41 protein-coding genes are annotated in these 42,996 nt (G+C 70.5%); 30 read left to right on the top strand and 11 right to left on the bottom strand.

From position 1 onward, the window contains the following. The 8 genes from VAE46_RS10760 to alaS form a co-directional block, all read right to left on the bottom strand. Positions 1-1,036: iron-containing alcohol dehydrogenase (locus VAE46_RS10760; RefSeq protein ID WP_322796941.1), on the bottom strand; the 1,036-nt coding region annotated here is incomplete at its 3' end. Then, positions 1,033-2,220, bottom strand: a complete 1,188-nt coding sequence (gene aroC / locus VAE46_RS10755; protein ID WP_322796940.1) for a chorismate synthase — start codon at positions 2,218-2,220, stop codon at positions 1,033-1,035. The genes aroC and VAE46_RS10760, both read right to left, overlap by 4 nt. A 2-nt stretch (positions 2,221-2,222) precedes the next feature. Beyond that, entirely contained in the window at positions 2,223-2,882 is a 660-nt protein-coding gene (locus VAE46_RS10750) for a hypothetical protein (protein ID WP_322796939.1), read from the bottom strand. After that, entirely contained in the window at positions 2,879-3,721 is an 843-nt protein-coding gene (locus tag VAE46_RS10745; protein WP_322796938.1) for a shikimate dehydrogenase, read from the bottom strand. Before VAE46_RS10745 ends, VAE46_RS10750 begins: the two co-directional genes overlap by 4 nt. Next, on the bottom strand, positions 3,718-4,803 hold the full coding sequence (gene mltG, locus VAE46_RS10740; protein ID WP_322796937.1) for an endolytic transglycosylase MltG: 1,086 nt from the start codon (positions 4,801-4,803) through the stop codon (positions 3,718-3,720). Before mltG ends, VAE46_RS10745 begins: the two co-directional genes overlap by 4 nt. After that, complete coding sequence (gene ruvX, locus VAE46_RS10735; RefSeq protein WP_322796936.1) at positions 4,800-5,240, bottom strand: Holliday junction resolvase RuvX; 441 nt, start codon at positions 5,238-5,240, stop codon at positions 4,800-4,802. Before ruvX ends, mltG begins: the two co-directional genes overlap by 4 nt. After that, positions 5,237-6,574 (bottom strand): baseplate J/gp47 family protein, encoded by a 1,338-nt coding sequence (locus VAE46_RS10730; protein ID WP_322796935.1) that lies wholly within the window; start codon positions 6,572-6,574, stop codon positions 5,237-5,239. The genes ruvX and VAE46_RS10730 overlap by 4 nt, the downstream gene beginning before the upstream one ends. 225 nt (positions 6,575-6,799) lie before the next feature. Beyond that, positions 6,800-9,496 carry an alanine--tRNA ligase gene (gene alaS, locus VAE46_RS10725; RefSeq protein WP_322796934.1) on the bottom strand — a complete coding sequence of 899 codons (2,697 nt, stop codon included), beginning with the start codon at positions 9,494-9,496 and terminating at the stop codon, positions 6,800-6,802. Between the two features lie 197 nt (positions 9,497-9,693). Between alaS and glmU the strand changes: the two genes are divergently transcribed. The 12 genes from glmU to VAE46_RS10665 all read left to right on the top strand — a co-directional run bounded on the left by glmU (position 9,694) and on the right by VAE46_RS10665 (position 21,970). Continuing rightward, entirely contained in the window at positions 9,694-11,058 is a 1,365-nt protein-coding gene (glmU, locus tag VAE46_RS10720; RefSeq protein ID WP_322796933.1) for a bifunctional UDP-N-acetylglucosamine diphosphorylase/glucosamine-1-phosphate N-acetyltransferase GlmU, read from the top strand. Positions 11,059-11,063: 5 nt separating this feature from the next. Continuing rightward, complete coding sequence (locus tag VAE46_RS10715) at positions 11,064-12,335, top strand: hemolysin family protein (protein ID WP_322796932.1); 1,272 nt, start codon at positions 11,064-11,066, stop codon at positions 12,333-12,335. A 58-nt stretch (positions 12,336-12,393) separates the two neighbouring features. Continuing rightward, positions 12,394-13,500, top strand: a complete 1,107-nt coding sequence (gene dprA / locus VAE46_RS10710) for a DNA-processing protein DprA (RefSeq protein ID WP_322796931.1) — start codon at positions 12,394-12,396, stop codon at positions 13,498-13,500. 114 nt (positions 13,501-13,614) lie between these two features. Further along, a complete protein-coding gene (gene topA / locus VAE46_RS10705; RefSeq protein WP_322796930.1) occupies positions 13,615-16,080 on the top strand; it encodes a type I DNA topoisomerase in 2,466 nt (821 codons plus the stop codon). Positions 16,081-16,127: 47 nt separating this feature from the next. After that, positions 16,128-17,105, top strand: a complete 978-nt coding sequence (locus VAE46_RS10700; RefSeq protein ID WP_322796929.1) for a tyrosine recombinase — start codon at positions 16,128-16,130, stop codon at positions 17,103-17,105. 34 nt (positions 17,106-17,139) lie between these two features. Then, a complete protein-coding gene (gene aroQ, locus VAE46_RS10695; protein WP_322796928.1) occupies positions 17,140-17,580 on the top strand; it encodes a type II 3-dehydroquinate dehydratase in 441 nt (146 codons plus the stop codon). Continuing rightward, on the top strand, positions 17,577-18,698 hold the full coding sequence (locus VAE46_RS10690) for an aminopeptidase P family protein (protein WP_322796927.1): 1,122 nt from the start codon (positions 17,577-17,579) through the stop codon (positions 18,696-18,698). The genes aroQ and VAE46_RS10690 overlap by 4 nt, the downstream gene beginning before the upstream one ends. A 1-nt stretch (position 18,699) precedes the next feature. Then, on the top strand, positions 18,700-19,260 hold the full coding sequence (efp, locus tag VAE46_RS10685) for an elongation factor P (protein WP_322796926.1): 561 nt from the start codon (positions 18,700-18,702) through the stop codon (positions 19,258-19,260). Between the two features lie 2 nt (positions 19,261-19,262). Continuing rightward, positions 19,263-20,468, top strand: a complete 1,206-nt coding sequence (gene xseA / locus VAE46_RS10680; protein ID WP_322796925.1) for an exodeoxyribonuclease VII large subunit — start codon at positions 19,263-19,265, stop codon at positions 20,466-20,468. Next, on the top strand, positions 20,468-20,725 hold the full coding sequence (gene xseB / locus VAE46_RS10675; RefSeq protein ID WP_322796924.1) for an exodeoxyribonuclease VII small subunit: 258 nt from the start codon (positions 20,468-20,470) through the stop codon (positions 20,723-20,725). Before xseA ends, xseB begins: the two co-directional genes overlap by 1 nt. Beyond that, positions 20,718-21,521, top strand: coding sequence for a formyltransferase family protein (locus tag VAE46_RS10670; RefSeq protein ID WP_322796923.1), 804 nt, complete (start codon positions 20,718-20,720; stop codon positions 21,519-21,521). The genes xseB and VAE46_RS10670 overlap by 8 nt, the downstream gene beginning before the upstream one ends. A gap of 8 nt (positions 21,522-21,529) precedes the next feature. Further along, positions 21,530-21,970 carry a zinc ribbon domain-containing protein gene (locus VAE46_RS10665; protein ID WP_322796922.1) on the top strand — a complete coding sequence of 147 codons (441 nt, stop codon included), beginning with the start codon at positions 21,530-21,532 and terminating at the stop codon, positions 21,968-21,970. Positions 21,971-21,976: 6 nt separating this feature from the next. Here the strand turns inward: VAE46_RS10665 and argH are convergent, their stop codons facing one another. Together argH and VAE46_RS10655 are read right to left on the bottom strand one after the other, a co-directional pair. Next, positions 21,977-23,356 carry an argininosuccinate lyase gene (gene argH, locus VAE46_RS10660; protein ID WP_322796921.1) on the bottom strand — a complete coding sequence of 460 codons (1,380 nt, stop codon included), beginning with the start codon at positions 23,354-23,356 and terminating at the stop codon, positions 21,977-21,979. After that, on the bottom strand, positions 23,346-24,122 hold the full coding sequence (locus VAE46_RS10655; protein ID WP_322796920.1) for an HAD family hydrolase: 777 nt from the start codon (positions 24,120-24,122) through the stop codon (positions 23,346-23,348). Before VAE46_RS10655 ends, argH begins: the two co-directional genes overlap by 11 nt. Before the next feature lie 92 nt (positions 24,123-24,214). On the opposite strand from VAE46_RS10655, the gene glgP reads away from it, so the two are divergent. The 8 genes from glgP (at position 24,215) to VAE46_RS10615 (ending at position 33,933) form a co-directional block, all read left to right on the top strand. Beyond that, the gene (gene glgP / locus VAE46_RS10650; protein WP_322796919.1) at positions 24,215-26,767 is read left to right on the top strand and encodes an alpha-glucan family phosphorylase; all 2,553 of its coding nucleotides are present in this window, start codon (positions 24,215-24,217) and stop codon (positions 26,765-26,767) included. An 11-nt stretch (positions 26,768-26,778) separates the two neighbouring features. After that, positions 26,779-28,014, top strand: coding sequence for a hypothetical protein (locus VAE46_RS10645; protein ID WP_322796918.1), 1,236 nt, complete (start codon positions 26,779-26,781; stop codon positions 28,012-28,014). After that, a complete protein-coding gene (locus VAE46_RS10640) occupies positions 28,011-29,390 on the top strand; it encodes a glycogen synthase (protein ID WP_322796917.1) in 1,380 nt (459 codons plus the stop codon). The genes VAE46_RS10645 and VAE46_RS10640 overlap by 4 nt, the downstream gene beginning before the upstream one ends. A 40-nt stretch (positions 29,391-29,430) precedes the next feature. Continuing rightward, positions 29,431-30,420, top strand: a complete 990-nt coding sequence (locus VAE46_RS10635; protein ID WP_322796916.1) for a Gfo/Idh/MocA family oxidoreductase — start codon at positions 29,431-29,433, stop codon at positions 30,418-30,420. 14 nt (positions 30,421-30,434) lie between these two features. Continuing rightward, complete coding sequence (gene mazG / locus VAE46_RS10630) at positions 30,435-31,880, top strand: nucleoside triphosphate pyrophosphohydrolase (protein WP_322796915.1); 1,446 nt, start codon at positions 30,435-30,437, stop codon at positions 31,878-31,880. Positions 31,881-31,921: 41 nt separating this feature from the next. Beyond that, a complete protein-coding gene (locus VAE46_RS10625; RefSeq protein ID WP_322796914.1) occupies positions 31,922-32,563 on the top strand; it encodes a thioredoxin family protein in 642 nt (213 codons plus the stop codon). Positions 32,564-32,614: 51 nt separating this feature from the next. Then, positions 32,615-32,992 carry a hypothetical protein gene (locus VAE46_RS10620; RefSeq protein ID WP_322796913.1) on the top strand — a complete coding sequence of 126 codons (378 nt, stop codon included), beginning with the start codon at positions 32,615-32,617 and terminating at the stop codon, positions 32,990-32,992. A gap of 152 nt (positions 32,993-33,144) precedes the next feature. After that, entirely contained in the window at positions 33,145-33,933 is a 789-nt protein-coding gene (locus tag VAE46_RS10615; RefSeq protein WP_322796912.1) for an esterase/lipase family protein, read from the top strand. Between the two features lie 73 nt (positions 33,934-34,006). Here the strand turns inward: VAE46_RS10615 and VAE46_RS10610 are convergent, their stop codons facing one another. Continuing rightward, positions 34,007-34,462 (bottom strand): hypothetical protein, encoded by a 456-nt coding sequence (locus tag VAE46_RS10610; RefSeq protein WP_322796911.1) that lies wholly within the window; start codon positions 34,460-34,462, stop codon positions 34,007-34,009. A 94-nt stretch (positions 34,463-34,556) separates the two neighbouring features. Between VAE46_RS10610 and VAE46_RS10605 the strand changes: the two genes are divergently transcribed. The 10 genes from VAE46_RS10605 to VAE46_RS10560 form a co-directional block, all read left to right on the top strand. Next, entirely contained in the window at positions 34,557-35,078 is a 522-nt protein-coding gene (locus VAE46_RS10605; protein WP_322796910.1) for a helix-turn-helix transcriptional regulator, read from the top strand. Between the two features lie 5 nt (positions 35,079-35,083). Further along, entirely contained in the window at positions 35,084-35,467 is a 384-nt protein-coding gene (locus tag VAE46_RS10600) for a poly(R)-hydroxyalkanoic acid synthase subunit PhaE (RefSeq protein ID WP_322796909.1), read from the top strand. A gap of 123 nt (positions 35,468-35,590) precedes the next feature. After that, positions 35,591-36,667 (top strand): alpha/beta fold hydrolase, encoded by a 1,077-nt coding sequence (locus VAE46_RS10595; RefSeq protein ID WP_322796908.1) that lies wholly within the window; start codon positions 35,591-35,593, stop codon positions 36,665-36,667. Next, the gene (locus VAE46_RS10590) at positions 36,664-37,266 is read left to right on the top strand and encodes a GNAT family N-acetyltransferase (protein WP_322796907.1); all 603 of its coding nucleotides are present in this window, start codon (positions 36,664-36,666) and stop codon (positions 37,264-37,266) included. The genes VAE46_RS10595 and VAE46_RS10590 overlap by 4 nt, the downstream gene beginning before the upstream one ends. Before the next feature lie 53 nt (positions 37,267-37,319). Then, positions 37,320-38,318, top strand: a complete 999-nt coding sequence (locus VAE46_RS10585; protein ID WP_322796906.1) for a phytoene/squalene synthase family protein — start codon at positions 37,320-37,322, stop codon at positions 38,316-38,318. After that, positions 38,315-39,805: a phytoene desaturase gene (locus tag VAE46_RS10580; RefSeq protein WP_322796905.1), complete on the top strand. Its 1,491-nt coding sequence runs from the start codon at positions 38,315-38,317 to the stop codon at positions 39,803-39,805. Before VAE46_RS10585 ends, VAE46_RS10580 begins: the two co-directional genes overlap by 4 nt. Then, positions 39,802-40,695: a UV DNA damage repair endonuclease UvsE gene (uvsE, locus tag VAE46_RS10575; protein ID WP_322796904.1), complete on the top strand. Its 894-nt coding sequence runs from the start codon at positions 39,802-39,804 to the stop codon at positions 40,693-40,695. The genes VAE46_RS10580 and uvsE overlap by 4 nt, the downstream gene beginning before the upstream one ends. Further along, on the top strand, positions 40,692-41,990 hold the full coding sequence (locus tag VAE46_RS10570; protein WP_322796903.1) for a cytochrome P450: 1,299 nt from the start codon (positions 40,692-40,694) through the stop codon (positions 41,988-41,990). The genes uvsE and VAE46_RS10570 overlap by 4 nt, the downstream gene beginning before the upstream one ends. Further along, a complete protein-coding gene (locus tag VAE46_RS10565; protein WP_322796902.1) occupies positions 41,987-42,757 on the top strand; it encodes a lycopene cyclase domain-containing protein in 771 nt (256 codons plus the stop codon). The genes VAE46_RS10570 and VAE46_RS10565 overlap by 4 nt, the downstream gene beginning before the upstream one ends. A gap of 14 nt (positions 42,758-42,771) precedes the next feature. Further along, positions 42,772-42,996, top strand: a 225-nt coding sequence (locus VAE46_RS10560; RefSeq protein ID WP_322796901.1) for a glycerol-3-phosphate acyltransferase, incomplete at its 3' end; no start/stop codon positions are given.

Raw genomic sequence — 42,996 nt, 5'->3', positions numbered from 1 at the left:
GGTGGTCGATACCCGTCTTGCCGCCGATGGCGGCATCGGCCATGGCGAGAAGGCTGGTGGGGACGTGGACGAGCGCGACGCCGCGGAGGACGGTGGCGGCGGCGAAGCCGGCAAGGTCGGTGACGACGCCTCCGCCGAGGCTGACGACGAAGTCGCTGCGTTCGATGCGCTCATCGAGCAGGAAGTCGTAGACGGCGGAGAGCGTGGCGAGGTTCTTGTGGTCTTCGCCGGGAGGAATCGCAAAGGACCGGGCGGGGTAGCCGGCGGCATCAAGGGATGCGGCTGCGCGGGCGGCGAAGAGCGGCCCGACGATCTCGTCGGTGATGATGAAGGCGCGGCCGGCGAGGCCGAGTTCGCGGCAGGTGGTGCCGAGGGCGTCGAGGGCGCCTTCGCCGACCAGCACGGGGTAGGTGCCCCCGGGGGTGCGGACGACTGCCGCGGTGGCAGGGGCTGCGGGCAAGCCGGCGCGCGGGAGGGCGGCGGGACTGTAGAACCGCTCGGCATCGGGGGGCGGGTCGCGCCGCCATTCGTTCCAGAGGCGGAGGATCTCCTCCGCGAGGTCCTCGGGCGAGAGGTCATCGACGTGGATGGCGGCATCGGCGTTGCGGTAGAGCTCGAGGCGCGCCTGGAGGAGGGCTTCGAGGCGGGCGCGCGGGTCGCCCTGGAGGAGGGGACGCTCGGAGGCGTTTGGCGCGGCGAGGAGGCGCCGGGCCGCGACCTCCGGCGAGACGGAGAGCCAGACGACGAAGCCGGTGCCGAGGATGGGGCGCGCTGCGGGGATGGTCGGGGTGCCGCCGCCGGTGGCGATGACGATCGGCTCGCGGGCTGCGACGTCGCGGAGGACCTCGAGCTCGAGCTGGCGGAAGCGGGCCTCGCCGTCGCGTTCGAACAGGCGCGCGACGCTGAGACCGGCCCGGCGCTCGATTTCGTCATCGGTGTCGACGAACTCCCAGCCCAGGAGTCGGGCGAGGATGCGGCCGGCGGTGGACTTGCCGCTGCCGGAAAGGCCGATGAGGAAGATGCGTTCCGGGGTCATTCGCTGGTGCGGCGGCGGGGGCCGATGGTTTCGAGGTAGGCGAGGTAGTTGCGCCGGGTCTCTTCGAGGGTGTCGCCGCCGAACTTCTCGAGCCAGGCGTCGGCGAGGACGATCGCGACCATCGCCTCGGCGACGACACCGCCCGCCGGGACGACGCAGACATCGCTGCGCTCGTAGTGGGCGAGGACTTCCTGCCCGGTGTCGAGGTCGACGGAGGGGAGGGGGTGGGCGAGGGTCGGGATCGGCTTGATGGCGGCGCGCACGATGAGCGGCTCGCCGGTGGTGATGCCGCCTTCGATGCCGCCGTGGTTGTTGGTGGCGTGCCGCCAGGGCTGGCCCTGCCACTGGTCGACGGGGAGGATGACATCGTGGACCTGCGAGCCGCGGAGCGCGGCGACTTCGAAGCCGAGGCCGAGGCTGACCGCCTTGAACGCGTTGATGCTGAGGATTGCCTGGGCGATGCGGCCATCGAGCCGGCGGTCCCAGTGGACGTGGCTGCCGAGCCCGGGCGGCAGGCCGAAGGCGCGGACTTCGATCTCGCCGCCGACCGTATCGCCGTGGGGCTTGGCGGCGTTGATGGCGGCGATCATGGCCTCGGTGGCGGCGGGGTCGGGGCAGCGCACCGGGCTGGATTCGACGGCCTCCCAGTCGATGGGCTCGGTAAGGGAGGTGATGGGGGAGCGCACACCGCCAATGGCGAGGGTGTGGGAGCGGATGGTGACGCCGAATTCGGCGAGGAACCTGCGAGCGACGGCGCCGACGGCAACGCGGGCGGCGGTCTCGCGGGCGGAGGCGCGTTCGAGGACGTTGCGGACATCATCGAACGCGTACTTGAGGGTACCGGGGAGGTCGGCGTGGCCCGGGCGCAGGCGGGTGACACGCTCGATCTCGGTTTCGACCGGCTCGACGGCCATCTTCTCGGTCCAGTTGGCCCAGTCGCGGTTCTGGATCCAGAGGGCGATCGGGGAGCCGAGGGTGCGGCCGTGGCGGACGCCTGAGGTGATCTCGGCGTGGTCCTTTTCGATTTTCATGCGGCCGCCGCGGCCGTAGCCGCCCTGCCGGCGGGCGAGGTCGGGGGCGATATCGGATTCCTGGAGCGGGAGGCCGGCGGGCACGCCCTCGATGATGCAGGTGAGACCTTTGCCGTGACTTTCGCCGGCGGTGAGGAAGCGGAAATGGGTCATGGTTACTCCCGGGAGGGTTCGCTGGGTGCCCCTTGGCCGGGCAGGCGGGGAAGGGTGCCGGACACCGGGGGAAGTTCGATGGGAACGGGGCGCCCGGCGGGGTCTGGTTCGTAGTGGGCCTCGAATCGACCGAGGATCTCGGCCGGGGTGAGGGCGTCCCAGGGCAGGTCCTCGGCCACGGCGCGGTCGGCGGTGACGGTCAGGATGGGGCGCTGGTCGGGAGTGCCATCGGGCGAGGTAAAGGTGGTGTACACGTCGACGCGCACGGTGCCAAGGCGGAGGTTTGGGACATCGTACAGCATCATGTCGAGGAGCTTCGCCGCGATGGCGATGGCGGCGTCGAGGGCGGAGGTGACCTGGACGCGGCGGCCTTCGACGGTGGCGAATTCGCCCTCAGCGGAAGCGGAGAGGGTGGCCGAGTCGGCCTCGACCGCCACCAGCTGGGCGCTCTGGATGCCGGCCCAGGTGGAGGGCGGGATGCCACGCGGCGGGCGGGCGCGGCGCCAGGTGGCGAGGGCCTCTTCGATGAGGGCGGCGATGATGGCGAGGTCGCCGGAGGCGACGCGCCGACGCCAGGCGCGCTGCTGGAGCATCTCGGTGGTCACGGCCCAGCCGACGACGAGGAAGATGGCGGCGACGACGATGATGCCGATGGTGATCATGCCGTTGCCCCGTAGCGCCGGGCGAGTTCGTTGCGGGCGGCGCGGTCCATGACGTCGACCGGGGCCGGGAGGCCGGTCCAGTGTTCGAAGGCGAGCGCGCCCTGGTAGATGAGCATGGGAAGGCCCCCGAGCGTGGGCAGGCCGAGTTCGCGGGCGCGGCGCAGGAGCGGCGTTTCCGCGGGGGCGTAGACGATATCGACCACGAGGAGGCCGGGATGTGCGCCTTCGAGCGGGAAGGCGATAGCTTCGGGGTCGTGGCCGCCGCGCATGCCCAGGCTGGTGCAGTTGATGGCGCAGTCGAAGCCGTCGAGCGGCGGGAGCTCAGCCACCGCCCGGGCCGGGTAGCCGACATCGCCGGCGAGCGCTGCGGCCCGTTCGGGGCTGCGGTTCCAGATCAGGATGCGGGACGCGCGGGCTTCGGCGAGGGCGAAGGCGATCCCGCGGGCGGCCCCGCCGGCGCCAACCAGCAGGAAGCTGCGCCCTGCGGGCTCGACGTGAGCTTCGTGGCGGAGGGCCGCGACGAAGCCGGGACCGTCGGTGTTGAAGCCGTAGAGGCGGCCGTCGCGGTTGACGATGGTGTTGACGGCGCCCACGCGGGCAGCCTGGCCGCCGAGCTCATCGAGGTGGGGGATGACGGCCTCTTTGTGCGGCACCGTCACGTTCGCTCCAAGCACGTCGGGGCTGCGGAGGGAGGCGACACGGGCGGGCAGTTCGGCGAGCGGGGTGTCCCACGCTTCGTAGCGGAGGTCGAGGCCGCAGTGGTCGAAGGCGGCCTGCTGGAAGACGGGCGAGAGCGAGTGCCCGACGGGGTGGCCGATGATACCGACGCGTCGCGTCATGGCGCACCGTAGAGCGCGATATTGCGCTCGTGCTCGGCGAAGGTGACGGCGAAGCGGTGCGAGCCGTCGCCGGCCTTCGCATCAGCGACGAAGTAGTAGTAGTCGGTCTTCTCCGGGCGGGCGACGGCTTCGATGGAGGCGAGCCCGGGGTTGCAGATTGGCCCGGGCGGTAGGCCCGGGAACAACCGGGTGTTGTAGGGCGAAGGGTTTTCGAGGTCGACGATGGTGAGCTCTTTTTTCCACCAGCCGAACTCGCGCACGGAGGCCGGGTCCTGGGCGACGGCGAACTGGACGGTGGGGTCGGCGCCGAGGCGGTCGCCGGCGGCGAGGCGGTTGTAGAAGACGCCGGCGATCAGCGGACGCTCGGCGGGGATGACGGCCTCGCGTTCGACGATGGAGGCGAGGGTCAACGCCTCGTGGGGATTGAGGCCGTTGGCGAGGGCGGCCTGGCGCAGCTCGGGCGTGAACCGGCGGTCGAGCGTTTCGATCATGTAGGCCACCAGGTCATCCATGGTGGCATCAACCGGGAGGATGTAGGTGTCAGGGAAGAGGTAGCCCTGGAGACTGGCGCCGGGCGGGAGGTATTCGGCGAGGCCCGGCGGGAGGGTGGCACGAGCGACGGCGGCGAGGAACTCTTCGCGGGGGCCGAAGCCGGCCTGTTCGGCGAGGACCGCCATCTCCTCGATGCGCAGTCCTTCGGGGAAGGTCACCTTGCGGACCGGGACGGCGTCCTGGACGAGGAGACGGTTGAGCGTGGCCAGTGCGGAGGACGGGGCGGGCAGGAGGTAGTCGCCGGCGCTCAGCTGGCCCTGGACGCCGAGCAGGCGGGCGAGGACCTCGAACTGGCGGGCCGAATGAATCACCCCGAGCTCCTGCAGCGCGCGGCCGACTTCGCCGGCCGAGGCGCCCCGGGGGAGGGTGTAGGCGACCGTCGTGGGCGTGGCGGCCGTGACCGCGCGGGGGCCGGGGAGGTCACCGCGGACGGCGTCCGGGGTGCCGGAGATGCAGTAGCTGGCGAGCAGGACCACGAGCACGACCAGGCCCACCCCGGCGGCGTGGAAGGGTGAGAGGGCGACCTTCACGGGCGCCCCCGACGCGCATCGAGGATGGACTGGAGGAGCAGGGCGGCAGCGAGGGAGTCCAGGGACCCGTCGCGCCGGCGGGCGGCCCGCGGGGCCTGACGGGCGGCCTGGGCCGTGGTCAGGCGCTCGTCGGCGGTGGTCACCGGGATGGGCAGCTTCGCCCGGAGTTCGCGCAGCAGCGGTTCGACGGCCAGCGCCTGGGCGCCGCGCTCACCGGAGAGCGTCAGCGGGAGCCCGACGATGACCTCGGCGATGCCCTCGCGCATCACGAGGTCGGCGATGGCGGCGACTGCGGCGGGCAGGTCGCGGGCCGGGATGGCAGGGCGCGGGTGGGCAAAGGCCCCGAGCTCATCGGAGACGGCAACGCCGATGCGGGCTTCTCCAGGATCGAGAGCGAGGATGCGGCGGCCGGGGGCGATAGGCTGGGGGCTGGTCATTCAGTGCGCTGCGCGGGAGTCGTTGGGGTGGAGGCAGGTGCGGCATCGCGGGTGCGGAGGGCGATCTCGAGGCGGAACCTGAACCAGGGGAGGTAGGGCGCCCAGCCGGGAGTGACCTGCACGTCAGCTTCCTGAATACCATACCGGTCGCGCAGGATCGATTCTGCGGAGGACGGGCGGCGGCCGCGGACGGCACCGGCGATTTCGTCGCTGGTGAGGCCGCGGGCGAACTCTCCGCTCAGGCGGAGCTCGGTGGTGATTTCGTCGGCATCGGGGTCGTAGCGGCGGGCGCCGGTTTCCGCGGCGGCAACGGTGCCCGGGATGAATGCCCCGGGCGCATCGCCGGCGAGCAGGCTGCGGGCGAAGGCTTCGAGCACGGGCGCCTCCACGGCGAGGGCGGTGACCCGGACGGTGACATCGAGGAGGAGCACCGGGGAGGGGGTGCCGATGGGCGGGCGGGGGTCGCCGAGCTCGAGGGTGACCCGCGCGGTGGGGAGCAAGACCGCATCGTGGGGGCGGGAGGCGATGATTTCGGCCCGGATGGCGTCGGCCGTTTCGAGGTTCGCGGCGAGCTGGCGCAACGCAGCGAGGTCGGCGGCGGAGGGAGAGGGCCGCGGCTCGCTGGTCCCGCCCGAGGCTGGTTCGGGGTTGGTGAGCTGCAGGAAGCGGTAGCGCTCCTCGAACCAGCCGGTGATGGCGCCGGCGGGCAGGTTGTAGCGGTCGCCGGGCTCCTTCGCCACCGCCGAGAGGGTCGCGCTGCCGCCGCGCGGGACGGTGACCGTCTCTTCGATTGCGAAGGCGAGGAACTCAGGACCGCCGAGAACCGTGGTCCCGGCGTTGACTACCACATCGGCGGCGGTAGGGTTCGTGGCAGTGAGCGCGACGCGGGCATAGCCCACGCCAACCTGGACGGTGCCGGTGGACGGGGCTGCGAGGGTGTAGGTGCGGCTTGCGGCGACCTCGGTGCCGGGCAGCACGCGGTTGGCGAAGTCGGGGACGGCGAGATCGTGCGAGACGCGGACGGTGACCGTATCCGCGAGGGTCTCGGTCGGCGGGTAGACGGTGACCCGGCCCGAGGGGGCGAGGAACAGGGCGAGGAGGAGGGCGACGGCTGCGACCAGGACGATGACGAGGACCTGGATGTAGCGGCCCACCGGCGGCAGGGCGAGGGCCAGGGGGCCAAGGGCGACGACGTAGCGGCCCGGGGCGTCCCAGCGCACGCGGTTGGGGCGGGGCGCGACGGGGATGCCGGCCTGGCGCGCGCGTGCTGCGAGGGCCCGGGAGCGGGTGGCGATGGCAACCACCCGGCCGGCTTCATCGGCATGGCGGAGCAAGCGGCGAATCCCGAGCTCGGTGGCAAGGTTGCGATTGCCGTCCGGGGCGTGGATGACGACCGCCCAGGTGGGGGCGGTATCGAGCCGCCCGCAGATGGCGGCAAGGTCTTCGGTGCGGTCGACGAGGATGACCGAAGCGAGGGTTTCGGCGGGGGATTCGCCGTCGGGGGCGCCGGGCTGTTCGGGGTGGCTGTTCAGCGGGCGTCCTCCCTGGTCATGCGAGCGTCAGGTGCCGAGGGCTTCGCTCCCGAGGCGGGATGCGACGGCGAGCGCCTCATCGATGCGGGACGTGTCCTTCGCGCCGGCCTGGGCGAGGTCTGGCCGGCCGCCGCCGCCCCCGCCGGCTGCCTGGGCCACGGCCCGGATGATGTTGCCGGCGTGGACACCGCGCGCGACCAGGTCGGGCGTGGCGGCAGCGAGGAAGGCCGGGCGGCCGTCGACCTCGGCGGCGAGCACGACCAGGGCGGACTTGAGGCGCCCGCGGAGGCGGTCGGCGATGTCGCGGAGGAGGTCAGCGCTGGCGACCTCGACGCGGGCGACCACGAGGTGACTGTCCCCGAGCTGGCGGGCGCTGGCGAGGAGCCCCTCGGTGACGGCAGCGGTCTGGAGCCGCGCGAGCTGCTCGGCCTGGCGGCGGAGGCGTTCGAGTTCGCCGGTGAGGGCGTCGAGGCGCTCTTCGATCTCCGAGGGTGAGGTGTTGAGGCGGTCGGCGATGCGCAGGAGGCGCTCCTGCTGTTCGAGGAGGTAGGCTTCCGCGGCCTCGCCGGTGACGGCTTCGATGCGGCGGGTGCCGGCGGCCACGGCGCTTTCGCGGATGATGTGGATGAAGCCGATCTGGCCGGTGTGGTGGACGTGGGTACCGCCGCAGAGCTCGGCGCTGAAGGTGTGGCCGTCGTCGCGAATTTCGACGACGCGGACTTCGCTGCCGTACTTGTCCCCGAAGAAGGCGAGCGCCCCGGCTTCGATGGCCTGGCGGTAGGCCATGGTGCGCCACTGGACCTCGAGGTCGTGGCGGACTTTTTCGTTGGCGAGCTGCTGGACTTCGAGGAGGGCCGAGCGCGGGGTCTGCTCGAGGTGGGTGAAGTCGAAGCGGAGCCGGTCGGGTGAGACGAGCGAGCCCTGCTGCCGCACGTGGGTGCCGAGGACGGCGCGGAGCGCGGCGTGAAGGATGTGGGTGCCCGTGTGGTTGCGGGCGGCGCCGCTGCGCCAGTGGAGATCGACGGTGGCGTGGGCGCGCTGGCCGGCACGGAGTTCACCCTCGGCGACCCGGCCGCGGTGGACGATCGCCCCGCCCGCGGCCTGGGTGTCTTCGACGGAGAAGACGCCTGACGGGGTGACGATGTTCCCGCGGTCGCCGAGCTGGCCGCCGCCTTCCGGGTAGAAGGGGGTGGTGGCGAGGATGACCTCGCCTTCCTGCCCGGGCGTGAGGAGGTCGGCGAGGGCGCCGCCCCGGAGGATGGCGGCGATGACCGTCTCGGCCGAGGTGTGGGTGTAGCCGACGAATTCGGAGTGGGCTTCGCCGAGGGCGGCGATAAGGGGCGAGGCTTCGCCGAGGAGGAATTTCGTGTGCTGGCGGGCGCGCTGCCGCTGGGCCTCGAGGGCGGACTGGAAGCCCGCGTCGTCGACGGTGAAGCCCTCGGCGGCGGCGATTTCGCGGGTCAGTTCGACGGGGAGGCCGAAGGTGTCATAGAGGGTGAAGGCCTCTTCGCCTGGGACGGCGGAGCGCTGCTCGGCGCGGAGGCGCTCGAGGAGCGCTTCGAGGCGCGCGGTACCTGCCTCGAGGGTGCGGGTGAATCGCTCCTCTTCGGCGGCGATGGCGCGGCGAATGAACTCCTCGTTTTCGACAAGATGCGGGTAGGCGACCCCGAGGCGGCCGATGGCGGCAGCCGCCAGGCGGGCGGTGAACGGCTCGCGGACGCCGACCTTGCGGGCGAAGTAGATGGCGCGCCGGATGATGCGGCGGAGAACGTAACCGCGGCCTTCGTTGGAGGGGACGACCCCATCGCCGATGAGAAGGGTGGCAGCGCGGCAGTGCTCCGCCATGGCGCGGATGGCGTAGGCCTGGAGCTCGCTGGCAGCACCCCCGAGGTAATCGACCCCGACCACTGCCTGAGCCTCGGCGAGGATCGGCAGGAAGATGTCGGTCTCGAACACCGACCGCTTGCCCTGGAGGACCATGGCGACCCGCTCGAGGCCGCTGCCGGTATCGATGTTCTGGGCCGGGAGGCTGGTGCGGCGGCCATCGGGGTGCTGGTAGAGCTGCATGAAGACGAGGTTCCAGATCTCGAGGAACCGATCGCTGTAGCCGACGCCGGCCGGGCGGCCGTCCGGCCCGGTATGGAGGCGCGCTTCGGCCGGGTCGCGGTGGGGTTCGAGGTCGTAGTAGATCTCGGAATCAGGGCCGCAGGGGCCGCTGGCGCCGGGGGTATCTTTCGGGAAGGAGAACCAGTAGTTGAGGTCCTCGTCGCGGCGATGGATGTGGTCGTCGGGCAGGCCGACTTCGCGCCAGTAGCGGTAGGAATCCTCGTCGTCGAGGTAGATGGTGGCGTGGAGCCGGGCGGGATCGAGGCGGTAGACGGTAGTGAGGAGCTCCCAGGCCCAGTGAATCGCTTCGCGCTTGAAGTAGTCGCCGAAGCTAAAGTTGCCGAGCATCTCGAAGGCGGTCAGGTGGGAGGTATCGCCCACCTCTTCGATGTCGGTGGTGCGGAAGCAGCGCTGGACGGTGACGACGCGCGGGGCGGCGGGCGGCTGTTCGCCCATGAACTGGGGTTTGAACTGCTGCATCCCGGCGCTGGTGAACATGGAGGTGGGGTCGCCGATGGGGACGAGCGGCCATGGGGGCAGGAGGACATGGCCCCGCTCACGGAAGAAGGAGATGAAGGCTTCGCGGATCTCGTCGGAGGTGCGTGGCGGGGTCGTCATCGTGGTGGATTGCATGCTAGGGGCGGGCTGCGGGGCGTGTCGAGAGCCGCGCGGGCTTGCTTGACAGCCGATCCGGCGGATTTCTAGCATGGGTTCCAGGCAGGATGCCTGCCTGTTATGAACGGAGCAGCCGAACCTCCCAGTACGCGAGCGGGGGCCAGGGCGCCTGAAGGCGACGTCGCGGCCGGGGGTGCGGCGTGAGCGGCACCGGGGTGGTGGTCATGGCGGCGGGGCTGGGCACGCGGATGCGTTCGAAGCTGCCAAAGGTCCTGCATCCGGTTTGCGGCGAGCCGATGGCGTGGCACGTGCTGGAGGCCGCGAGGGGGCTAGAGCCCGAAAGAATCGTCGTCATCACCGGTCACCAGGCGGAGCGGGTCGAGGCGGAGCTGGCCGCGCCAGGTGTCGTGTTCGTGCGGCAGGAGGTGCTGGATGGGACGGCGGGGGCGGTCCGCCGGGCCGAGGAGGTGCTGCGCGGCTGCGATCGGGTGCTCGTGCTGAACGGCGACGCGCCGCTCGTGACGACCGAGCTGCTGGAGCGGCTGCTGGCGGCGGGGCAGGGGCGACCGCTGGCGTTCGTGACCTGCAGGGTGGAGGAGCCGGGCCGGCTGGGGCGGGTGGTGCGCGATGCTGACGGGGCGCCGGCCGCGGTCGTGGAGGCGGCGGAATGGGAAGGGCCGGCCGGACCGGCCGAAATCAACGCAGGGCAGTACGTCTTTGCCGGCAGCTGGCTGTGGTCGAGGCTGCCGGGGGTCCCGCTGAGCGCGAAAGGCGAGTACTACCTGACGCACCTGATCGGGCTGGCGGCACGAGAAGGGACGCCGGCGGGGACGGTCGAGGCGACCCCGGAGGAGGCGCTTGGCGTCGACGACCGGGTGAAGCTGGCGGAGGCGGAGGCGGTGATGCGGCGGCGGATCCTCGAGCGGCACATGGTGGCGGGCGTGACCATCGAGGACCCGGCGACCACCTGGATTGGGGCGCGTGTCGAACTCGCACAGGATGTGGTCATCCGGGCGGGCAGCAGGCTGGAGGGAGCGACCCGGGTGGACGAGGACGCCGTCATTGGCCCGAACACGACGCTTCGCAACGCGCGGGTCGGCGCCGGGACGCGGGTCGAGGCGTCGGTGATCGAGGATTCGGAGGTCGGGGCGAGATGCCGCGTGGGTCCCTTCGCGCATGTCCGGGGCGGGGCGGTTATTGGTGAGGGGTGCGAACTGGGCAATTACGCCGAGGTGAAGAATTCGCGGCTCGGGCGCGGGGTGAAGATGCACCACTTCAGCTACCTGGGCGACGCGGACGTGGGAGACGGGGCGAACATCGCGGCGGGCACGATCACCTGCAACTTCGACGGCGTGGCGAAGCACCGGACGGTCATCGGAGCGCGGGCGTTCATCGGGTGTGACACGATGCTGGTCGCGCCGGTGCGGGTCGGGGATGACGCGTTCACGGCAACCGGGTCGGTGGTCACGAAGGATGTCGGGGACGGGGAGAGCGTGAAGGGGGTGCCGGCCCGGCCGTTCGAGCGGAAGGCGCCGGGCAGGGGCTTGCCAGCGGGGCACGAGTGACGGGAATGGACGTCGAAACAGCCATTGCGGCTGCGGTGATTGTTGCAGGGTGCGTTGCGCTGGCGGCGGTGGCGGCGGCGGAGGCCGCGCTCGAGCGGGCAAGCGACGTGCGCATCCTCGCGCTGGCCGCACGGGGAAATCGGCAGGCGCGGCGCATCGCGCCGAGCGTGGAGCAGCCGGGCCGCTATCTAGGGACCATCACGGCGGCGCGGGTGCTGATCGCGTCGCTGGTCGTGTGCCTGTTCGCCTACCTCGGCGTGCGGGCGGGACATGGGCTGCTCGGGGGCACCGTTGGCTACGGGATGGCGGGCGGGCTGGTCATCGCGATGGTGCAGATGGCGGTGGGGATGGTGGTGGCGCGGGCACCGGAGTACGCGGCACTCAAGCTTTCGGGGGTGGCGGTGGCGGCGCGGCGCATCTTTGCGGTGCCGGCGTTCGTCCTGGGGGTGCCGGCGATGCTGGCGGCGCGGTCGATTCGCCTGGTCACGCCCGAACCGGAAACGGACATCCTCGCGCTGGTTGAGCGGGAGGAGGCCGCAGGGGGCGTGGAGGAGCAGGAGCGGCGGATGATCCGCGGGGTGATCGGGCTGGAGGACAAGACGGCACGGGAGATCATGGTGCCGCGGATCGACGTCGCGGCGGCGGAGATTTCTTCGACCGTGGGCGATGTGGCGGCGATCGTGACGGAGCGCGGGTTCAGCCGGGTGCCGATTTACCGGGAGAGCATCGACGACATCGTTGGGATTGTGTACGCGAAGGACCTGCTGCGCGCGATGGCCGCGGGCGGCAAGGACCGGCCGATCAGCGAGCTGGTGCGGGAGGCGTACTTCATCCCGGAATCGAAGCGGCTGGATGAGCTGCTGACCGAGATGCAGGCGCGCCGCACGCACATGGCGATCGTGGTCGACGAGTACGGCGGCACGGCCGGGATCGTGACCATCGAGGACCTGCTGGAGGAGATCGTCGGCGAGATCGAGGACGAGTACGATGTTGCCCGGCCGGCGATGGAGGTGATTTCGCCGGATGAGGTGGTGCTGGATGCGGGGACAAGCGCCGACGTGCTGCGGGAGCTGTTCGGGGTCGAGGTGGAGTCAGAGGACTTCGACACGATCGGCGGTTTCCTCATCCACCACCTGGGGCGGCTCCCGGCGGTCGGCGATGAAGTGGAGGTCAACGGGCTGACGCTGCGGGTGCTGAGCATGTCGGGGAGGCGGGTGCGGCGGCTGCGGATTACGCGCCAGCGAAATTCGGCGCCCGAAGAGGTCGGGGCCCGTTAGCGACGCGCTCCCCGGCGGCGGGGCGCGGAGGGGGCTGGTGCGCTAGGATGCGCGAGTCATGAGCGACGCGGAGGAGCTGGGGTACTGGCTGGGCCTGCGCCGGGCGGGGCTTGGTTCGACGAATTTTGCGTTGCTGCTGGCCCGGTTCGGCTCGATCGGCGCGGCATGGCGGGCGCCGGCGGAGGAGGTGGCCGCGGCGGGGGTGGACGCCCAGTACATCCGCAGCATGGCGCGCATCCGCCAGGGCTTCGACCCGGGGGACGAGCTGCGGAAGCTCGAACGGGCGGGCGCACGGGCGCTCACCTGGATGGATGCGGCGTACCCATCCCGGCTGCGGGAGATCCCGCAAAGCCCGCCGGTGCTGTTCGTCCGGGGGAGCGCCGGGCCAGAGTTCGAGCAGGCGGTGGCGGTGGTCGGGACGCGGCACGTGACGCCCTACGGCCGGCAGGCGACGGAGGCGTTTTGCGAGGCGCTCGCCGGGCACGGCGCGGCGATCATCAGCGGGCTGGCGCGGGGCGTGGACGCGATCGCGCACCGGGTGGCGCTGGAGCGCGGCGCGCCGACGGTGGCGGTGCTGGCGGGAGGGATCGACCAGGTCTACCCGCGCGAAAACGCCGGGCTGGCGGAGCGGATCGCGGAGCAGGGCTGCCTTGTCAGCGAGTACCCGGTGGGCATCCCGGCCCGGCGGGACTACTTTCCGCGGCGGAACCGGATCCTCTCGGGGCTGGCGCGGGCGGTGCTGGTGGTCGAGGCAGGAGAAGGGAGCGGCGCACTGCACACGGCAAACTGGGCGTTCGAACAGGGCCGGGACGTTTTCGCGGTGCCGGGGAGCGTGTTTTCGCGGCAAAGCGCGGGGACGAACCAGCTCATCCGGGAGAACACGGCGAAGCTGGTGGCAACCCCGGAGCAGCTATGCGAGGAGCTGAATCTGCTCCGGTCGGGGGTGCAGCTGGAGTTCGCGGGCGGGGACCGCGGGACGGGCGACGGGGGCCCAGCCCGGCCGGACGACCCGATTCTCCTGGTCCTCGCAACGGGGCCGCTCCACATCGACGACGTGGTTCGGGCGGTTGGGAAGCCGGTGGCCGAGGTGAGCAGCGCCCTGAGCATGTACGAAATCGATGGCCTCGTTCGGCAGACGGGGCCGATGACCTACGCCCTGGCCTGAATTGGTTGAACGGTATGGCGAAGGGCAAGGCGGTGCTGGACAGACCAGTCCCCGGGCTCTAGCTTGAAAAATCCAGCCCGGCAAACGGGAATCCTGAAGAGCAGCGAGCAGGACGTGGCGACAGCAACGACGACGCGCAAGCGGAGCACAAGGAAAGCGGAGGCGACCCCGGCAGCGGCACCTGCTGCCGGGAACGGGCGTGGTTCGCAAGGCAAGGCCCGCTACCTCGTCGTGGTTGAATCACCGACGAAGGCGCGCACCCTGCAGGCGATCCTGGGCAGCGACTACGCGGTGATCGCCTCGCTGGGGCACGTGCGCGACCTGCCGACCTACGGCTACGGCGTGGAGGACATCAAGACGATGGACTTCCGGCCCAAGTACGTGGTGGTGAAGGACAAGCGAGCAGGGAGCGATAAGGCCGAGGTGATCCGCCACATCGCGGAGGCGGCGAAGCGCGCGGAGCGGGTGTTCCTTTCGACGGACCCCGACCGCGAGGGGGAGGCGATTGCCTGGCACATCAAGGAGGCGGCGGGCATCCCGGATGAGAAGGTGACCCGGGTGGTGTTCCACGAGATCACGCGGCCGGCGATCGAAGCCGCATTCGCGGAGGCGCTCGGGCAGAAGCCGGTGGACAGCACCCACGGCCGGCGCGAGCCGGGGAAGCTCGACCTGCACCTGGTGGACGCCCAGCAGGCGCGCCGGGTGCTCGACCGACTGATTGGCTACCCGCTGACGTGGTTCGTGCAGAAGAAGGTGAGCCGGGGCGCGAGCGCCGGCCGGGTACAGAGCGTCGCGCTCGGGCTGATCGTGAAGCGGGAGCGGGAGATCCAGGCGTTCCGGCCGGTCGAGTACTGGACGGTCCACGCGCAGCTAGCGAAGGCCGGCAGGTCGTTCGAAGCCGAGCTGGTGAAGTTCCCCGGGATGGCGAAAGGGACGAAGCTGCGGCCGGAGTTCGGACCGGCAGGCCCGGCGATCCCGGATGAGGCCACGGCGCGCTCGCTGCAGGAATCGTTCGAGCGGTCGCGGTTTGTGGTGGAGTCGGTGAAGCCGGGCACGCGCAAGGTTTCGCCGGCACCGCCGTTCACGACAAGCACGTTCCAGCAGGCGGCGGTAAACCGGCTTGGGATGGGGACGGCGCGGGCGATGAGCATCGCGCAGGAGCTGTACGAGGGCGTCAACGGGATGCCGGGCCTGATCACGTACATGCGGACGGATTCGGTGGCGGTTTCGCCGGTGGCACAGGGGCAGGCGCGCGCGTATATCGCTGAGCGCTGGGGCAGGGAGTATGTCCCGGAGAAGGCGCGGGCGTACCGGACCCGGGCGCGCGGGGCGCAGGAGGCGCACGAGGCGATCCGCCCGACGGACCCCTCGCTGGCACCGGAGCAGCTCAAGGGTCGGCTGAACGCCGAACAACTGAAGGTCTACGACCTCATCTGGCGTCGGTTCCTGGCGAGCCAGATGGCGGACGCCGAGTACCGGACCCTGACGGTCGAGGTGGCGGCGCGGGAAGGCGAGTCGGAGCGCGGCACGTTCCGGGCATCGGCACGGACGCTCGTGTTCGAAGGGCACCTGAAGGCGTATGGCGCGGAGGCGGACGACGAGGCGGACGGCGAGGCGGTGGTCGACGCGCTTCCCGACCTGCGCGAGGGCGAAGAGGTCGAGCGGCAGGGGATTGAATCGAAGCGGCACGAGACCACGCCGCCGCCGCGCTACACCGAGGCGTCGCTGGTCAAGGCGCTCGAGGAGCTGGGGATCGGTCGGCCGAGCACCTACGCGAGCATCGTGCAGACGGTGTTGAAGCGGGAGTATGTGCGCAAGGAGGGTCGGCAGCTGGTGCCGCAGGAGCTGGGCTTCATCGTGCATGACCTGCTCGAGCGGCACATGCGGAAGTACGTGGATGTGCCCTTCACGGGGGAGATGGAGGAGGAGCTCGACGAGGTGGCTGCCGGCGAGCGGCAGTACGACGAGGTCCTGCGCTCGTTCTGGCCGGAGTTCAAGGCGGAGCTCGACCGCGCAGAAGCCGAGGCAGAGAAGGAGCAGGAAGAGACGGATATCCTGTGCGAGGGCTGCGGGCAGGCGAACCTGGTGGTCAAGTGGGGCCGAAACGGGAAGTTTTTCGGCTGCCCGCGGTACCCGGAGTGCACGTTTACGCTGCCGATGGGACCTGACGGCAGGCCGGTAAGGCAGTCTGAAGCGACGCTTATCCCGTACCGCTGCCCGAAGGACGGCGGCGAGCTGGTGAAGAAGACCGGGCGCTTCGGCGAGTACGTGGAGTGCGTGAACCGGGAGCAGGGTGGCTGCGATTTCCGCTCGGGCGTGCCGGTAGGGGTGCCGTGCCCGGAGGAGCCGGAGACCGGCCAGCTGGTCACCAAGACTTCGCGGCGGGGGACCTTCTACGCCTGCTGGAACTACCCCAACTGCAGCTACACGACGAACAGCCTGGAGCCGGGCAAGATGGCGCCGCCGCGGCCGCCGGAGGTGCGGGAAGAGGCGAATCGGAAGCTGCTGGAGCGCAGCGCCCGCGGCAAGGCGGCGTTCGCGAAGCGGCGGGCGAACGCGGCCGCGCGAAGGGCGAGCTGACCGCTGCGGCGCTTGCGCTGGCGGCCTTAACGATTCACAGTTCGCTTATGCCAAGTCAGGCGGACCACAAGACGGCCGAGGCGTACCTCGAGGCTTACCTTCGCGAGCTGGGGGCTGTCGCCGGGCGCTCGCCGTATACGCTCAGGAACTACCGGACGGATATCGGCGACTTCCTGCGCTGGTGCCGGGAGCAGGAGCACGAGCCGCTGGCGATTTCGCGGCAGGTGTTCCGGGAGTACCTCGGTGAGCTGCGCGAGCGGGGGATGGTGGCGGCTTCGCTGGCGCGGCGAACAAGCACGGTGCACGGCTTCTACCGGTATCTGCAGCGGGAGGGCGCAACGGAGCGCGACCTGCTGCACGGGATGGGACTGCCGAAGCGGCCGCGACGTCTGCCGAAGGTGCTCGACCCGGGGACTCTCGACCGGCTGCTGACCTCGCCGCCAGCGGATACGCCGCAGGGGCTGCGCGACCGGGCGATCCTGGAGCTGCTCTACGGCGGCGGGCTGCGCGTTTCGGAGCTGGCGGCGCTGGAGATGGGGCAGGTGCACCTGGACGAAGGAGCGGCGATCGTGCGGGGGAAGGGCGGAAAGGAGCGGCTGGTGCTGTTCGGCGAGCCGGCGATGGTCGCGCTGGAGCGCTACCTCGAAGCGGGCCGGCCGGAGCTGGCAGCGAAGGCCACGGGGGCACGGCCGTGCCCGGCGCTGTTCCTCAACCGGTTCGGCGGGCGGCTGACGGTGCGCTCGGTGCAGTCGATGGTCCAGCGCTACGCGACGGCGCTGGGCATCCCCGTGGAGGTGCACCCGCACCTGCTGCGGCATTCGTTCGCGACGCACCTGCTGGACGGGGGCGCGGACCTGCGGATTGTGCAGGACCTGCTGGGGCACGCCTCCGCGACGACGACGCAGATTTACACGCACGTGAGCCGGGCGAAGCAGGCGGAGATGAGCGATGCGGCCTGGTCGGAGGTGGGACGGCAGGCGGTGGAGGGGCCGCGGCGCCGGGGCAGGGCTGCCCGCGAGGGGTGACAGGGCGCGCCGGGCATCGGACAATCGGCGGACGATGCAGGTGCTGCTGGTACACGGCCCGAACCTGAATCTGCTTGGCGAACGGAACCCGGCGGTCTACGGGACGACGACGCTCCTGGATATCGAGGCGGATGTTGCGGCGGTGGTGAACCGGCGGGGGGGTGCGCTGCTGTGCTACCAGTCGAACCATGAGGGGGCGCTGATCGACTTCCTGCACCAGCACCGGAAGGTGGCCGATGGGGTGCTCATCAACGCGGGCGGGCTGACGCATACGTCGGTCGCGCTGCGGGACGCCATCGAGGCGATTCAGCTGCCGACGGTGGAGGTGCACCTTTCGAACACGCACCGACGGGAGGGATTTCGGCACCGCTCCCTGCTCTCGGCGGTGTGCATCGGGCAGGTGACAGGGCTTGGGCGCGAGGGGTACACGGTCGCCGCCGAGCTCCTGCTCGACGTGCTGGAGGGCAAGCGGTGAGCGGGCGGCTGGTGCGGCTGCGGCGGCTCCTCGAACGCGAGGGGCTCGATGGGCTGCTGGTTGGAGCACCGGGGGAAGAAGGCCACGGCCGGGAGGCGCAGGCCTACCTCGCCGGGTTTACGGGGTCGGCGGGCGTGCTGCTGGTGACCCGGGAGCGAGCGCTGCTGGCAGTGGATTCGCGCTACTGGGAACAGGCCGAGCAGGAGACCGCGGGGCGCGGCGTGGAGGTGGTGCGGGTGCGCGGGGCTGGGCGCGAATGGCTGCCCGCCATGCTGCGGGACGGCGGCATCGCCGGGGGAGTGCTCGGGGTTTCGCCGCGGGACCTGACCTACGCCGGCTACCTCGGCGTCGCGGCGGCGATCGGCGAGCTGCCGGAGGGAGAGCGGCCGGAGCTCAGGCCAGCCGAGGGGCTCATCGACGAGCTCCGCCGGGTGAAGGACGCGGAGGAGCTGGCGGCATTGCAATGTGCGGTGGACATCGCCGACCGGGCGCTCGGACGGCTGCTGGGCGAGCTTTCGCCGGGGATGACGGAGCTCGAGGCGGCGGCGCGCTTCGAACGGTACGTACGGGAGGAGGGCGGGAGCGGGGTTTCGTTCCCTTCGATCATCGCGGGAGGCGCATGGTCGGCGCTGCCGCATGCGCAGCCGCGGGATGTTCCGCTCCCGGCCGGTGCGCCGATCGTGCTGGATGTCGGCGCGAAGTACCGCGGCTACTGTTCGGACCTGACGCGGACGGTCGTGCTCGGCGAGCCCGACGCGCGCTTCCGCGAGATCTACGGCATCGTGCTGGCGGCGCAGGAGGCGGCGATCGCGGCGGCGCGGCCGGGAATGCGCGCGGCCGAGGTGGACGCCATCGCTCGCGGGGTGATTGCCGGGGCGGGCTACGGCGACGCCTTCGGGCACGGGCTGGGGCACGGGGTCGGGCTGGCGGTGCACGAAGACCCGTATCTCGGGCCGTCATCGGACCATGTCCTCGAAGCGGGGATGGTGTTTACCATTGAGCCAGGTATCTACGTGCCGGGCTGGGGCGGGGTGCGCATCGAAGACATCGTCGTGCTCGAAGACGGCCGTGCGCGCGTCCTTGGCCATGCACCGAAACTGCGATTCGAAGGAGCCTGAGATGATTTCGACGGGTGAACTGAAAAAGGGCGCGACGATCGAGCTGGACGGCAAGCTGTACTCGATCCTGGATTATGCGCACATCAAGATGGGCCGCGGCTCGGCGCAGGTGCGCATTAAGTTCCGCGATGTGCGCAGCGGGGCGATCATCGAGCAGACGTTCCAGGCCGGGACGAAGTTCCAGCGGGCACGGGTAGAGCGCCGCGAGATGCAGTACCTCTACCAGGACGGCGACCTCTACTACTTCATGAACACCGAGACGTTCGAGCAGATCCCGGTCTCAGCAGACAAGGTGGGGGACGCGGCGAAGTTCCTGAAGGAGAACGACACCTGCGAGGTGGTGCTGTACGGGGATGAGGTCATCGGGATTGAGCTGCCGATTACGGTCGAGCTGACCGTGACGCAGACGGAGCCGGGCTTCAAGGGGGACACCGCCACGGGCGGGACCAAGCCGGCGACGCTCGAGACGGGGCTGGTGATCCAGGTGCCGCTGTTCATCGAGGAAGGGACGAAGATCCGGGTGAACACGGAAACGGGCACGTACATCGAGCGCGTGCAGTAGCGATGGGGGCAGCGGGCGAGCGCCTCGAACCGCAGGTGCTGCCGGTTTCGGCGGTGGTCTATCTGCTGCGGGAATTCCTCGAAGCGAACGAGCTGTTCAGCGACATCTGGCTGACCGGTGAAGTTTCGAACTTCAAGCGGAGCACGCTGGGCCACCGCTACTTCACGCTCCAGGACGAGAAGGCTTCGCTGCGGGTGGTGATGTTCCGCGACCGGATGCCGGGGATGCAGCTGAAGGACGGCGAGCGGGTCATTGCGCACGGCCGGATCACGGTGTACGTGCAGCGCGGCGAGGTCCAGCTGGACTGCGATTTCGTCCGGCCTGAGGGCGTCGGGGTGATGGCGGCGAAGCTCGAAGAGCTGCGCCTTCGGCTGGAGGCGGAGGGGCTGTTCGACCCCTCGCGGAAGCGGCCGCTGCCGCGCTTCCCGATGCGCATCGGGCTGGTGACCTCGCCGGGGGGCGCGGCGCTGCACGACGTGCAGTTCGTGCTGCGCAAGCGCTGGCCGCTGGCGGAGCTGGTCTTCGCGCCGGCGATGGTGCAGGGTGAGCGGGCGGCAGCGCAGGTTGCGGCTGCCCTTCGGAGACTGGCGCAGGAGCCGGGACTGGACGTGATCCTGGTGACCCGCGGCGGGGGCGCCTCGGAAGACCTGCACGCCTTCAACGATGAACGCGTTGCGCGGGCGATCTACGCCTCGCCGGTGCCGGTCGTCACGGGGGTCGGGCACGAGACGGACGTGACGATCGCGGACCTCGTGGCAGACGTGCGGGCGGCCACACCGAGCGCTGCCGCGGAACGGGCCACACCGGACCTCGCGGCGGTGCGGCGCAACCTCGAGATGCTGGACCGGGCGATGCTCTCCGCGGTGCGGGGAACGATCGGCGGGCTGGCGTGGGACCTCGACGTGGCCGTGGGTCGGCTGGAGCGGGGCGCGCCACCGGTGCGGGAGCTTTCGGAGGCGGTCGCGCGGCTGGCGCGGGGAATGGGCGAAGCCGCTGGCCGGGCGTGCGCGGCCGAGCGTGCGCGGTTTGCTGCGCTCGAGGCGCGCCTGGGGGCGCTCGACCCGATGGCCACGTTACGGCGGGGATTCGCCATCGTCCAGAAGGAGGAGGGCCACCGGCCGGTGGTCTCGAGCGTGCGGTCGGTGCGGCCCGGTGACCGCCTGAGCATCGCGGTCTCGGACGGGGCATTCTGGACTGAGGTGCGCTGATGGCAGACGAGCCGACGTTCGAAGCGTTGTATGCCGAGCTGGAGGCGCGTGCCCGCCGGCTGGAGCAGGGGAACCTTTCGCTGGAGGACTCCCTCCGCCTGTACGAAGAGGGCGCGGCGCTGGTCGAACGGCTCCGGGACCTGCTCGAGCGGGCCGAGCTGCGGGTGCGGACGGTGCAGGAGCGGCTGCATGCCGAGGCGCCCGAACTCGAGGAGGCAGCAGAGCCGTACGACGACGGGGAGTTCGAGGATGGGTGAGGACCGGCTGCGGGTCGCGTGGCTCACCACCGGCCGGGGGCCGGGATCGTACGGGGCGCTCGAGTATGTCCTGGACGCAATCGACCGGGGACTGCAGGTGGAGCTGGCGGTCGTGTTCGTCAACCGCGAGCGCGGCGAGGCGGAGCCTACGGACCGCCTGATTGCGATGGCCGAGGACCGGGGCGTGCCGGTAGAGCTGCTCTCGTCGGTGCGGTTCCGTAAGGCCATGGGCGGGAAGGTGGGGCGCCCGGGCGAGCCGCTCCAGCCGTGGCGGTACGCGTTCGATGCCGAGGTGGCGAAGCGGCTGGGGCAGTACGGGTTCGAGCTGGGGGTGATGTTCGGCTACATGCTGATTGCCACCGAGGAGCTGTTCGGGCGGTTCCGGCTGCTGAACGACCACCCGGCGCTCCCGGATGGGCCGGTGGGCACGTACCAGGAAGTGATCGCCGAGCTGATTCGCACGGGGGCGCCGGAATCGGGCTGCATGATGAACGTCGTCACGGGGGAAGTGGACCGGGGTCCGGTGGTGAGCTTCTGCCGCTACGCGACGCGGGATTCGGCCAACGCGGCGCTCTGGGCGGAGCTTCCGCCCGCGCGGGCACAGGCCATGTCGACCGCGGAACTGGAGGGGACCGCGCTGTTCGCGGACCTGCGGGCGCGCGGGGTGGCGCGGGAGCGTCCGCTGGTGACCGAGACGCTGCGGGCGATCGCCGAGGGGCAGCTGACGGTGCCTCCCCCGGAGCCGGTCGACCTGACGGAAGCGGTTGAGGCGGCGGTGCGCGGGGCGGCCGTATAATGCCGGGCATGACTTCGACGGCGATGGCCTGCCCGGATTGCGGCACACCCTGCGAGGCAACGGACAACTACTGCCGCCAGTGCGGCATGTTCCTTGCGGCCGGGCGGGAACTGGCCGTGGCCCCGGCTAAACCGGCACTGCCGGCGCGGTACGAGCGGCAGCGGGCGACGCTTCCGGCCCCGGTGAAGAAGGCCGTCACGGCGGTGGCGATCGGGACCGCGCTGCAGGTCGGGATGAGCCTGACGGGGAAGTACCTGGCGCGGCAGGCGGCGCGGGGGGCGGTCGAGGCGGTTCGGGCGCGGCCGAGGCCGAAGCGGCAGGAGCGCGGCGAGCGCGAGACAGCCGAGGCAGCGACGCCAGCGGTGAAGCCGGCGAACGACCCGTACGATGGGGCGGCGGCGGTCAGCGAGACGGTGGTGATCCGGCGGGTGTGGATTCGGCGCGGCTAGGTGTGCTCAGCGCGCGGCGAATTCGCGGCGGAGCGCGACGACGGCTTCGCGGACGCGGTTCGGCGCGGTGCCGCCCGGCACGTCGCGGGAGGCAATCGATGAATCGACCGTGATCTCCAGCACGTCGGGTTCGAAGAGGGGGCTGGCCTCGCGGTAGGCCTCGAAGGGGAGCTCGTTCAGCTCGCAGCGGCGTGATTCGGCCAGGCGAACGAGCCCGCCGACCACCGCGTGGGCCTGGCGGAACGGCATGCCCTTGCGCACGAGGTAGTCGGCGATGTCGGTGGCGAGGGCGTAGCCCTGGCCGGCGGCCTCGCGCATGCGCTCGAGGTTGAATTCGAGCGCCGGCAGCATGGCCGCAAAGATGCGGAGCGAAGGGATGAGCGTGTTGCCAGCGGCGAGGTACGCGGTCTTGTCTTCCTGGAGGTCGCGATTGTAGGCGAGCGGGAGGCCCTTGAGGCTGGTGAGGATTGCGACGAGCTCGGCGATCAGCCGGCCGGCGCGACCGCGGGCGAGCTCCGCCACGTCGGCGTTCTTCTTCTGCGGCATGATGCTGGAGCCGGTCGCGAAGGCATCGGGGAGGCGGACGAAGGCGTACTCGCTGCTGGCCCAGAGGATGATCTCCTCGGCGAGGCGGGAGAGGTGGACGCCCGTCATGGCCGCGGCGAAGCAGAACTCAGCGACGAAATCGCGGTCGGCGGTGGCATCGATGCTGTTGCGGGAGATGGCTTCGAAGCCGAGTTCGCGGGCGACGAACTCGCGGTCGAGGGGGTAGGGCGCGCCGGCGAGGGCGCCGGACCCGAGCGGCATGACGTTGACCCGGCGGCGGGCATCGAGGAAGCGGTCGCGGTCGCGGAGGAGCATCTCGCCGTACGCGAGGAGGTGGTGGCCAAGGGTAATGGGCTGCGCGCGCTGGACGTGGGTGTAGCCCGGCATGGGGTCGGCGGCGTGGCGCTCGGCGAGGTCGCAGATGACCGTCAGGAGCTCGCGGAGCCCGGCGACGGCGTCGTCGCAGAGGGCGCGGACGGCCATGCGGTTGACCAGCGCGACCTGGTCGTTGCGGGAGCGAGCGGTATGGAGCCGGCCGGCGGGCTCGCCGATGAGGGCGTGGAGGTTCGCCTCGATGTGGGTGTGGATGTCTTCGAGTTCGGGCTGCCACGGGACCTGGCCGGCGCGGAAGCGTTCGCGGAGCTGTTCGAGCCCGGCAACGATGGCGTCGGCATCGCCTGCGGGGATGATGCCCTGGCGCCCGAGCATGCGGGCATGGGCGATGGAGCCGGCGATATCGAACTCCCAGAGGTCGCGGTCCATGCCGGCGGTGTAATCGCGGGTGAGTTCGTGCATGGGGGCTTCGAAGCGGCCGCCCCAGGTGCGCTGTTCACTGGACATGGGCGACTCCTGCGAGGGGGGACCATGCGAGCAGCTCGCTGACGGTCTCGAAGGTGAAGTCGGGGATGACGCCCTCGGCGTCGGGGCGGGAGCGCTTCCAGGCGGCGCGCATACCGAGGGCCTGGGCGCCGGCGATGTCCTCCGCGAGCGAGTTGCCGACCATCACCGCCTCGGCGGGTTCGATGGCGAGCGCATCGAGCGCTGCCCGGAAGAGGGCCGGGTGCGGCTTGAGGTAGCCAACTTCGACCGACACGGCGACGGCATCCCAGCCGACATCGAGGCCGGCAGCGGCGAGGTCGTCGCGGAAGCGGTCACCGCCGAAGGCCCGGTTGGTGACCACGGCGAGGCGGAAGCCGCGCTGGCGGAGGGCGAGCAGGGTCGGGCGGGCATCGGGATAGGCGGTCTTGCCGCCTTCGACCCCGGAGACGTAGATGGCCTCGAGGAATTGCCCCGCGGCCTTTGGCGGCAGGCGGACGCCGAGTTCAGCTGCGGCCCGCGCGGCGACGGCGGCGTAATCGGGTTCGATGAGGGTGGTCGCTCGGGCGCGGCGCATGGCGTCCTCCATCGCATCCCAGCAGGCGCGGGCGAGCGCGGCCGGGTCGGGGCATTCGATACCGGCATCCGCGAGAAAGGCGCGGGCGCGCTCGGCGGCGAGGCGGCGAAACTCCGCCGGCGGCGGGGCGGCGGCGGCATGCCAGAGGGTATCGCCGACATCGAAGAGGACCGCGCGGACCGGGAGCGAGCGGGACGTATCGGAGTGGGCCACCTCCGGAATCTTCGCAGAGGGCGGGACAAGGGGCACGGCGCTGTTCGCATGTTGTTTACGGACAGGGTGCAGGCGAGGCATAGAATGGGGGGATGCGATTGCACGCTGCGAGGACCCTGATCGTCGAACCGGTGCTGCCCGAGCCGCTGCGCGCGCTTGAGCGCCTGGCGAGGAACCTCTTCTGGACGTGGAATACCGACGCCGCTGCGCTCTTCGAGCGCATCGACCGCGAGCTGTGGGCCGAGACCGGCCACAACCCGGTGCGACTGCTGCAGCTGGCGGGGTCGGAACGGCTGCATGCGCTGGCAGAGGACGACGGCTTCCTGGCGCATCTCGGGAGGGTTGCGGAGGCGCTCGACGCGTACCTGGCGCGGAAGCCGCTGCTGACGGTCGAGGGGCTTGGACCGGGGGACGTGATCGCCTATTTCTCGCTGGAGTTCGCGCTGACGGAGTGCTTGCCGAACTACTCGGGCGGCCTGGGGGTGCTGGCCGGCGACCACCTGAAATCGGCCAGCGACCTGGGGCTGCCGCTGGTTGGGGTGGGGCTCTTCTACCGACAGGGGTACTTCCGGCAGGAGATTTCAGTCGATGGGTGGCAGCAGGAGGTGTACCTCGACCTCGACCCGGCGACGCTGCCGCTGACGCACGTGGTCGACAGCGTGGGGCAGCCGATAGAAGTGGCCATCCCGCTGGACGGCCGTGACGTTTGGGCACAGGCATGGCGGGCAGATGTCGGCAAGACGCCGCTGTACCTGCTTTCGACCGACATCCCCCGGAACGCTCCGCACGACCGGGAGATTACGGCGCGCCTGTATGGCGGGGACAACGAGACGCGGATTCAGCAGGAGCTGGTGCTGGGGGTTGGAGGGGTCCGGCTGCTGCAGGCGCTGGGGATTGAGCCGGCGGTGTGCCACATGAACGAGGGCCACTCGGCGCTACTGGGGATGGAGCGCATTCGGGTGGCGATGGAGCGGTACGGCGTGACGTTCGGGGAGGCGCGGCTGCCGGTGACCGGTGCGACGGTATTCACCACGCACACGGCGGTAGCGGCCGGGATCGACCTGTTTCACCCCGACCTGGTGCGGCGGTACCTGGGCCAGTACGCGGCGCAGATGGGGCTGGACGACCACGCGTTTCTTGGGCTTGGGCGAACGAGGCCGGCCGACGACGGGGAGCCGTTCTCGATGGCGGTGCTGGGGCTGAACCTGAGCGGCTACCGGAACGGGGTTTCGAAGCTGCACCGCGGGGTTTCGCGCCGCCTGTGGGAATCGGCGTGGCCGAATCTCCCGCTCGACCAGGTCCCGATCGACGCGGTGACCAACGGGGTCCACCTGCCGACATGGGTTTCGCACGAGATGGGCGAACTGTTCGACCGATATGTGGGACCGGGGTGGCGGGACGACCCGGTGCACGCGGAATGGGACAGGGTTCACGAGATCCCGGATGAGGAGCTCTGGCGCGTGCACGAGCGGCAGCGTTCGCAGCTCGTCCTCCGGGCGCGGCAGCAGCACACGGATGACATGCTGCGGCGCGGCCTTTCGCCGACGGATGGCGAGCGCGGCCAGGTGCTCGACCCGGGGGCGCTGACCATCGGGTTCGCGCGGAGGTTCGCCGGGTACAAACGGGCGACGCTCCTCTTCCGTGACCCGGCGCGGCTGGCGGCGATTCTGAACAACCCGGAGCGGCCGGTGCAAGTGCTGTTTTCGGGCAAGGCGCATCCGCGGGACGACGGGGCAAAGGCGCTGATCCGCGAAGTGGTGCAGATGAGCCGCTCGCCGGAGTTCCGCGGGAAGCTGATTCTGCTGGAACGCTACGACGTGGAGCTGGCCCGGGCGCTGGTTACGGGTGCCGACGTGTGGCTGAATACGCCGCTACGGCCGCTGGAGGCGAGCGGGACGAGCGGGATGAAGGCGTGCGCCAACGGCGGACTGCACATGAGCGTGCTGGATGGCTGGTGGTGGGAGGCATATCGGCCGGGGCTCGGCTGGGCCGTGGGGAGGAACCGGCTCGAGGATGACCCGGAAGCGCAGGATGCCTTCGATGCCGAGTCGATCTACAGCCTTCTGGAGAACGAGGTCGTGCCCCTCTTCTACGACCGGGACGCGGACGGCATCCCGCGGGAGTGGGTGCGCCGGATGAAGGGCTCGATCGCGGCGTTCGCGCCGTATTTCAATACAAGCCGAATGGTGGCGGACTATGCAGCGCGCGCCTACGGGCAGGCGGCTGCGGCATGGCATGGACTCCAGTCGGAGAACCTGGCGCCCGCGCGGGAACTGGCGGCGTGGCTCGAACGGGTGCGGGCGCACTGGGGCGGCGTGAAGGTGTGCGCAGTGGAGGACGATGGCACGGAGCGGCGGAAGGCCGGGGAGCGGGTGGGTGTCGAAGCGCTGGTCCATCCCGGGGTGCTGCAACCACAGGAGCTTGCGGTCAGCGTCGTGTTCGGCGAAGCCTCGCCGGCCGGGGAGCTGAGCATCGAGCATGAGGCCCCCATGGCATTCGTCGAGCAGCACGAGGACGGCGTGTGCCGCTACCGCGGTGTGTTCGCACCAGAGGGCGGGGGCCGGGTTGGGTATGCGATTCGGGTTGCGCCGTTCCACCCGAAACTCCCCAGTGTGATTACCACAGGGCTGGCGCTCTGGGCGTGAGGAATGCCGGGATGACGTACTGGTCGCTGCTGCTGCACTTCTATCAGCCGCCCACCCAGACGCACGACGTGCTCGTGAAGGTGACGGAGGAATCGTACCGCCCGCTTATCCGGGTGCTGCGCGCACATGAGAACGCGCGGGTGGCGGTCAACCTGCAGGGGGTGCTGACGGACCTCCTGCTCGAGCACGGGCTGCGTGATGTCGTGGATGGGCTGCGGGAACTGGCGGAACTGGGCCGGGTGGAGTTTGTAGGCAGCGCGAAGTATCACCCGATCCTGCCGCTCATCCCGGAAGGCGAGCGGAAGCGCCAAATTTCCGAGCAGGCGAAGACGAACCGTTCGGCGCTGGGGCGCGCGTGGAACCCGCGGGGATTCTTCCCGCCCGAGATGTGCTTCAGCATGGAGATCGGTGCGTCGGTCCACGCCGCGGGGCACGAGTGGCTCATCGTTAGCGGCGTGGCCTGCCCGGTGGAGTGGCCGGTGAACGTAGTCTGCCGCGTGCCGGTGAACGGGGCGCAATTGCGCGTGCTGTTCCGGGATGACATCCGCAGCAACCGGATTTCGTTCCGGGAAACCAACCCCGAGGCGTTCGTGGAGGACGTCGCCCGGGTTGGCGGTGACGCTGAGGCGTACGTGGTGACGGCGATGGATGCCGAGACCTATGGGCATCACATCAAGGACTGGGAGACGGAGTTTCTCGGCGCGACGCTGGCGCTGCTTGATGCGGAGGCGGCGTCGGGCAAGCCCCGGGTGGAGATGGTCTTCCCCAGCGAGCTGCTCGAGCTTTTCCCCGACGGGCCGGTGGTGGAGCCGTACGCTTCGAGCTGGAGCACGAGCCGGGACGACCTGGCGGCGCACAACCCGTTTCCGCTCTGGAAGGCGCCGGGCAACCGGGTCCACGAGCTCCAGTGGGAGTATGTTGAGCACTGCCTGGACCTGGTTGCGGTTGCGCGTCGGTATGCGACGACCCCCGAGGCGAAGAGCTTTGCGGTGAATGCCTACGAGCGGCTCGGGCCGGCGCTCCACAGCTGCCAGTTCTGGTGGGCGAGCCGGAGACCGATGTGGAGCCTGCCCATGATCTACCGGGGGTTCCTGCTGTTGAACCAGGTGGCCTTCTACGCGGCCCACGCCATTGCCGTCGGTGATGCATCGGAGCCGGTGAAGCGCGAGGCGCGCTGGCGGCTGGCCGCGGCCAACGAAGTTCGGCTGGAGCTGGAGCGGGAGCTCATCGGGAGCCGGGCGCCGTGAAGATCCTGTTCGCCTCGGCCGAAGTCGACCCGTTCGCGAAGGTGGGCGGGCTGGCGGACGTAGCGGCTTCGCTGCCGCAGCGCCTCCGGGAGATCGGTCATGACGTCCACGTGGTGACGCCGTGCCACGCCTCGGCGAAGGCGGCGCACGCGGCATCGCGCTCGCACCGGCTGCTGAACGTCCCGTTGCCGCGGCTGCCGCGGGAGGTGGACATCGCCACCGTGGAAGGGGCCGGGGGAGTAACGGTGGAGCTGGTGGCGGACGGTCATTACTTCGGGCGGGAGAATGTCTACGGAGAGCCGGACGACCTGCTTCGCTACCAGTTCTTTTGCCGGGCGATCATCGAGATGCTGCGCGAGGACGAGTGGGTGCCGGACATCCTGCACCTGAATGACTGGCACACCGCTCCGCTGGCGTTCGCGCTGCGCAACCTTGCGTGGTCGAACCCGCGGCTGCGCGGGGTGGCGAGCGTGTTCACGATCCACAACCTGCGCTACCGCGGGCCAGACGAGCTCAACGATTTCCTGGCCCAGGCCATCTACTACGCGGACGTCGTGACGACGGTGAGCCCAACGTACGCAAAGGAGATCCTGACGCGGGAGTACGGCGAGGGGCTCGAAGCGCTGCTGGGGCTCCGGGGGGAAACGCTGAAGGGCATCCTGAATGGGCTGAACTACGACCTGTTCAACCCCCGGACCGACCCCCACCTGCGACACAACTACGACCTGGCGACCGTGGAAGAGCGGGCCGTGAACCGCGATGCCCTGCGGGAGGAGCTCGGACTGCCGGAGCTGCCGGGCCCGATCGCGGCGATGGTGACCCGCCTGACGGAGCAGAAGGGGGTCGACCTGGCCATCCAGGTGGTGCCGGAGATGGTGCTGGCGGGCGGCCAGCTGGTGGTCCTTGGCGACGGAGACGCCTGGCTGAAGGACGAGCTTCGGCGATTGGAGCAGGAACACCCGGACCACGTGCGGCTGGCGCCGCGTTACGACCCGGGGCTGGCGCAGCGCATCTATGCCGGGTGCGACCTCTTCCTGATGCCCTCGCGCTACGAGCCGTGCGGGCTGGGGCAGCTGATCGCGATGCGGTACGGGGCGGTGCCGATCGGGCGGCGAACGGGCGGGCTGGTGGACACGATCCTCGATATCGACGAGCACCCCGAGACCGGGACCGGGTTCCTGTTCGACGAGTTCAGCCCGTTCGCGCTGGCCTCGGCCTACGAGCGAGCGGTGCGGGCGTTCCGCGACCCAGACCTCTGGCTGCGGCTGCAGCGGAACGGGATGAGCCGGGACTATTCGTGGCGGGCTTCGGCGACGTACTACGTGGAGGCGTACACGAGCGCCCTGCGGGCGCGGGGGATTGTGCCGCTGGAATGAGCTCTGCCGGACGGGCAGGTTGACTGCTATGCTGCGCGGCATGGCGGCTGCACGGCGGATGCTGGTGGTCGGTGCCGGGACAATGGGCGGGATGTACGCCCGGATGGTGGCCGCGGGCCGCGTCCCGGGCGCGGAGCTGGCCGGTGTGGTGGATATCGACGGGGCCCGGGCGCTGGAACTGGCGAACGCCACCGGGTGCCGGGCGTTCGGGGACATCGAGACCGCGGTGCGGGAGCTCCGGCCGGATTTTGCGTACGTGGCCACGCCCGATGGGCTGCACCGGGCGCCGGTGGAGTCACTGGCGGGGCTCGGCGTGGCGATCCTCGTGGAGAAGCCGCTCGCGACGACCAACGAGGATGCGGCGGCGATGCTGGAGGCGGTGCGGCGCGCGGGGGTCCACGCGGAGGTGAACTACACCTATCGCTGGTTCCCGCCGCTCGCGGAAGCGATGCGGACCGTGGACAGCGGCGAGCTCGGCGAACTGCGGACGTTCAACGCCTACCTGAACTACCCGGTCGCCTCGCCGCGCGAGCGGCTGCACTGGAGCGGCGGGACGACCCCGGCGTGGTTCCTGATGTCGCACCTGCTGGATCTGGTGCTTTGGCTGGGCAGGAAGCGGGCGATGACGGTTTATGCCTCGGGCGGGCGCGGGGAACTGGCGGGGCATGGCATCGAGACATACGACTGGGTGCACGCGGTGGTGCGGTACGCCGACGGCGCTGACGGGGTCTTCGAGGCGTGCTGGATTCTGCCCGATTCGTGGCCGGCGCCGGCGGAGTTTCGGCTGAAGGCGATCGGGACGCAGGGCGTGCTGGAGGTGGACGGCACTGCGCAGGGGCTGATGGTCGCCGGGGAGCGGGTCCGCCTCCCGGGCGCGCTGCAGTGGGCGCCGGCGCGGCTCCAGGCGTTCCTGCGTGGCATGGCCGGCGAGGGACGGCCGGGGGTTTCGTTCGAGGACGGCGCTGAGGTGACGCGGGTGCTGGTAGCGCTGCACCGGAGCCTGGAGCACGGCACGGTGGAGCGGCTGTGAGCGGGCGGGGAGCTGTGCGGATTCACATTGCCGGGCTGGGGCCCGGGCATCCCGGTTTGCTGACCGTCGAGGTGCGTGAGCTGCTGGCCTCCGGGCTGCCGGTCATCCTGCGGACGCGGCACCACCCGACGGTGGAGGACCTTGCCTTCGGGGGCACGGTTTCGGACTGCGACGACCTGTACGCCGGGGCCCGGGACTTCGAGGCAGCCTACCGGGCCGCGGCGGAGCGGGTCGTCGCGGCGGCCCGGCAGGGCGAGATGATCTATGCGGTGCCGGGCCACCCGCTGGTGGCAGAGCGGAGCGTGCAGGAGGTGCTGGCCCGGGCAAGGGATGAAGGCCTGCCGGCCACGGTGTACCCGGGGGTGAGCTTCGTCGACGCGGCGCTGGCGGCGCTGGGGGTGGACGGGGGCACCCTGCAGGTGTGCGATGCGCTCGACCTGCGGGTGGATACGTGGCGGCCGGCGCTCATCGGGCAGGTGTACGGGCGGGAGGTGGCGGCGGAGGTGAAGCTGAAGCTGCTCGCGTGGTACCCCGGGGAGCACCGGGTGGTGGTGCTGGCGGGGCTGGGGACCGCCGGGGAGCGGCTGGCGGAGGTGCCGCTGGCGGAGCTCGACCACCGGCCGTTTGGGTACCTCGATGCGGTGTTTGTCCCGCCGCTTGGTCCGGTCGGGGACGTCCGGCGGTTCGATGGGCTGGACTATGTGGTGCGCCGGCTGAATGGCCCCGGCGGCTGCCCCTGGGACCGGGAGCAGACCCACGCGTCGCTACGGCCGCACCTGCTCGAGGAGGCGTATGAGGCGCTGGAGGCGATCGACCGCGGGGATGCGGTCGCGCTGGAGGAGGAGCTGGGGGACCTGCTGCTGCAGGTGCTGATGCACGCCGCGGTGGCGGAGCGGGACGAGGAGTTCGAGCTTGCCGACGTCATCGAGCACATCGCGCGGAAGCTGATTCGGCGGCACCCGCACGTCTTCGGGGACGCAACGGCCAGCTCGGCCGAGGAGGTCTACCGCAACTGGGAGGCGCTGAAGCAGGCGGAGAAGCCGCGGGAGTCGATCCTGGATGGCGTGCCGCGGACGCTGCCGGCGCTGGCGGCCTCGCAGGCGATCCAGGGGCGCGCGCGGCGTGTCGGGTTCGACTGGCCGGACGTCGGAGGGCCGCTGGAGAAGCTCGCGGAAGAACTTGCGGAGCTGGCGCGAGCCGGGGACGGCGCGGGCAAGGAAGAGGAGTTCGGCGACATCCTGTTCACCGTGGTGAACGTGGCGGACCGGCTCGGGATTGATGCCGAGCAGGCGCTGCGTTCGGCGAACGAGAAGTTCCGGCGGCGGTTCGGCGGCATCGAGCGGCTGGCGCGGGAACGGGGAGTGGACCTGCGCGAGCTCGACCTGGCCGGGCTCGACCGCCTGTGGGAGGAGGTGAAGGGGCTGGAGGGAGGCGTTGAGACGGCGCAGGAAGGCGCGTAGGCTAGTGTGTTGCAATCTGCAACGGACGAAGGAGGCAGGTCATGACGCAGGCAAAGGAGTCGGTGATCACCTACGAGCGGTTCAAGGGAGGGAAGACGTTCCAGGAGTACCTGGATTCGGGCATTCGCAACCGCGAACTGTTCGTGGAGAACTACGAGGGCACGAAACTGACGCCCGAGCAGGAGGCAGCGCTCAAGGAGCTGGCTTCGCGGCCGAACGGTCCGCACCACATCGTCGTGATCGGCGAGGACTGGTGCCCGGACGTGTACCGCGGCACGGGCGTCGCGCAGCGCATGGCCGAGGTGATGGGCGCCGAGCTGCGCTTTTTCGAGCGGGACCAGAACAAGGACATGATGGCCGAGTACCTGAAGGACGGGGAGTTCGAATCGATCCCGGTGTTCATCTTCTACGACCGCGACCACCGGGAGATTGCGCACTTCATCGAGCGGCCGAAGCTGGCGAACGAGCAGATCCACCTGACGCGGGATGTCATCGGCGACACCTCGCCGGAGGGCATTGCCCGCCAGCTGGGCCACGAGCCCTCGGAGGAGGAGATCAAGGCGGCCCGAGCGGCAGCCCGCGAGCGCTACCTGGCCTGGCAGAAGGGCGAGATCTGGGCGGGCTGGCGCGTGGCGACCGTCGACGAGTGCATCGAGCTGCTGCGTTCGAAGCTGGGCGGCTGAGCAAGGAGCCTGCGGGGGCCGGCTGCAGCCGGCCCCCGCAGCCGTGAGCGGATGAGCGCGGAGCTGGCGGGCGTGAATGAGCGGTCGGGGCGGGGCGCGCTGGCGCAGGCGGCAGTTGCCGGGCTTGTGCTGGCGATCCTGTTCGCCGGCTACCTGGCCGCGATGCGGGCGACCGTTGATGTTTCGGCGGTGACGAGCGACCAGGACGCAGATACGCGCGACCGGGTCTATCTGCTGGTGCATGGGGGCATGCTCGGGCTGTCAGCCATCTCGGGGTTCGCGACCGGGAAGTGGCTGGGCGGCTCGGGATTGGGCTATGCGGTGCTGTTCGTGCTGGTGATGGCGTTCGGGATGGTGGGCTTGCAGCTGGTGACCTTCGAGCTGGCCTGCCACGGCCACAACGGGCTGATTCGGCACTGGCACTGCTGAGGGCGGCAGCCGGGGGAAATGCGGGGTTCCCCGCTGGCCGGCGACCAGCCACGGGCCGAGACTTGAGGCAGGAGGTTGCCCGCTGGAGCCGGCCGGAGTAGGTTTCGCGCTAACCTGCCGGTCGGTACGTCGGCGGGTGGAGGAGGGAGGCCGTGAACGTCGCGGCACAGGCATGGGTCGGTGACCCGTTCGCAGAGGATCCTTCGCTGCAGCCTGCGCCCACGCCGATCTGGCGGGAGGCGCTGGTGGGGCTGGAGTGGCTGGCCCTGCGTGCCTCGCCGGTGTACTGGGGATTCGGGGTGCCGCGGGGGCGCGGTGAGCCGGTGGTAGTGGTGCCCGGGTTCCTCGCAAGCGACCTTTCGCTGGTGGAGCTGTACTGGTGGCTGGGGCGCATCGGCTACCGGCCGTATTTTTCGAACATCGGGCGGAATGCGGATTGCCCCGATTATGTCGCGCGAAAGTTGCTGGAAACCGTGCGCCGGGCACGGCAGGAGACGGGACAGCGGGTGCGGCTTGTGGGGCACAGCCTAGGCGGGATGCTGAGCCGGAGCGTGGCGCTGGACCACCCGGACGAGGTGGCGATGGTGATCACGCTCGGGTCGCCGTTCCGGGATGCCGTGCGGGCGCACCCGGCGCTGATTTCAGCTGCGGCGCTGCTGCGCGAGCGTTCGGGGTCGCTGGTGGCGCCGAATGTCGGGCCGGCGTGCTTCAGCGGGCACTGCACGTGCGGGTTCGTCCGCAACATGCTGGCGCCGGGGCGCTGGGAAGTTGCGCGCGTGGCGGTGTACTCGCGGCGCGATGGGGTGGTGGACTGGCAGAGCTGCGTGGAGGAGGACCCGGCGCTGAACGTGGAGGTGCACTGCAGCCACCTGGGCATGGTGGTCCACCCCCAGGTGTACCGGGTGGTGGCGGAGCGGCTGCGCGAGGCATCCGCGGAGTAGCCAACGACGGAACGACCACGGCCCGCCTCACCGGCGGGCCGTCGGCTATGCGTCGCCTGGGGGCGATGGGATGTCAGTTGCTGGTCGAGGCGGCAGCGGGCTTGAAGGCCTCGAAGCCCTTCTTGAGCATCTCAGCGAACGGGTTGAGGGTCATCCACTGGCGAGCGAGCTCGGCGGAGTTCGCGGCGAACTCGCGGTTAGCCTCGAGGAGGCGCTGGATGAGCTCACGGGTGTCGGCGCCGGAGGCGAGGGCTTCCTGCAGGGCGGCCTGGGCGAAGGACAGGGCGCGGCCCTGGGCAGCGGTCGTTGCCTCGAAGAGGGCGGCAGAGATGGCGGGGAGGTCGGCCGGCTGGGCGGCGAGCTTCTTGCCGAGCTCGAGGGCCTGGCGCTGCCCGGCGACGACGTCGCTGGCGAACTGGCGAGCGACGTTGAGGTTGTGGGCGGAGGCTTTTTCGAGGGCTTCGACAAGGATGTCGTAGTTGGCGATGAGGGTGTCGTAGTACTTCTGGAGGGATTCGGTTGCGGCCACGGGCGGGCTCCTTTCGGTGTGTCGCTAGATGCAAAGTACAGATAGCTGCATCGGTTGTCAACATCCTGCGGGTAGGTGCATACTGCAGCTAGCGATGGGAACGAAGAAACGCACCGAACGGACCAACCAGACCACGCCGGAGACGGCGACGCACGCAAACGGCAGCACGAACGGCGCCGCGAACGGAGCAGGAAGCGAGGAGGAGCCGATCCCGCGGCCGCGGCTGCACGGGGAGCTGCTTTCGACCAGCCTGCTGGCCTTCCTGCGCGGCTGGAACGCCTACGGCTACGAGCTGACGCAGAAGCTGGCGGCGGCCGGGCTGCCGCAGTCGGACAGCGGCACGGTGTACCGAACGCTGCGGCAGCTGGAGCGTGCCGGGCTGGTTTCGTCGTTCTGGGATACCTCGGAGAGCGGACCGGCGCGGCGGATGTACAGCCTGACGCAGGCCGGGGAAGCGTTCCTGGCCGGGTGGATCGATGTCCTGCAGAACTACCAGCGCATCCTGCAGCGCGCGGCCGAGGGGCTGCGGCCTTACCTGGGTGAGAGGGAGCGGGACGACGACGGAGACGACGCGGGTGCCGGGCCGAAGCCGGCGGACTCGCGTGCAGGAGGATGATCGAGATGGCCGAGAAGACTGCGGACCCGTTCGCGATGTGGCGCGAGTTCGTGGCGCAATCGGAGCGCCAGTGGAACGCCTTCCTCAACGAGGCGATGGCGACGGAGCAGTTCAGCCAGGCGATGGGCCGCATGATGGATTTCTATGTGAATCTGCAGAAGGGGATGAACGAGGTGATGGGGCGGTATCTGCAGTTCGCGAATTTGCCCAGCCGGCAGGAGGTGCTGGCCCTCGGCGAGCGGCTCGGAGCCATCGAGGATCGCCTGGTGCGGATGGAGCGCCTGCTGGCCGGGCTGCCCGGCGGCGAGGCCGGGGAGGGACCGGCTGAGGCGCCAGCGAAGGCAAAGCGGCCGGCGCGGACGAAGCGCCCGCCGTCGAAGGATTCCTAGGCGCCCTCGACAGTGTTGTTCGCTGTTTTTCATACGAATTACGCGGGAATGTCGTAGCAGGGCGGGGCACGGCGGCGGTAGACTGCGCTCCACTCCGGGGGATCGCCCCGATGGAGGCGCAGGATGACGGCTTCGAGGGAAGAGGTTTCGATCGAGGCCCGGGTCCGCGAGGAGATTGAGCGGGCGATTCGGCGCGGGATCAAGGGGCTGGAGTACATCGCGACCGGCGACCCGGCGGTCGGGCAGACCCCGAAAGATGTGATCCACCGGCGGGGCACCCTGCAGCTGTACCACTACCACCCGAAATCGGACGAGGTGTACCGGGTGCCGGTGCTGCTGGTGATGTCGCTGGTGAGCAAGCCGTATATCCTGGACCTGGCGCCCGGCCAGAGCCTGGTCGAGTTCCTGCTGGAGCGGGGCTTCGACGTCTACATGATTGACTGGGGCGTGCCCCGGCCGGAGGATGCGCGGCTGCGGCTGGAGGATTATGTCCTCGATTTCATTCCCGACTGCGTGGAGCGGGTGCTGGAGGATTGCGGGGAGGAGGAAATCTCGCTGGTTGGCTACTGCATGGGCGGCCAGCTTTCGTGCATGTACGCGGCGCTGCACCCGGATGGGCCGTTGCGCAACCTGGCCTGCTTCACCACACCGGTCGATGCAGAGGGGATGGTGCTGTTCCGGCGCTGGCTCGACCCGCGCCATTTCGACGTCGACCGGGTAGTGGACACGCTGGGGAATGTGCCCCCGGAGCTGCTCTACGCGGCATTCGACATGCTCAAGCCGGCGGCGCGGGTGGCGAAGAACATCCAGCTCTGGGACAACCTGTGGAACGACGAGTTCGTCCGTTCGTATCGGCTGTTCGAGCGGTGGGCATCGGACCAGATCCCGTTCCCGGGGGAGTGCTTCCGGCAGGTCACGAAGCAGTTCATGTGGGAGAACCGGATGGTGCGGAACGAGCTGGAAGTGGGGGGTCGGAGGGTGGACCTGGGCGCGATCCGGGTGCCGTTCCTGCACGTGGTGGCGGAGCACGACCACATCGTGCCGTATGATTCGGCGAAGCCCCTGGTGCCGCTGGTTGGCAGCGAGGATAAGCGCGAGGTGATGCTCAAGGGCGGGCACGTCAGCCTCGTTGCCGGCGGCAACGCCAAGTATCGGCTGTGGCCGCAACTCGAATCCTGGCTCGCGGAGCGTTCGGTATGACGACGGAGATGACGGTTCGGAACTACCCTCGGACGGTGGAGCTCGGCGGGCAGCGGGTGACCCTGCGGCTGATGGGCGACGGGGACCGGGAGGCGGTGCTGGCGTTTGCGCGGGCCCTGCCGGGGCACGACCTGCTGTTCTTACGGCGCGATATCACGCGGCCCGAAGTGATCGATGCCTGGCTGAACCAGGCGCGCTCCGGCGAGGTGGTGACGGTGCTGGCGGAGGCCGATGGGCAGGTCGTGGGGTACGGGACGATTCACCGCAGCACGCTGCCCTGGACCGATCACGTGGCGGAGTTGCGGGTGATGGTGGCCGAGGGCATGCGCGGGCGAGGGCTGGGGAGGGTGCTCACCCAGGAGGCGTTCGCCAACGCCCTCGGGATGGGCATCGAAAAGATGGTTGCCCAGATGACGCTCGACCAGAAGGGGGCGATTGCGACCTTCGAGGGCCTGGGATTCCGGCCGGAGGCGCTGCTGCGCGACCAGGTGAAGGACCGGGAAGGGAAGAAGCACGACCTGCTGGTGCTGAGCCACGATGTCGCGCGGTTCGAAGCCACGCGGGCCGCCTTCGGTGTGGCCGAGGCGCTCGGCGGGTAGCCGGCGGTGCGGCTTACCGTTGCGGCGGTCGGCCGGCCGCTAAGCTCGAACATGTGAGGACGGTCGTGCAGGTCGCGGGTCCCGGGGCTGAAGACGCCGAAGTCCCATCATGGGAGCAGGTTCTGCTGGAGCTTGCGACCGTTGCTGGCCCGATGCTGCCGCGGGAAACCGGCGCGGAGCCGGCACCGGCGGAGCTGGCTGGTGCCTACGCCCGCTGCGAGGAAGTGACCCGAGAGCACAGCGCGACCTTCTTTGCGGCGACACGCTTGATGCCGCGAGAGCAGCGCCGCGCGGTGCGCGCGCTCTACGCGTTTTGCCGGGTGAGCGACGACATCGTGGACACCCCGGGGGAAGGGCGAGCGGAGCGGCTGGCGGCATGGCGGGCGGCCAATAGCTCTGGCGCGGACGGCGGCGACCGGGTGCTGGCGGCGTGGCACGACACGCGGACCCGGTTCGGTGTGCCGCCAGTCCTCGGGGAGCAGCTGCTGGACGCGCTGGAGGGCGACCTCGAGGGCCGGACCTTCGAACGGTGGAACGAGCTGACGCGCTACTGCTATGGGGTGGCCGCGACGGTGGGGCTGATGGCGATGCGGATTATCGGCGTGCGGGCTGCCGGGGCGGAGCCGTACGCGATCCGGCTTGGGGTCGCGATGCAGCTCACCAACATCCTGCGCGACGTGGGGGAGGACCGGGAGCAGGGGAGGCTGTACCTGCCGCTCGAAGACCTCGAACGGTTCGGGGTGACGCCCGGGCAGGTGATGGACGGCCGGGTCGACGACCGCTGGCGCGCGCTCATGGCCTTCGAGGTTGCGCGGGCGCGGGAGCTGTACCGGTCGGCGCGGCCGGGGGTTGGGATGCTGCGGCGGGAGGGGCGGCTGGCCGTGGCTGCGGCCCTCGAGCTGTACTCGCGCATCCTGGATGACATCGAGCGGGCGGGGTACGACGTGTTCAGCCGGCGGGCGCGGGTGCCGGGCTGGAAGCGGCTCGCGCTGCTGCCCGGGGTCGCCTGGACCGCCATGCGAGCGCGCGGGCCGGAGGGTGCCCGGGCGTGAGGCGGACGGTCGTCATCGGGAGCGGCTTCGGCGGACTCGCCGCGGGGGTTCGGCTGGCTGCGCGCGGGGATGAGGTCACGCTCGTCGAGAAGCAGCCACGTCTCGGCGGCCGGGCGGCCCCGGTGGAGATCGACGGCTTTCGATTCGATGGCGGGCCGACAGTCATCACCGCGCCGTTCCTGTTCGAAGAGCTGTTCGCGCTGGCGGGCAAGCGGCTGGAGGACGAGGTTCGGCTGCTCCCGGTTGAGCCGTTCTACCGGATTTTCGATGCGAAGGGGCGCTGGTTCGAATACAACGGGAACTTCGATGACGTCGCCGCGCAGATTGCGAAGTGGAACCCGGCGGACATCGACGGCTACCGGCGATTCCTCGAGGCGAGCCGGGCGATCTTCCAGAAGGGGTTCGTCGAACTGGCGGACGCGCCCTTCCTGCACGCGACGGACATGCTGCGGGTCGCGCCCGACCTGCTGCGGCTGAAGTCGTACCGGTCGGTGTACGGGTTCGTTTCGCAGTACATCGAGCACCCGTTCCTGCGGCGATGCTTCACCTTTCACCCGCTGCTCATCGGCGGGAACCCGTTCGTTGCGTCATCGATCTACGCGATGATCCACCACCTCGAGCGCGAGTGGGGGGTGTGGTACGCCGAGGGTGGGACCGGCGCGCTGGTGGAGGCACTGGCCCGGCTGCTCGAGGGGCTGGGAGGTTCGATTCGGACCGGCGCCGAGGTAACCCGCATCCGGGTGGAGGGGCGGAAGGCGGTGGGGGTCGAGCTCCGCGGCGGGGACGTGCTGCCCGCAGACCGGGTGGTGTGCAACGGAGATGTGCCACAGGCGTATCTCTCGCTGATCGACCGGGAGCACCGGAGCTGGCGGAACTCTGACGTGCGCTACCGCGAGCTGACGGCCTACAGCATGTCGCTGTTCGTGTTGTATTTCGGGACGAACCGGCTGTACCGGGATACGCCGCTCGTGCACCACAACATCATCCTGAGCGAGCGGTACAAGGGGCTGATCCGGGATATCTTCCGGGCGAAAGGGCTGCCCCGGGACTTTTCTCTGTATGTGCACATGCCGACGCTGACCGACCCCTCGGGCGCGCCGCCGGGGCACGAGGCGTTCTACGCGCTCTCGCCGGTGCCGCACCTCGGTTCGCCGACGGACTGGGAGCGGATGGCGCCGAAATACCGGGACCTCATCCTCGAGTTTCTCGAGCGGGAGTACCTGCCGGGACTGCGGGAGCACATCGTGGTGCAGCATCACGTCGACCCCCGGCACTTCCGGGACAACCTGAATACCTACCTCGGGACCGGGTTCAGCGTGCAGCCGACGCTGTGGCAATCGGCGTGGTTCCGTCCGCACAACCGGTCGGAGGACATCGACAACCTGTACTTCGTGGGCGCCGGGACGCACCCGGGCGCGGGGGTCCCGGGGGTGCTCTCCTCGGCGAAGGTGGTGGAGCGCATCATCGCGGCCGAGGAAGGCTGGTGAGCCTGCCCGACTGGCGCTGGGGTTACCTCTGCGAAAACCGGACGCTTGGCGCGACGACCCTGCGGACGCTCCGGCTGGGCAACCTCACGGCGGAACGAGCCCGCGACAAGGTGCAGGCGAATCTCGCCGACCTCGAGCGGATGGTGCGGTTCAATGCCGAGCACTGTATCGGGGTGCTGCGGGTGGGGCAGCAGCTGGTGCCGTTCGGTTCGCACCCGGCGTTTCCGTACGACTGGGCGGAGGAGCACGGGGCGGCGATGCGGCAGATCGGTGTACTGGCGGCCGGGCTGAGCATCTGCCTGACGATGCACCCGGGGCAGTTCGTGCAGCCGGGCAGTACCGACCCCGGCGTCGTGGAGCGGTCGCTGGCGGAGCTGCGGTACTCGGCCCGGGTGCTTTCGCTGCTGAACCCCGGGGACGGCGTGATGGTGCTGCACGGCCCGGCACCGGGCGGGGACCGCGAGGCGGCCGCGGAGCGGTTCATCGCCGCGCTGGCGGGCGAGACGGAGGTCTTGCGGTACCTCGCGCTTGAGAACGACGAGCGCTGGTGGAGCGTGCGCGAGCTGCTGCCGGTCGCGGAGCGGCTTGGGGTGCCGGTGGTCGCGGATACGCTGCACCACGGCTGGAACGACGGGGGATGGACGCTGCGGGAGGCGCTGGAGGCGGCCAGCCCGACGTGGGGTGGCCGGCGTCAGAAGGTGCACCTTTCGAGCCAGGCCGAGGGCGGGCGTCCCGGTGCGCACGCGGAGCTGGTCGACCCGGCCGACCTCGAGCAGTTGCTCGCTGCAGGGAGCCATCTCAGGCTAGATGTGATGGTCGAGGCGAAGGCGAAGGAGCTCGCCGTGCTCCCCCTGGTTGGGGAAACCGCACGCCGGGCGGGCGTTCGATGACAGACGTTCGCGCCATCCCGGGGACCGGGCAGCTCCCGGGGCGCGACGGCCTGCGGGCGCTGTGGGCGGTCCGCCACGGGATGGCCGGGCTGTATGAAGCGCTCGAGCTGGCCCGCGACCGGCTGGGTGAGGCGTTCCAGCTGGGCTTCGGCAGGTTTCAGCCCGTGGTCATTTCGGGGCCCGAGGCGCTGCACGAGGCACTGGTCGAGCGGCGCGGTTCGCTCAGCTGGCGCAGCGAGGGCGACCCGGTGGCGCGGCTGTTCGGCCGCAGCATCCTGGTGACGGATGGGGAGGAACACGACCGTGCCCGGGCGGTGATGGCACCGGCGTTCACCCCGGAGCGGCTGCGTGCGCACGTCCCGGCGATGATCGAGGCGGTGGACCGCGAACTGGCGCGCTGGCCCCGGGAGGGGCGCATCGAGGTGGTCTCGGCGATGCGGCGGATCGCCTGGCGCAACTTCGAGCGGGCGTTCTTCGGTCATGACCTGGGCGACGACGAGCTTCGGCGGCTGTGGCCGGCGCTCCTGGCGGCCCTGCGATACATCGGGCCGGGGCCGTGGGTGGTCACCGGGCGGACCGGCGACCCACCGGAGAAGATCTTTCCGCTCGAAGAGCACCTGCTGGGGCTGATCCGAACCCGGCGGGCCGGGGGCTCGACGGCCGAGGACCTGCTGGGGCTGCTGGTCGGCGCCTTCGAAGACGACCGGCGCGTGCGTGACCATGCGCTGACGATGCTCATTGCCGGGCACGACACGAGCACGGCGCAGCTTTCGTGGGCGCTGCACCTGCTGGCGCGGTCGCCGGGGTGGCTGGCGCGGGCGACGCGGGAGGTGCGGAGCGCGCCGGGTAACGGCGGCATGCCGGGGGCCGGTGCGGACTTGCCGGTCGTGGAGGCCGTCCTGAAGGAGGCGCTGCGGCTGTGGCCGCCGATTCACCTCGGGGCACGGCGCGCAACGGAGGACGTGGTGCTGGGCGGCTGGCCGGTGCCGCGGGGGTCGCGGGTGCTGCTTTCGTACTTCCTCGTGCAGCGAGACCCGGCGCGATGGGAGCGCGCGGGCGAGTTCGACCCGGGACGCTGGCTGGGCGGCGGGGCTCCGGGGGCATTCACCTACCTGCCTTTCGGCGGCGGCCCGCGGAACTGCATCGGCGCCGGGTTTGCCAACCTCGAGGGCCGCATCGTCCTGGCGCGGCTCCTGCAGCGGGTGGATTTCGCGGTTACCCGCCGGCCGCTCCGCGGCGCTATGGGCGCGACACTCGAGCCGAGAGGCGGGAAGCTGCTGGTGCGGGTGCGATGACCTACGCGGTGTTTCTGCTGACGTTCGTCGTGCCGCCGATGCTGGTGCTGGCGGCGGTGACCGCACGGCGCCGACGGGGCGCCGTGAGCCAGCGCGAGCTCTGGGCGTGGATCGCCGGGCTGGCCGTGGTGGCCGTGGTGTACACGACGCCGTGGGACAACTACCTGGTCGCCTCGGGCACGTGGGACTACGACCCGGACCTGGTGCTGGGCATCACCCTCGGGTGGGTGCCGCTGGAGGAGTACTGCTTCTTCGTCCTGCAGACGGTGATGACCGGCCTGTGGGTCGGGCTGCTGCTGCCGAGGGAACCTGCGGGCGGCATCGGCGGGGTGGGCTGGCGGGCGGCGGCGGCGGCGGCGGCGACGCTGCTCGCGGCCAGCGCCACATTTTTCGCCCTGATTGTTTGGGGATCTGAGGGGATGCGGTACCTGTCCCTGATCGTGTCGTGGGCAGCGCTGCCGCTGGCGCTGCAGGCCGGCTTCGGGCTCGACCTGCTGGCGGCGCGCTGGCGAACGGTCGCGCTGGGTGCCGGGGTCCCAACCCTGTGGCTCTCGGCGGCCGACACGCTCGCGATCCGCGAGGGGACCTGGCACATTGCGGAGAAGACCTCGACCGGGGTGAAGCTGCCGGGCGGGCTGCCGGTCGAAGAGCTGGTGTTTTTCCTGGTGACGAACCTGCTCGTGACGTGCGGGCTGGTGCTCGGGACATCGCCGGAGGGGAAGGCGCGAGCCCGCGCGTGGCTGCGCTGGCTGAGGGGGCAGCGATGAGGTTGGGCAGGTGGATGGCCGTTGCGGCGGGCTACGCAGCGGGGTCGCTGCCGTTTGCGGCGTGGGCTGCACGCGCACGCGGCGGTGACGTTCGCACAAGCGGCGACGGAAACCCCGGCGCGACCAACGCGTGGGCCGCGGGCGGGCCGGCGGCGGGGGTCGCGGCGGCAATCGGCGACTGGGCAAAGGGCGCGCTGCCGGTCGCGCTGGCCCTGCGGGCGGGCACGCGCGGGCCAGCG

Origin of the sequence: Tepidiforma sp., from assembly GCF_034433535.1 — a bacterium.
In the GTDB taxonomy this organism is placed as follows: domain Bacteria; phylum Chloroflexota; class Dehalococcoidia; order Tepidiformales; family Tepidiformaceae; genus Tepidiforma.
Note: the sequence above shows the minus strand (reverse complement) of the source record. Positions and strands in the feature narration are given on the sequence as shown.

Coding starts and splice junctions, on each gene's coding strand:
- aroC (WP_322796940.1), bottom strand. CDS start 2,220: ATGACCCATTTCCGCTTCCTCACCGCCGGCGAAAGTCACGGCAAAGGT.
- VAE46_RS10750 (WP_322796939.1), bottom strand. CDS start 2,882: ATGATCACCATCGGCATCATCGTCGTCGCCGCCATCTTCCTCGTCGTC.
- VAE46_RS10745 (WP_322796938.1), bottom strand. CDS start 3,721: ATGACGCGACGCGTCGGTATCATCGGCCACCCCGTCGGGCACTCGCTC.
- ruvX (WP_322796936.1), bottom strand. CDS start 5,240: ATGACCAGCCCCCAGCCTATCGCCCCCGGCCGCCGCATCCTCGCTCTC.
- alaS (WP_322796934.1), bottom strand. CDS start 9,496: ATGACGACCCCGCCACGCACCTCCGACGAGATCCGCGAAGCCTTCATC.
- VAE46_RS10715 (WP_322796932.1), top strand. CDS start 11,064: ATGGACGTCGAAACAGCCATTGCGGCTGCGGTGATTGTTGCAGGGTGC.
- dprA (WP_322796931.1), top strand. CDS start 12,394: ATGAGCGACGCGGAGGAGCTGGGGTACTGGCTGGGCCTGCGCCGGGCG.
- VAE46_RS10700 (WP_322796929.1), top strand. CDS start 16,128: ATGCCAAGTCAGGCGGACCACAAGACGGCCGAGGCGTACCTCGAGGCT.
- aroQ (WP_322796928.1), top strand. CDS start 17,140: ATGCAGGTGCTGCTGGTACACGGCCCGAACCTGAATCTGCTTGGCGAA.
- efp (WP_322796926.1), top strand. CDS start 18,700: ATGATTTCGACGGGTGAACTGAAAAAGGGCGCGACGATCGAGCTGGAC.
- xseA (WP_322796925.1), top strand. CDS start 19,263: ATGGGGGCAGCGGGCGAGCGCCTCGAACCGCAGGTGCTGCCGGTTTCG.
- xseB (WP_322796924.1), top strand. CDS start 20,468: ATGGCAGACGAGCCGACGTTCGAAGCGTTGTATGCCGAGCTGGAGGCG.
- VAE46_RS10670 (WP_322796923.1), top strand. CDS start 20,718: ATGGGTGAGGACCGGCTGCGGGTCGCGTGGCTCACCACCGGCCGGGGG.
- VAE46_RS10665 (WP_322796922.1), top strand. CDS start 21,530: ATGACTTCGACGGCGATGGCCTGCCCGGATTGCGGCACACCCTGCGAG.
- argH (WP_322796921.1), bottom strand. CDS start 23,356: ATGTCCAGTGAACAGCGCACCTGGGGCGGCCGCTTCGAAGCCCCCATG.
- glgP (WP_322796919.1), top strand. CDS start 24,215: ATGCGATTGCACGCTGCGAGGACCCTGATCGTCGAACCGGTGCTGCCC.
- VAE46_RS10645 (WP_322796918.1), top strand. CDS start 26,779: ATGACGTACTGGTCGCTGCTGCTGCACTTCTATCAGCCGCCCACCCAG.
- VAE46_RS10635 (WP_322796916.1), top strand. CDS start 29,431: ATGGCGGCTGCACGGCGGATGCTGGTGGTCGGTGCCGGGACAATGGGC.
- VAE46_RS10625 (WP_322796914.1), top strand. CDS start 31,922: ATGACGCAGGCAAAGGAGTCGGTGATCACCTACGAGCGGTTCAAGGGA.
- VAE46_RS10620 (WP_322796913.1), top strand. CDS start 32,615: ATGAGCGCGGAGCTGGCGGGCGTGAATGAGCGGTCGGGGCGGGGCGCG.
- VAE46_RS10605 (WP_322796910.1), top strand. CDS start 34,557: ATGGGAACGAAGAAACGCACCGAACGGACCAACCAGACCACGCCGGAG.
- VAE46_RS10600 (WP_322796909.1), top strand. CDS start 35,084: ATGGCCGAGAAGACTGCGGACCCGTTCGCGATGTGGCGCGAGTTCGTG.
- VAE46_RS10595 (WP_322796908.1), top strand. CDS start 35,591: ATGACGGCTTCGAGGGAAGAGGTTTCGATCGAGGCCCGGGTCCGCGAG.
- VAE46_RS10590 (WP_322796907.1), top strand. CDS start 36,664: ATGACGACGGAGATGACGGTTCGGAACTACCCTCGGACGGTGGAGCTC.
- VAE46_RS10570 (WP_322796903.1), top strand. CDS start 40,692: ATGACAGACGTTCGCGCCATCCCGGGGACCGGGCAGCTCCCGGGGCGC.
- VAE46_RS10565 (WP_322796902.1), top strand. CDS start 41,987: ATGACCTACGCGGTGTTTCTGCTGACGTTCGTCGTGCCGCCGATGCTG.